The sequence below is a fragment of the Undibacterium sp. Ji49W genome (genome assembly GCF_049340205.1).
Taxonomy (GTDB): Bacteria; Pseudomonadota; Gammaproteobacteria; order Burkholderiales; family Burkholderiaceae_D; genus Undibacterium.
The window spans coordinates 229,488-287,158 of record NZ_JBMPOW010000006.1; the positions used below are offsets into that span (position 1 = coordinate 229,488).

49 protein-coding genes (2 of these 49 cut by a window edge) are annotated in these 57,671 nt (G+C 52.1%); 23 read left to right on the plus strand and 26 right to left on the minus strand.

The genetic code is table 11. The features are described from left to right. Positions 1-637 carry the 5' end (the start) of a hypothetical protein gene (locus ACO0LK_RS09695; protein WP_422974468.1) on the minus strand. The gene continues 779 nt to the left of window position 1, outside the view, so 637 of the gene's 1,416 nt are visible here — the first part of the coding sequence; the start codon lies at positions 635-637; the stop codon falls past the left edge of the window. Between the two features lie 311 nt (positions 638-948). On the opposite strand from ACO0LK_RS09695, the gene ACO0LK_RS09700 reads away from it, so the two are divergent. The 3 genes from ACO0LK_RS09700 to ACO0LK_RS09710 are packed head-to-tail and all read left to right on the plus strand — an operon-like array spanning position 949 to position 4,118. After that, the gene (locus tag ACO0LK_RS09700; RefSeq protein ID WP_422974470.1) at positions 949-1,878 is read left to right on the plus strand and encodes a rhamnogalacturonan acetylesterase; all 930 of its coding nucleotides are present in this window, start codon (positions 949-951) and stop codon (positions 1,876-1,878) included. A gap of 20 nt (positions 1,879-1,898) precedes the next feature. Next, positions 1,899-2,657 carry a DUF6250 domain-containing protein gene (locus ACO0LK_RS09705; RefSeq protein ID WP_422974471.1) on the plus strand — a complete coding sequence of 253 codons (759 nt, stop codon included), beginning with the start codon at positions 1,899-1,901 and terminating at the stop codon, positions 2,655-2,657. Between the two features lie 42 nt (positions 2,658-2,699). Further along, positions 2,700-4,118, plus strand: coding sequence for a glycoside hydrolase family 88/105 protein (locus ACO0LK_RS09710; protein WP_422974473.1), 1,419 nt, complete (start codon positions 2,700-2,702; stop codon positions 4,116-4,118). A 48-nt stretch (positions 4,119-4,166) separates the two neighbouring features. Here the strand turns inward: ACO0LK_RS09710 and ACO0LK_RS09715 are convergent, their stop codons facing one another. The 11 genes from ACO0LK_RS09715 to ACO0LK_RS09765 form a co-directional block, all read right to left on the minus strand. Beyond that, positions 4,167-6,008 carry a nickel-dependent hydrogenase large subunit gene (locus ACO0LK_RS09715; RefSeq protein ID WP_422974475.1) on the minus strand — a complete coding sequence of 614 codons (1,842 nt, stop codon included), beginning with the start codon at positions 6,006-6,008 and terminating at the stop codon, positions 4,167-4,169. 51 nt (positions 6,009-6,059) lie between these two features. After that, positions 6,060-6,869 carry a M15 family metallopeptidase gene (locus ACO0LK_RS09720; RefSeq protein WP_422974477.1) on the minus strand — a complete coding sequence of 270 codons (810 nt, stop codon included), beginning with the start codon at positions 6,867-6,869 and terminating at the stop codon, positions 6,060-6,062. A 61-nt stretch (positions 6,870-6,930) separates the two neighbouring features. Continuing rightward, positions 6,931-7,848, minus strand: coding sequence for a phosphoribosyltransferase family protein (locus ACO0LK_RS09725; RefSeq protein WP_422974479.1), 918 nt, complete (start codon positions 7,846-7,848; stop codon positions 6,931-6,933). Continuing rightward, a complete protein-coding gene (locus tag ACO0LK_RS09730) occupies positions 7,848-8,459 on the minus strand; it encodes a hypothetical protein (protein WP_422974481.1) in 612 nt (203 codons plus the stop codon). The genes ACO0LK_RS09725 and ACO0LK_RS09730 overlap by 1 nt, the downstream gene beginning before the upstream one ends. A gap of 158 nt (positions 8,460-8,617) precedes the next feature. Next, on the minus strand, positions 8,618-9,733 hold the full coding sequence (gene hypE, locus ACO0LK_RS09735) for a hydrogenase expression/formation protein HypE (RefSeq protein ID WP_422974483.1): 1,116 nt from the start codon (positions 9,731-9,733) through the stop codon (positions 8,618-8,620). Beyond that, on the minus strand, positions 9,730-10,884 hold the full coding sequence (gene hypD, locus ACO0LK_RS09740; protein WP_422974485.1) for a hydrogenase formation protein HypD: 1,155 nt from the start codon (positions 10,882-10,884) through the stop codon (positions 9,730-9,732). Before hypD ends, hypE begins: the two co-directional genes overlap by 4 nt. After that, the gene (locus ACO0LK_RS09745; protein WP_422974487.1) at positions 10,871-11,593 is read right to left on the minus strand and encodes a D-sedoheptulose-7-phosphate isomerase; all 723 of its coding nucleotides are present in this window, start codon (positions 11,591-11,593) and stop codon (positions 10,871-10,873) included. The genes hypD and ACO0LK_RS09745 overlap by 14 nt, the downstream gene beginning before the upstream one ends. Before the next feature lie 30 nt (positions 11,594-11,623). Continuing rightward, the gene (locus ACO0LK_RS09750; RefSeq protein WP_186946432.1) at positions 11,624-11,902 is read right to left on the minus strand and encodes a HypC/HybG/HupF family hydrogenase formation chaperone; all 279 of its coding nucleotides are present in this window, start codon (positions 11,900-11,902) and stop codon (positions 11,624-11,626) included. Positions 11,903-11,912: 10 nt separating this feature from the next. After that, positions 11,913-14,441, minus strand: a complete 2,529-nt coding sequence (gene hypF / locus ACO0LK_RS09755; RefSeq protein ID WP_422974489.1) for a carbamoyltransferase HypF — start codon at positions 14,439-14,441, stop codon at positions 11,913-11,915. 108 nt (positions 14,442-14,549) lie between these two features. Further along, positions 14,550-16,358, minus strand: a complete 1,809-nt coding sequence (locus ACO0LK_RS09760; RefSeq protein WP_422974491.1) for a hypothetical protein — start codon at positions 16,356-16,358, stop codon at positions 14,550-14,552. A 569-nt stretch (positions 16,359-16,927) separates the two neighbouring features. Next, a complete protein-coding gene (locus tag ACO0LK_RS09765; RefSeq protein ID WP_422974493.1) occupies positions 16,928-19,039 on the minus strand; it encodes a TonB-dependent siderophore receptor in 2,112 nt (703 codons plus the stop codon). Between ACO0LK_RS09765 and ACO0LK_RS09770 the strand changes: the two genes are divergently transcribed. Together ACO0LK_RS09770 and ACO0LK_RS09775 are read left to right on the plus strand one after the other, a co-directional pair. Then, entirely contained in the window at positions 19,038-19,193 is a 156-nt protein-coding gene (locus tag ACO0LK_RS09770; protein WP_422974495.1) for a hypothetical protein, read from the plus strand. The two genes, ACO0LK_RS09765 and ACO0LK_RS09770, sit on opposite strands and share 2 nt — an antisense overlap. 234 nt (positions 19,194-19,427) lie before the next feature. Next, positions 19,428-21,590, plus strand: a complete 2,163-nt coding sequence (locus tag ACO0LK_RS09775; protein ID WP_422974497.1) for a S46 family peptidase — start codon at positions 19,428-19,430, stop codon at positions 21,588-21,590. A gap of 116 nt (positions 21,591-21,706) precedes the next feature. On the opposite strand, the gene ACO0LK_RS09780 is transcribed toward ACO0LK_RS09775, so the two are convergent. The 7 genes from ACO0LK_RS09780 to ACO0LK_RS09810 all read right to left on the minus strand — a co-directional run bounded on the left by ACO0LK_RS09780 (position 21,707) and on the right by ACO0LK_RS09810 (position 28,536). After that, the gene (locus tag ACO0LK_RS09780; RefSeq protein WP_422974499.1) at positions 21,707-22,096 is read right to left on the minus strand and encodes a nuclear transport factor 2 family protein; all 390 of its coding nucleotides are present in this window, start codon (positions 22,094-22,096) and stop codon (positions 21,707-21,709) included. Positions 22,097-22,210: 114 nt separating this feature from the next. After that, positions 22,211-24,382, minus strand: a complete 2,172-nt coding sequence (locus tag ACO0LK_RS09785) for an AAA family ATPase (RefSeq protein ID WP_422974501.1) — start codon at positions 24,380-24,382, stop codon at positions 22,211-22,213. After that, positions 24,382-25,584, minus strand: a complete 1,203-nt coding sequence (locus ACO0LK_RS09790; RefSeq protein ID WP_422974503.1) for a hypothetical protein — start codon at positions 25,582-25,584, stop codon at positions 24,382-24,384. The genes ACO0LK_RS09785 and ACO0LK_RS09790 overlap by 1 nt, the downstream gene beginning before the upstream one ends. 223 nt (positions 25,585-25,807) lie before the next feature. Beyond that, positions 25,808-26,488: a Fe2+-dependent dioxygenase gene (locus tag ACO0LK_RS09795; protein ID WP_422974505.1), complete on the minus strand. Its 681-nt coding sequence runs from the start codon at positions 26,486-26,488 to the stop codon at positions 25,808-25,810. A 282-nt stretch (positions 26,489-26,770) separates the two neighbouring features. Continuing rightward, positions 26,771-27,205, minus strand: coding sequence for an EamA family transporter (locus ACO0LK_RS09800; RefSeq protein WP_186946424.1), 435 nt, complete (start codon positions 27,203-27,205; stop codon positions 26,771-26,773). Between the two features lie 99 nt (positions 27,206-27,304). Continuing rightward, complete coding sequence (locus tag ACO0LK_RS09805) at positions 27,305-27,727, minus strand: hypothetical protein (RefSeq protein ID WP_422974507.1); 423 nt, start codon at positions 27,725-27,727, stop codon at positions 27,305-27,307. A 44-nt stretch (positions 27,728-27,771) separates the two neighbouring features. Next, entirely contained in the window at positions 27,772-28,536 is a 765-nt protein-coding gene (locus ACO0LK_RS09810; protein WP_422974591.1) for a hypothetical protein, read from the minus strand. 330 nt (positions 28,537-28,866) lie between these two features. On the opposite strand from ACO0LK_RS09810, the gene ACO0LK_RS09815 reads away from it, so the two are divergent. From ACO0LK_RS09815 to ACO0LK_RS09835, 5 genes are all read left to right on the plus strand, one after another. Next, entirely contained in the window at positions 28,867-29,529 is a 663-nt protein-coding gene (locus ACO0LK_RS09815) for a response regulator (protein WP_186946422.1), read from the plus strand. Continuing rightward, entirely contained in the window at positions 29,526-30,881 is a 1,356-nt protein-coding gene (locus ACO0LK_RS09820; protein WP_422974509.1) for an ATP-binding protein, read from the plus strand. The genes ACO0LK_RS09815 and ACO0LK_RS09820 overlap by 4 nt, the downstream gene beginning before the upstream one ends. Before the next feature lie 81 nt (positions 30,882-30,962). Beyond that, on the plus strand, positions 30,963-32,168 hold the full coding sequence (locus ACO0LK_RS09825) for an efflux RND transporter periplasmic adaptor subunit (RefSeq protein ID WP_422974511.1): 1,206 nt from the start codon (positions 30,963-30,965) through the stop codon (positions 32,166-32,168). Then, on the plus strand, positions 32,165-35,257 hold the full coding sequence (locus ACO0LK_RS09830) for an efflux RND transporter permease subunit (protein ID WP_422974513.1): 3,093 nt from the start codon (positions 32,165-32,167) through the stop codon (positions 35,255-35,257). The genes ACO0LK_RS09825 and ACO0LK_RS09830 overlap by 4 nt, the downstream gene beginning before the upstream one ends. Before the next feature lie 6 nt (positions 35,258-35,263). Continuing rightward, a complete protein-coding gene (locus ACO0LK_RS09835; protein ID WP_422974515.1) occupies positions 35,264-35,929 on the plus strand; it encodes a phosphatase PAP2 family protein in 666 nt (221 codons plus the stop codon). Between the two features lie 247 nt (positions 35,930-36,176). On the opposite strand, the gene ACO0LK_RS09840 is transcribed toward ACO0LK_RS09835, so the two are convergent. Next, positions 36,177-36,968, minus strand: coding sequence for an SDR family NAD(P)-dependent oxidoreductase (locus ACO0LK_RS09840; RefSeq protein ID WP_186946417.1), 792 nt, complete (start codon positions 36,966-36,968; stop codon positions 36,177-36,179). 81 nt (positions 36,969-37,049) lie between these two features. Then, positions 37,050-37,967, minus strand: a complete 918-nt coding sequence (locus tag ACO0LK_RS09845) for an alpha/beta fold hydrolase (RefSeq protein ID WP_422974517.1) — start codon at positions 37,965-37,967, stop codon at positions 37,050-37,052. Positions 37,968-38,100: 133 nt separating this feature from the next. Between ACO0LK_RS09845 and ACO0LK_RS09850 the strand changes: the two genes are divergently transcribed. The 4 genes from ACO0LK_RS09850 (at position 38,101) to ACO0LK_RS09865 (ending at position 43,831) form a co-directional block, all read left to right on the plus strand. Beyond that, positions 38,101-41,067 (plus strand): triple tyrosine motif-containing protein, encoded by a 2,967-nt coding sequence (locus tag ACO0LK_RS09850; RefSeq protein WP_422974519.1) that lies wholly within the window; start codon positions 38,101-38,103, stop codon positions 41,065-41,067. A 58-nt stretch (positions 41,068-41,125) separates the two neighbouring features. After that, a complete protein-coding gene (locus tag ACO0LK_RS09855; protein ID WP_230412097.1) occupies positions 41,126-41,752 on the plus strand; it encodes a response regulator in 627 nt (208 codons plus the stop codon). 146 nt (positions 41,753-41,898) lie between these two features. Then, positions 41,899-43,101, plus strand: a complete 1,203-nt coding sequence (locus tag ACO0LK_RS09860; protein ID WP_422974521.1) for a hypothetical protein — start codon at positions 41,899-41,901, stop codon at positions 43,099-43,101. Between the two features lie 223 nt (positions 43,102-43,324). Further along, entirely contained in the window at positions 43,325-43,831 is a 507-nt protein-coding gene (locus ACO0LK_RS09865; protein ID WP_422974523.1) for a hypothetical protein, read from the plus strand. Between the two features lie 192 nt (positions 43,832-44,023). Here ACO0LK_RS09865 and ACO0LK_RS09870 read toward each other — a convergent pair whose 3' ends face one another. Both ACO0LK_RS09870 and ACO0LK_RS09875 read right to left on the minus strand, forming a co-directional pair. After that, positions 44,024-45,145, minus strand: a complete 1,122-nt coding sequence (locus ACO0LK_RS09870) for a TatD family hydrolase (RefSeq protein WP_422974525.1) — start codon at positions 45,143-45,145, stop codon at positions 44,024-44,026. 18 nt (positions 45,146-45,163) lie between these two features. Continuing rightward, a complete protein-coding gene (locus ACO0LK_RS09875; RefSeq protein ID WP_422974527.1) occupies positions 45,164-46,552 on the minus strand; it encodes a nucleotide pyrophosphatase/phosphodiesterase family protein in 1,389 nt (462 codons plus the stop codon). On the opposite strand from ACO0LK_RS09875, the gene ACO0LK_RS09880 reads away from it, so the two are divergent. The 7 genes from ACO0LK_RS09880 (at position 46,551) to ACO0LK_RS09910 (ending at position 52,485) form a co-directional block, all read left to right on the plus strand. Beyond that, the gene (locus ACO0LK_RS09880) at positions 46,551-46,748 is read left to right on the plus strand and encodes a hypothetical protein (RefSeq protein WP_422974529.1); all 198 of its coding nucleotides are present in this window, start codon (positions 46,551-46,553) and stop codon (positions 46,746-46,748) included. The two genes, ACO0LK_RS09875 and ACO0LK_RS09880, sit on opposite strands and share 2 nt — an antisense overlap. Before the next feature lie 468 nt (positions 46,749-47,216). Further along, positions 47,217-47,387, plus strand: a complete 171-nt coding sequence (locus ACO0LK_RS09885) for a hypothetical protein (protein WP_186946412.1) — start codon at positions 47,217-47,219, stop codon at positions 47,385-47,387. Positions 47,388-47,555: 168 nt separating this feature from the next. After that, positions 47,556-48,827, plus strand: a complete 1,272-nt coding sequence (locus ACO0LK_RS09890; protein WP_422974531.1) for a 3-dehydroquinate synthase — start codon at positions 47,556-47,558, stop codon at positions 48,825-48,827. Between the two features lie 13 nt (positions 48,828-48,840). Continuing rightward, on the plus strand, positions 48,841-50,097 hold the full coding sequence (eboE, locus tag ACO0LK_RS09895) for a metabolite traffic protein EboE (RefSeq protein WP_422974533.1): 1,257 nt from the start codon (positions 48,841-48,843) through the stop codon (positions 50,095-50,097). Next, complete coding sequence (locus ACO0LK_RS09900; RefSeq protein WP_422974535.1) at positions 50,094-51,065, plus strand: UbiA family prenyltransferase; 972 nt, start codon at positions 50,094-50,096, stop codon at positions 51,063-51,065. The genes eboE and ACO0LK_RS09900 overlap by 4 nt, the downstream gene beginning before the upstream one ends. A 57-nt stretch (positions 51,066-51,122) precedes the next feature. Beyond that, the gene (locus tag ACO0LK_RS09905; protein WP_422974537.1) at positions 51,123-52,034 is read left to right on the plus strand and encodes an EboA domain-containing protein; all 912 of its coding nucleotides are present in this window, start codon (positions 51,123-51,125) and stop codon (positions 52,032-52,034) included. 16 nt (positions 52,035-52,050) lie between these two features. Beyond that, positions 52,051-52,485 (plus strand): GAF domain-containing protein, encoded by a 435-nt coding sequence (locus tag ACO0LK_RS09910; RefSeq protein ID WP_186946408.1) that lies wholly within the window; start codon positions 52,051-52,053, stop codon positions 52,483-52,485. 3 nt (positions 52,486-52,488) lie between these two features. Here the strand turns inward: ACO0LK_RS09910 and ACO0LK_RS09915 are convergent, their stop codons facing one another. Beyond that, positions 52,489-53,577 (minus strand): hypothetical protein, encoded by a 1,089-nt coding sequence (locus ACO0LK_RS09915; RefSeq protein WP_422974540.1) that lies wholly within the window; start codon positions 53,575-53,577, stop codon positions 52,489-52,491. Between the two features lie 296 nt (positions 53,578-53,873). On the opposite strand from ACO0LK_RS09915, the gene ACO0LK_RS09920 reads away from it, so the two are divergent. After that, entirely contained in the window at positions 53,874-54,491 is a 618-nt protein-coding gene (locus tag ACO0LK_RS09920; RefSeq protein WP_422974542.1) for a hypothetical protein, read from the plus strand. Between the two features lie 136 nt (positions 54,492-54,627). Here ACO0LK_RS09920 and ACO0LK_RS09925 read toward each other — a convergent pair whose 3' ends face one another. Next, positions 54,628-55,437, minus strand: coding sequence for an AraC family transcriptional regulator (locus ACO0LK_RS09925; protein WP_422974544.1), 810 nt, complete (start codon positions 55,435-55,437; stop codon positions 54,628-54,630). Between the two features lie 350 nt (positions 55,438-55,787). On the opposite strand from ACO0LK_RS09925, the gene ACO0LK_RS09930 reads away from it, so the two are divergent. Beyond that, positions 55,788-56,177 (plus strand): nuclear transport factor 2 family protein, encoded by a 390-nt coding sequence (locus ACO0LK_RS09930; RefSeq protein WP_422974546.1) that lies wholly within the window; start codon positions 55,788-55,790, stop codon positions 56,175-56,177. A gap of 77 nt (positions 56,178-56,254) precedes the next feature. On the opposite strand, the gene ACO0LK_RS09935 is transcribed toward ACO0LK_RS09930, so the two are convergent. Further along, positions 56,255-57,671: the 3' portion of a serine hydrolase gene (locus tag ACO0LK_RS09935; RefSeq protein WP_422974548.1), read on the minus strand. Its footprint extends 47 nt past the window's final position; 1,417 of the gene's 1,464 nt are visible here — the last part of the coding sequence; its start codon lies off the right edge, out of view — the gene reads right to left on this strand; the stop codon is at positions 56,255-56,257.

A 57,671-nucleotide genomic window follows, 5' to 3' on the forward strand; every position in this document is an offset into this window, starting at 1 on the left:
TCTCGCGGAAGTATATCCATTCATCGGCAGCATCCAGCGCCAGGTCGGCAGCTTGTCCGACTTCAGCAGGTACTACGCCGCATATACGCTGGTAGCTTTCTGCAGGCTTCATCTTGCCAGCTTTGCTATCGGCAAATACCGCAGCAAGATCAACCTCTACCAGTTCTACCGGCGATGCCTGACGTGGCCGGCCAGCTTTTCCTTCGCGTGGAGACTTATCCGTGCTGCGCATGAAATACAGTTTCATGGCACGTGTCGACACATTCAACATGCCTGTATAGCCGCCTTCAGATACCTGCACGATATCCCCGGTTTGTTCATTGACGGCCATCGCTTCACCTTTTGCGATACTTGAGCGAAAGATCACCCATTGCCCATCGGAAGTCCATTGTGGATGGGTAGGATAGATTTTTGAATCGCCATGCGGCTGGCTGGTCAGAAAGGTCAGCATGACTTCAGTAACCGGGTCTTTGACCACTTTGCGTTCACTAGGGAAGCGATGTCCTATTTGCGCAAAGGCAGACGCTGACAGCAGACAGAACAGACACAGGAAGAGATTCAGAAAAAGACTGGGCAGGCGAGCAGGCAAGATACGAACAGAGATACGAGCAGAGATACGAACAGATAAGCGCTTCATGGAATTTTGATATGTGTGGGAGTAATCGGTTAAATCCCGGATGCGCATTTTCTCAACATGCTTGAGTGGAATGGCATCAGTGCAGCCTATTGTGCTTGGTTTTCAGGCAGTTTTTTCATAATTTGCACTGCACAATCAATAGTGATCATTTTTTTGATTCTTTAAGCAAGTCTTGCAGTCAGTTACAAGCTCTCGAATAAAATGAAATCATATGTCGAGGCTATTGATTTACCCATATGCACTCACGTGTATGATGACCTTCAGTCTTTCGCTACCTGACGATACTTAACCATTATTCCTGTCATCCATTTATGAATACCAGTATGTCTGCGGTACGCCGCCTGATCTGTGTAAGTGTGCTGGGCTGGACTTGTTCTGCCCTGGCGCAAACGACGCCGCCACCAGCGGTGAATACCGACCCCAATGCAGCAGCACGTATCGTATTGCCGGAACCGGCGAATCCGCAATTGCCTTCTGTTTTTTTTATCGGCGATTCAACTGTGCGCAATGGCCGGGATGATGGTCAGAACAAGGGCGCAGAAGGCCAGTGGGGCTGGGGTAATCCCATCAAGGCTTATTTTCAGACGGATAAAATCAATGTCGTTAACCGCGCCATCGGCGGTCTCAGCAGTCGCACTTATCTTACTGGCGGGCACTGGCAAAGAAGCCTGGCATTGATGAAGCCGGGTGATTTTGTCATCATGCAATTTGGCCACAATGATAATGGCCCCTTGAACGATACCAGCCGTGCAAGAGGGACCATCAAAGGCATCGGCGAAGAGGCTGAAGAAATCGATAATCTGCTGACAAAATTACCAGAAACAGTACACAGCTACGGCTGGTATTTACGCAAATTTATTGCCGAGGCCAGAGCCAAAGGCGTGCAGGCCATCGTATGTTCTCCCATACCTCGCAAGAACTGGGATGCAAATGGAAAAATCAATCGTAGCAAAGCCAGCTATGGTGGTTGGGCTGAACAGGTGGCGAAACAGGAAAAAGCGGATTTCATCGATCTAAATGAAAACATCGCCGCTGCCTATGACATCATGGGTAAGGATGAGGTGATGAAACTGTTCCCCGTAGTGACACCGGATGAACATACCCACACCAATCTGGCCGGTGCAGAATTCAATGCACGTGTGGTCGTGGCTGGTATTAAGACTCTACAATATGCACAGTTGAAGAACTATTTGAATGATAAATCGGTCGACATCAAATCGACTGCGGTTTCACAAAAATAGTAATTCAGGAAATCATATTCATGCCTCATTTGCAAACAGTCTCGCGCCCGGCTTGCAAGATTACGGCGGTCGTTATTTTGGTCGTTGTTACGGTAGTTGTTGCAATGGCGTCTGCCTTGCCTGCGGTAGCACAATCCAGCGAAGCCACTTGTAGTCTATGGGGCAAGCCTGGCAAACTGATTTACCAGGATGATTTTGATACAGATCTGCGGCAGTGGCAGGTAGAGTCTGCCGACACAAAGAATTCCGACATCAGTGTCGCCAATCACCAGCTTTTGATTGATGCAGCGAAAGGTGCAACGGTGTGGTTCAAACAAAAATTATCTGGCGATATCTTGATCAGGTATACCCGCAGGGTCGTCATGGAACAGGGGCGCAATGACCGACTGTCTGACCTGAATCAATTCTGGATGGCGACCGACCCGCGTGATCAAAACATCTTTACCCGTAAGGGCGTTTTTGAGCAATATGATGATTTACGACTGTATTACGCGGGCATCGGCGGCAACACCAATACCACGACCAGGTTTCGCAAATACCAGGGCAATGGTGAACGTAGCTTGCTGACCGAGTTGAATGAACGCGACACCTTATTACAGGCGAACCGCGACTACGTCATAGAAACTACGGTGTACCAAGGCTGCACACGCGTTCTGGTCGATGGCAAAGTGTTCTTTTCATACAAGGACAAAGATGCCTTGCGGGATGGCTACTTTGGATTCCGGACCACCCAATCCCGGCAACAAGTACGTGATTTCAAGATTTACCAGTTGGAATGAATATCCGCAAGATTTATTGATAGAGCAAAAAAGATGATAAAGATGAGACAAAAAAAACAGTCAGGCCTGCGTTCAACATTGAAATTATTAGCCATCGCAGGCATCAGCTGCATGCTGCCATTAAGTATGGGGTTGAGCACGGCAGTAGCCGCAGGCAAAACAAACAATACAGGCAAACCAGCCAATGACGTGACAGCACCACTGCATTTAATGCAACCAGATTACCCCACACCGTATGGGCAACCAACAGCAGAAGATGTCAAGAAAGTGCTGTACCGTGTGCATACCTATCTGGACAATGTTACGCCCGCTAAAATTATTGACGGCAAAACAAAAAAGCAGATTACTGATTTTTCGCAGATCAATGACGATACGATACTGGCCCCGGGCGATTATCGCCTGACCAGCTACGAATGGGGCGTCACCTACGCAGGCATGCTGCTGGCCGGCAGTGCCACAGGTGATAAACGTTTCAGCAATTACGCCAGTGAACGCCTTGGTTTGCTGGCTGACCTGGCACCGCATTACATTGCCCGTCTGAAGGCTAATCCTAAGAGCCCTTCACCTATCCGTTCGTTGTTGCAACCCCATGCACTGGATGATGCGGGGGCCATGTGTGCCGCCATGATCAAAGCCACCAGGGAAGGTGTGTCCAATAAACTGTCCAGCCTGATTGATATTTGCAGCAGCTACGTCAGCAACAAAGAGTTCCGTCTGCCGGATGGCACGTTGGCCCGTAACCGTCCGCAACCGAATACCTTGTGGCTCGATGATCTGTTCATGAGCGTGCCAGCCCTGGCGCAAATGGGTAAATTGACAGGCGACACAAAATATTATGACGATGCCGTAAAACAGGTCAAACTGTTTTCTGAACGCATGTTCAACAAGGAAAAAGGCGTGTACATGCATGGCTGGGTGCAGGATATGGGTGTGCATCCGCAATTCCACTGGGCCAGGGCTAATGGCTGGGCCGTTATGACCATGGTTGAATTGCTGGATGTACTGCCACCAGACCATCCTGGCTATGCCGACGTATTGGCGCAATTGCAGGCCCATGTCAAAGGTTTGGCGTCCTATCAACACGGCACAGGCTTCTGGCACCAACTGCTGGACCGTAATGACAGTTACCTGGAAACGTCTGCCACTGCCATCTACACCTATGCCATGGCACACGCCATCAATCGCGGCTTTATCGATAAACGTGCTTACGCACCAGTAGTCATGCTGGCATGGAATGCGGTAGCCAGCAAAGTGACGCAAAAAGGCCAGGTGGAAGGTACTTGTGTCGGTACTGGTATGGGCTTTGATCCGGCATTTTATTATTATCGCCCGGTGAATGTGTTTGCCGCGCATAGCTACGGCCCGGTATTGCTGGCCGGTGCAGAAGTCATCAACTTGATGAAGGCCAATACCTTTGAAATCAATGACAGTTCATTGCAGCTCAAAGTAAGCAAGCCATAATGAAGTGATCGGGCGAGGCATTTCAGACCCGAAGAAATGCCTCGCTGATCAAACAGAGACAGCAGGGAAGTGTGTATCAATTTCCCTGACCAGCACTTCTTCGGTTTTGTCTATCAGTACATGTGCAGTGCAGCTCATGCAGGGGTCAAAACTTTGTATCGTACGCTGTATGTCTATGCCGCTGAAATCACTGGCATTACTAAAACCAGTTTCTATAATTGGCGTATTCTGCAAAGCCATTTCCAGTGGACCAGGCACATGTCCCGGCGTGCAGGTACCGACATTGATACGTGAAGGTATGGCGATCTGATAATTGTCGATGACATGTTCCCTGATCACAGCCCAGTGCGCCAGGAAGCCGCGACTGGCCCCCCATAAGCCGACACCCAGTTGTACACCCGGCTTATTATTGTCGAGCGCTACATAGGTCAGGGTTTCACCCTTGCGTATCAATTGCCCGGCAATGGCAATGTTTTCCTGGGTAACTGAAAAATTGAATGCCAGTGAATAGGCACGCGCACGATTGCGCTCAAAAGCATTCCAGACCGGCGGTATACGCCATTGCATAGGCAAGCCTGTGCCACCACTGACAGGCAGGCAAAATTCCAGGCTGTGGCCAGTGGCAGCAACAAATGGATTGTCGGGAATTTTGCGGGCTGCTGCCGTCAGGTATAACCGGGCATAGGCACCCACTTCAAAATTATGTCCGCGCCAGCTTAAACTGGAACCCCAGCTATAGGCCTGGGGATTCAGACTCTTGGGGTTTTGGGTACGCTTGTTCCATGGATGATACGCCGAGACAGGGTTGCCCAGCGGATCAGCTTTGATGAGATCTTGTTCATCCGGACTGCGTTGCTGGAACGAATAATCGAGAAACTCTTCCATACCCGCATTCAAGAGGCTCAGGCGAGTGCACAGCAATTCGCCGCGTATCATCACTCCTGGCGTGGACCAGCGTTTTTCTCCCCAGGCATCGCAATGTGCGTAGCTGCCATCATAGTGATTGGGGTGGTCCCATTGACCAAAATCCAGCATGGACGCCACCGAGCGTCCCATGTCTTCATACAGCGGATTGGCATCCAGCATGAAATCAAATACCTCATCCCACACCGCTGCTGTCTTGCGACTGTACGATGCAAAGGGTTGCAGGATACGGCTGAAATCGGCCATTTTTCCGGCATCCACATGAACGCTCACGCCACCGGGAATGATGGATTCTGAATGCGGATATTTGCCACCCAGCACAGTATATGCCTGGCGCGCCAGCGCAACCATATGCAGGGCTTCGCGGTATAGCGCACCGCCCTTGTTCAGGTCGTGCAAAATGTCGCTGACATGCTGATAGCCGTGAAGCTGCTGATGCCGGCAATGACTCTGGCAGGCTTTTACCCATATCTCTGGATTGCTTTGTTCTATCACTTGCTGTGAATAATCAGGACCAGCCAATACAAACAGATGCATGCAATTGTCATTCAGGTATTGGCAACTGAGCAGCAGATTACGTAATACTATGCCCAATGGAGGAGGCTTCAGACCCAGCGCCATTTCCAGGCACAATGCAGAAGCGGTCGCATGCACGCCGCCGCAAATACCGGATGCAGTTGCGCTCACCATGCCTACCTGTTTCAACGCACGACCGGGCAGCAATGATTCATATCCTTTGAACAGAGTCGCCATGGATGCGCTATTAAGGACGGTGCGGCTTTCAAGATCAACCCGGCAATGCACGGCAAGTGCGCCTTCCAGCCGGCTCAGTGGATCGACTTTGGCTGTCATGCTGGCCTTGTTCTTTTGCCTGATCAGCCGCATCAGGTCAGCATCTATCCCATTTTCTGCTGTTACGCTGAATGTATCTGTGCGCTGTGTCTGTTGTTCTGAATCCAGATCCATGCCGTTTCCTTATCGCTTGCTGTTGAATGCCTTGCCTTCACTTGTTGTCCATCAGGCTTCTGGTTCCCATTCAGGTGGTCCCTTGTAGCCATACCACGCCATATCGGGTGCACTGCCATACACAGCGTTTTTCACCTTGATCCAGATCTGATTGCCCCAGTCGTGATGCCAGTAAAAGATGGGATCATTGGTCATATCCTCGGCAAACAGGGCCCAATGCAGGAGCCGGCGGTTCCACAGGCGTTCATCTCTGTCATCAATGGCGCCTGTCAGTAACTTGCGTTCAAAATAATCTGTGGCGCTGACATCGCTGTATTCTTCAAAATCCGAGCCCATGTTCAGCCATTTGCCTGATTTTCGATCACGCAATACCACGTCTATCGACGAACCTGTGCTGTGTATGGGAAAGCTGCGCGCATCCCCGGGATCAAAATTTCGTGGGTCACGCAGGTAGCCAAGTGTTTGCTGGCGCAGCTCTTCTTCACTGGCATCTGGTCTGGCCGCACGTGCGCGATCCCAGTAATACGCCCACAAGCCGCGCTGGCATTCTATGGAGCGATAGGCGTCCAGTATGAAAAGCTCAACGCCAAAGGATGACAGTACCGCATTCGCACGCGCCAGTTTTTCTGCGAACGTCTTTCTTAGCCAGCCATCCTTGCGGCTTCCTTTGATACGCTTGCAATACGGTGAATTCTGGCCGTTATCCATCGCATGCCATGACGAAAAGGCCAAACCATAATCACGCACATTGACCAGTTCTTCCGTGAACAAAGGAGAACTGGTGTCGAGCGGAATCTGGTAATGCGGCATTCTTATCTTGCTCAGATCTGCCAGCGGAATCTGGTATTGAATGTCATACATGTCTTGATCCTTATATTTTAAACCGGGCAAGTTTTTTAGATATATATGACCAGCGTGGTCTTCAATGGTGCTGATAGTCACCGGCCAGTAACTGCATTTGCTCTTCGAAAATAGAATTCAGGTAACGCACCTCCGCCTGGGCTTGTGAGAAAATTCTTGCCTTTGCCTCTGGTTCAAGCAGGGAAATCAATTGATAAAAATTATCCATACTCTCAGCAAATAATCTGGACAGGCAGCGTGTCGTATGCGTCGTCTGCTCATCGTTGAGAATGGCTGCAAAGCTTTTTATATCATTGACGCCGTGGTTGTTGATGTCGAATTCTATTTCGGGGTGTCGCCGGGCAAGTCCATTCTCCAGTTTGAAGATGTACAGCCAGTGACAGTCTTTTACTGCGACCGTATCCAGTGCTTTTTGCATGAAATATTGCTGGGTACCGGTCACATAAATATCGTTGATGGTAATGACCTTACGCTGACTAAACTGCTTCAGTTGATCATCGTTTTCCACCAAATCCTGCACTTTTTGCCTTTGCCGTACACGCTGTGCCAGTTGGCTTTTACTGTAATTATTGGTCAGATTAAAATCATACTGGCTGCTCACTGCGACTTGTTGCTGGTTTAAACGTGGTTCCAGCAAGCTGAGGCTGAACCCCTGCAACTGCAATAAGGCGTGAACGCGTCTTGCCAGCAAATTCGCAGCAGAAGGAAGGTGATAAAAAGCAGGTGCAGTAATTACCCAATCACCGGCGGGATTGCCTGTGTCTTTATCAGCGTCCTGCCGTAAAATGTGTGTTACCAGATAACTCAGTTTTTTGCTGAAAAAATCGATCTGCTGCCATTGCCCCAGTTTCATTCCGGGGTAATGGCGATATAATTCCGCATCGAAGCGCAAGGGCAGGGAGGTAATTTCCTCCAGACACACTATCCTGCTGTTGGTCTGATGCGGATCATCATTCAGATTCGGTTTCAGGTTCAGCATCAGGCCAGCACTTTGTTCCAGACATGGTTTGAAGGCACTTCACCTTTGCGCAAGGGCGGCAATAACTCTACAGTGAAGTTTTCTTCCAGTGGTGCTACCCAGATACGTGATGACAGATTGACCTTATAGAGTTCAAACAATTTATCATCGTCAGCCTTGGTTTCGCTATAAACGCGGCGGTCTATCAATTGATAGAATTCATCTGGTACGAAATCTTCGTTCAGCATGACGTGGGCAGTCTGTTTGCCATCGCTGACCCACCATTCGAATTTCATCTGACTATTGCAACGACTGACACAGTTATCGTTTTCCATCACGGTCAGGTTGCCTTTGTCGGCGCAGTGGGTTACATAGTTCAGCGAATCAAGCACACCGGGCCCAGGATGTGCACTTACAACAACCAGATTATCTCTATGCCATAACTGGTCGCGCGACAAGGCCAGCGCGGCCATCTGCATGGCGCGGTAACCGACAGCGGTTCCCCACCATAGTGAACGTTGATGCTGAGCTGTGGCCTCCTGATAATCAAGTGTCACCACCTTGCCCTGGTCAACGATACGTATCAGCAGGCCTTGCGCCGGAATATACTCTTTGGATGAAAAACTGGTCATGGCATTTCCTTTTTTACTATAATTAATGATTTAGGACTTACGCAAAATTGTCCCAGCAAGGCGCAGCGACGAAGACAGTACGAATAGTACGCGGCTCCTAGGAGAGGAGCTGCAACGCAGCTGGGGCGATTTTGCGTAAGTCCTATATTTATGGCGCATCAGCAGATGCGCGGCAACTGTTCCCCAACCAGCATGTCAACAATACGTTTGCCGCCAAACAGGGTCTGCATGTGCACACGTCCAGGCCGTCCTTCGTGTAAAACGGTGCCTATGTCTGCTGCATCCTTGCCCAAGGCATGCCCGCGCATGGCTATCAGGGCAGCTTCGGTTTCTTCCGCAGGAACGACCGCAACCAGTTTTCCTTCATTCGCCAGGTATAAGGGGTCAAGGCCAAGGATTTCGCAAAAACCTTTTACCTCTTGCCTTAGCGGCGTCTTGGTTTCGTGAATTTCTATGGCGCATTTCGACGCGTCGGCAATTTCATTGAGTACAGATGCAATCCCACCACGTGTCGCGTCGCGGATGAAGCGGGTATGTGGTGCGGCTTTCAGCAAGGTCTGTATCAAATCATGCAGGGGGGCACAATCGCTTTCTATGGGACTGGTCAAATGCATGTCACCACGTGCATTCAAAATCGCTGCGCCGTGATCACCCAAAAAACCATTGACCAGGATATGGTCACCGGCCTGCGCCTGATGGGCACCCAGTTTATAGTTCTGGTGAATCACCCCTATGCCTGCGGTATTGATGAAAATCTTGTCGCAACTGCCGCGTCCCACTACCTTGGTATCACCGGTGACGATAGTCACGCCGGCTTCCCTTGCCGTGTCAGCCATGGATTTGACGATCTGACGCAAGGTATCAACCTGCATGCCTTCTTCTATGATCATGGCGCAGGTAAGGTATAGTGGTGTGGCACCGCCTACGGCCAGGTCATTGACCGTACCGCAAATGGCCAGCTTGCCGATGTCGCCGCCGGGAAAGAAGATGGGGTCAATGACATAGGAATCCGTCGTCATTGCCAGCCGGTCACCCAGTTTCGCCAGATCACTGAGCTGGAAACGGGCCTGGTCTTCCAGTGTGTTCAGGGCAGGGTTGCTGAAGGCATCGATAAACACATCGTCAATCAGGTCGCGCATGGCCTTGCCGCCACCGCCATGTGCCAGGGTAATGACAGAACTGACCAGTTTGCCGCGCCGGGTACGGATATCTGTCACGTTTGCGACCGCTGCTGTATTGTCAGGCGGGGCGAGATTTTTTTCTATCATGTTCATAGACTGGTTTCCTCAAGCTGATGTATTTTGATACTGTCTTTGGGGGCGCCACCATATTGATAATAGGCAGCGCAGGCACCTTCACTCGACACCATCAGTGCACCCAAAGGTGTTTCCGGGGTACAGGCTTTGCCGTAGACCTTGCATTGCCAGGGCTTGATAGCGCCTTTCAACACTTCACCGCACTGACAGGACTTGGGGTCGGCGATGGTAACCGAAGGCAGTGAGAATTTTTTCTCGGCATCGAAGGCCGCATATTGCTGGTTCAGTTGCACACCTGAATTGTCGATCGAGCCCAGGCCACGCCATTCAAAGAATGGTCGCAATTCAAACACCTTGCTGATAGCTTCCAGCGCCATGCGGTTGCCATGTTCTGGTACCACGCGGTTATACTGATTTTCAATCCGCGCTTCACCCACATGCAATTGCTTTAACACCATCCACAGGGATTGCAGAATATCCAGTGGTTCAAAACCCGATACCACCACAGGACGCTGATAGTGTTCAGCGATGAAACCATACGGTTGATTGCCTATCACCATGCTGACATGGCCTGGGCCAAGAAAACCATCAAGTTGCAGGTCTGGCGAATCAAGCACGGCCTTGATGGTGGGGATAATCGTAATATGGTTGCAGAATAAAGAAAAATTACGTATGCCTTCGGCCTCGGCCTTTAACACCGTCAGGGCGGTGCTGGGCATCGTGGTTTCAAAGCCCAGGCCAAAGAAAACCACTTCCTTGTCAGGATGTTTTTTCGCTATGCTGAGTGCATCCAGTGGTGAATACACCATGCGCACATCTGCACCCAGGGCCTTGGCCTGCAGCAGGCTGCGCTTTGAACCAGGCACCCGCATGGCATCACCGAAGGTGGTCATGATGGTGTCTTTTTGTTCGGCAATGGCCACACAGTCATCCACACGTCCCATGGGCAATACACATACCGGGCAACCGGGCCCATGTATCAGTTCCAGGCTGGCTGGCAACATGTTTTCTATGCCATAGCGGAAAATGGAATGCGTATGACCCCCGCAGACTTCCATGATGTATACCGGGCGTTTCAAACCTTCTGACAGCTCGTCAGAGATCCGGGTAATTTCCCGTATCAGGGATTTGGCTTTTTCCGGGTCGCGAAATTCATCAACGTATTTCATGTTCGGCCTCTGTATTCTGGTTGGTTTTATTGCTCAAATAGCCGCGCTCATCCGCCAGCAGGGTATGTACCAGATCCCACAGGACGTGATAGATGGCCACATGGCATTCCTGGGTGCGGTGTATGCTGTCGGACGCGACGACCAGGCAATGGTCCAGCCCCATCGCTGCCATTTCACCGCCGGTACCGCCTGCCAGACCTATCGTGACTGCACCGATTTTCTTTGCCTGCACAAAGGCCCTGAGCAGATTGTCTGAATTGCCGCTGGTGGAAATGCCTATCAGCGCATCATTTCTCTTCATCAGATTGGCGACTTGTCGTGCATAGACATGCTGGTACCCGACATCATTGGCAATGGCTGTCATCACTGTTTTGTCACAGCTCAGGTCATAGGCAGGCAATGCGGGGCGTCCGGTGGTGACAGGATGTAAAAATTCCACCGCAATATGCGAGGCATCCGAACTGGATCCCCCATTACCCATGGTGAACAGTTGACCCTGCTTTTTATAGACGCTGGCAATTGCATTTGCACAATCGACGACTGCCTGTTGATGGTTGGCAAAGAAATGACTGATCACACTCTGGTGTTGAGCCATTTTTTGTTCTACGGAATCCAGTAGCGCCTGGTTCATGCTGACAGTATCGGATTTCTTTTTAGTGAGAAACGGATACAGTGCTTGCAGGTGGCTGGCATTTTCAGTATTGGTCATGACGCTCTCATTGATAAATTCTTGCTTGCTTCAGGAGTCACCTTCTTGCATGGCGACCAGTTCTTCCTGCATTTGCCCCAGTTCATTGAGTATGGCCAGCGTTGCCCGGGCTTCTTCTTCATCGATCACGCTCATGGCAAAGCCCACGTGTACCAGCACCCAGCGATTGACCAGTTCGTGCAGATTTTTCCCATCCTGGGCAACACAACTAAGGTCGACGGCGCGTTGTATGCCACCGACATCCACGATGCCAAGCAGTTGCCCGACATCGCTGATGCTGACAATTTTTCCTGGAATTCCTAAACACATAATGTTTCCTTCATGGTGAGATAGCGTGTTGGGTAAAGTTTTTCTGCCTGGACGAATAATCTTCTGCCATAAATCTTGCTGCTGTTTGTAATGTTGATACGGTTTGTACCGCTTCTGCTGGTGCTGTTGATACCTTCACTAATTCGAGGGATCTGGCCGCCGCAATCGCTGCCTGGCCAAGTGCTATTCCACCGTCATTGGAAGGCACCAGTGTATGGCTCAGGCAGTTGAATTGCTGTTCACGTAAAGACATTTCCAACCCTGCTAAAAGAATCGCGTTTTGCATGCAGCCGCCGGATAACACAACATCCTTAAAAACATGTTGCTCACGTAAAGCGCAGACCATTGCCGTAATACCTTTGATCACGCCAGCATGAAAACGGGTCGCGATAATCGAAGCCGACAGGCCTTGCTGCAAGTCACCCAGCAACTGTGGCCACATGCTGGCGGCATTCAGTTCAAGGAGCTTTTGCGTGGCTTCAGTTGAAGCTGGTGAATTAGCGGGTTTTTCTATGTAAAAGTCATAGGCTGGGTACGCGGCCTTGCCCGCCAAACAGTCAGTCAGCAGGTTTTTATCGACCAGCATTTCCAGTTCCATCGCGGCCTGGCCCTCAAACTGGACTTGTTGCGTATGCAGGCCGACCGCCGCGGCTACCGCATCAAACAGGCGGCCTGTTGAACTGGCAAGTGGGCAATTCATGCCACTTGCCAGCATGTTTTCCAGCATGGTGATGGGTTGCTGGCTAAAAAATTTAGCCAGATCAGTGTCAGAAAATTGCCGGATAAAGGTATCCCATTGCATGCTATTCAGAATATGTGCATAGGTGTTACGCCACGGTTGTCTGATAGCCTGTGCTGCACCTGGCATGGCGACTGGTTTGAAGCGCGCCAGTCGCTGGAAGTTGCGGTAGTTGGTCAGCAAAAATTCACCACCCCAGAATTGCCCATCGTCACCCAGGCCCAGGCCATCAAGAGCAATACCCAAAACCGGTGGATGCGCGAGTGCAATCTGATTCTCTGCCATGGCGCTGGCGATATGTGCATGATGATGCTGCACCGTGCTTACAACAGACGGCAGCAAGTCTGGCACATCGTGCGCGAGTTTGTTGCAGACGTATTCGGGATGCATGTCCTGCGCCACTTGGGTAGGTATCATGTCAAACAGTCGCTGGTAGAGCGCCAGATTATGTTCATAATCATCCAGCGTGCTGATGTCTTCCAGATCCCCCTGATGTTGTGACAAGATGGCTGTGCCTTGTTTGACCAGACAAAACGTGGATTTGAGCTCTGCGCCATAAGCGAGTATGCCATCCACTTTTTCAAAGCCTGCTGGCAATGGTATTGAGCGTGGCGCATAACCACGCGCACGTCGCAGGATGCGGGCCTTACCTGCGACGCAGCGCACGACAGTATCGTCAATGCGATTGGCAATATCCCGGTTATGGCAAACAATCAAGTCGGCAATGCCCGCCAGTTTTTCAAGCGCTTGTTCATTGTCAATGATTTGGGGTTCACCTGATACATTGCCGCTGGTCATTACCAGTGGCCGTCCAAATTGTTGACAGACCATATGGTGCAACGGCGTGTACGGCAACATGAAGCCGAGCAGGTGACTGCCTGGAGCAATGTCTGCCGATAAAGCTGGTACAACGGCATCAGTGATCTGTCTGGCTTCCAGTAGGACGATGGGCGCAGCAACGCTTTGCAGCAAATCTGCTTCCAGTTGATCAACGGCAGAGTATTGCTGTATGCAGGCAAGTTCATGCGCCATTACAGCAAAAGGTTTGGCATAGCGTTGCTTGCGCTGGCGTAAAGCCTGGACGGCATCGTGACTGGTTGCATCACAACACAAATGAAAGCCACCCAAGCCTTTGATGGCAACTATTTTCCCATCTTTCAGGGCCTGATCAATATGCTGTAGTTGCTGTGCACTTCTGTCATGATATCCGCTGATATCAGTGCTGCTACAGTGGACCAGCAATTGCCCCGCTTCATGCAAAAACAACTGAGGGCCACATGCATGGCAGGCTATGGGTTGGGCATGAAAGCGACGATCCAGCGGATCATCATATTCCTTTTGACAGGCCGGGCACATGGTAAATGCCTTCATGGTCGTCTGTTCACGATCATAAGGAATACCCTCAATGATGGACAGACGCGGCCCGCAATGCGTGCAATTGGTAAATGGATAGCGATAACGGCGTTCCGCTGGGTTCATGGTCTCAGCCAGGCAAGACTTGCAGGTGGCTGCATCAGCGACTACTTCGGTACGACCTTGCGTGTGGGTGGATTGCGTAATGCGAAAATCCTCATATTCCCAGGCTTCACTGACGGTCTCGCTGGAGATGGAATCAATTTTTGCCAGCGGTGGTGCTTCGGCTTCCAGTCGCTGCAAAAATTCACTGATATCGTTTTGCATGCCTGACAGGCGTATCAGTACGCCATCGGTATCATTCGATACTTCACCATGCAATTGGCATTCCAGCGCAAGACGGTAAACTGCCGGACGAAAGCCCACACCTTGCACGGTGCCTTTCACGCGTATCTCCTGATTTTCCACAACAGATGACATACCCGAGCCCCAATACTCTGACAATGCCTGCGACAAACAAATACGGGGCCATCCTGGCCCCGTATTTAAAGCTGCTTACTTCGGATACAACGGGATGAGCGTGTTGTAGATATGGCTGACTACTGTATTCGCTGGTTGCCCCGCCGGTTGTGATTTATTTGAATGGCAGCTAAAGCAGTTTGATCCATTGATCTTGCTGCTCGTACCCTGATCGTAAGTTTCCAGTGTCGTATTGTTGAGCAGATTGGTACCTACCTGATTGGTGGGAGTGACCGTTTGCCCACCGATGGTCCAGGTTGCGCCTGTCATCATGTAGTTGGCACGCAAATCGCCTTTGATCAACTGGCTGAGTACACTGCTGTTGGATGAAATGACCTCGGTATTTTCCAGCAACACATTGGTGGCGTCCGAGCCTGTACCCCAGGCTTTCCAGCGCAGGGTATCGCTGGGGCCGATAGCCGCGCTGGTGTTTGCGGTAATATTTGGTGAGGACGTGAAATTGGCAAGTTGTACATTGGGTGTTGCTGACTTCAGTGATGAAAACAGCCAGGTACCGGTAGTATTTTGTGCCACATTCACCGTTGTACCACTGGTGTTTGTGTAGCTATAGGCAGCATTGGGTGTATTGCTGACATGTTCAAAAGTTGCCCATATCATTTCTGGATGGCCTTTGGCACTTCCCACGACGTGCATGCCGACCAGGGCCAGTACGACGGATTTGGTTTGTCCGGTAGGGATCCAAAGCTGAGTATTGCTCTTGTTATATAAAGGTACGGTACTGGTGACAGTGACATAGTTACTGGCTTTCAGGCCCAATGCATCCAGCCCGACGACATCTATCCATGATGTTTTTACTTCCATCGCGAGTGCTTCAGGTGCCGGGAATTTGGTTCCTTTTGACGCAGCATAGGCAATCACTGGATCCAGTTGCGCCTGGGTAGTCGGGAATACGTTGTTGGGGTTGGGAATGACGCCATTGGCGACGCCTGTCTGGAAATAGGCGAAAACATCGTTGACCATGGTGGCGTAATACACCAATGACTGATTTTGACCGACCAAAACGCCCGACAAACTACCGGCCTGACCTTGCGTAGGCTCTATGGTATTGCCGAGACTGTCAATGAAGACTGTTTTTCCATTCACCTGGAAGCCTTGCACCATATTTTTTGTGGCGGTGCTGTCCGCAGTCAATAGCCTGGGCGCGACGAGGGCGGCGAGCGTCGTGTCCATGGTCAATTTGCCTGGCAAGGTAATTTTTTTGTCATTCGCATCAAAGAATGTTGGCTTCTTGCCGTCTTGCGCTTCTACGCGGTTAATTTCGACCAGTTTGCCAGCGCTATTGCGTATCAGAGATTGGCCTTTCTCCGTTTGTGGGGCAGGTAAAACCTCAAACATGTGGCCATCTTTGCTGGTGAGAAGTTGCAGGCCATTTGGCCCTGCCTGTGCGCTGCGGATATTCAGCAAGGGCAGGGGAAGGTCAGGTTGATTTTGTGTATATGTTCGTTTCCCCTGCTTATTTGCGCCGGATACGTTGTAGAAAATCGGCGAATTGAATACCAGGCTCTTGCCACTACCGTAAGTACTGGGGGCAGGTGAGGTCAGCCACAAAAACATCTGTTCTGACCATTGATAAAAGCTGCAGTCGCCGGTATTTGGAAAGGTCACGCTGTTGGCCGGATTTACCGCACCGTTCAGCGTAACCGTTCCGCCAAACCAGCTGGCAAACGTTTGTGGTGATACGGCACACAAAGGTTTTGCATCCTGCGGCACGGTCACCTGTGCCTGCGCAAGGCCACTTAGTAATTGCGTCACTGCCACCAGCGCGCATCCCAGACATGTTGATATGACGCGATTGCGCCGGCTTGCTGCCACTAATCCGCTCATTGTATTTCTCCCTGTTTTGAAGACGAAAGGTGTAATTTTCTCTCGCTTGTGTTTCATCAGACTACGAAGTACAGACCCAAGACACACTGCTAATCAGCCTGGCATTGCCAGGCGAAATGGATGGCGATATTAAGCAGCGATTAAGAAGACAGCCAATAACCGGCTACCAACAGAAAATCGGTGGCAACAACTACGCACTGTTTTAGAAAACGCTGGAATGTCTAAATGAAATGTTTAAGTGAAATGCAAAAAATGCAATTAACGATTGAATAGTAATTTAGCATGCATTTTGAATAATTGCTTAATTAATGTTTAATTATTTGCTTTTTTGCTACTTTGATTTACCAACAGGCAAATATACAAGGGACATGCGCACAAAAAGCCCACCATGAGTGGGGTGCAGCAATGGAGGGGAGGCGGACATGAGGGGAATTGCCGGGCATTAACAATATGTCTGGCAAGGCTTTCAGACGGTTCAGCGGCAACAGAGTTGTCCTGTTGCCGCTGCCGAGTTTAATGCTTTTCTGGAATAACTATATCGATAAGGAGTGGACTCAACAAAAGCTGAATCAGATATCCACTTTCACAGACAGTTTAATTAGCCTGGGCATGCCAGATGCCAGACGCGTACCGGCACCAGCCCAGTAACGTTTGTCCGCTGCGTTTTCAACGTTGATCTGCCATGTAGTCCGCTTGCCCATGGTTTGCGTGACATACCGGCTGCCTACACTGAACAGTGTCACGCCGCCGAGATAAGCCTGATTCAAATCATTCACAGGGCGACTACCGTTATAGTAGGCACCAGCATTTACAGACAGTCCAGACAGTGATTCAAATTCATACGACAGGAAAGTACTGGCAGTCTGTTTGGCTGCATTTTCTGGCGCCTTGCCATTGTAAGTAACGCTGATTTTTTGAAACTCCGGGTTCAGGAGTTGCAAAGAGGTTTGCCATGACAGTTGACGGCTCAGTTTTCCTTGTGTTGATAACTCAATGCCGCGATAACGCTGTTCACCATCAGCGACAAAAACATTACTGGTATTGGTGTAGTAGCCAGGGCGGGTGATATCAAACATGGCAGCAGAAACCAGGGTATTGCCAGCAGTCAGCCAGCGCAGGCCAATTTCTTTTTGTTTGCTGACGCCGGGTGCCAGGCGTACATTCTGGTTCGCCGTGCCGGTTGGTCCCGGCTCGCCTTCTTCCAGACCTTGCGCTGCCGAGGCATAAAAAGACAGGGCAGGGGACAGCTTGTAAATGACCGATGCCATGGGTGTGGTTTTGCTCACATCATAGTGGCTGGTGCCCTGATTGCTTTGGTAATTGGCCCGGCGTATGCCCACCACACTTTGCCATTGTGGCGTGATTTCTATCCGGTCCAGCAGATATACGCCGCTGTCGCGCGTATCCAGGGCAACAGTTGTCGGGCTGGTAGGTATGGCACCAAAAGACACGCTTGTAATGGGTGTCGGGTCATACAGGTTTTGTGCCGCGATCGTATAGTTGCTCTGATAAATAGGGTCCTGGGTTTTGGTGGTACGTGTTACCCCAAAAGTCAGTTCATGTTTCAGCATGCCTGTCGCCAGGCTCCCTGCGAGTTCTGCGCGTATCAATTTCGATGCAGTCACCTGATGCTGCAGGTTGCCGGTAATGCGGCCAGCGCCGGTGCTGACGGCAGCAGTATTATTGAAACGAAAAATTGGCAGGCTGCGGTCACGTGCGGTTTCTGATGCGCCCGTTTCCAAAGTGAAAGCCCAGTCATCAGTGATGGCGTAGTCGGCACGCAACTGCGCATTGGTGGTCCTGGTTTCAAACCTGGCCCATTCAGGACCGATCAGACGCGTAGGGTCAACCGCTATCGGCAGCGGAATGACGCCGTTGACAACTGTCGGCAAGGCGACGCCCGCCTGCTCAATGAGTTTGCGTTTGTCGTATTCAAAATCAGCTTTCAGTAATAGCTGCTTATTGACGCGCCAGTCCAGTGCAGCAGAGGCAAAACTGCGATTGCCGTTATTTGCCTTTTCAAGGTAAGGTCCCAGCGTACCTCCTGCGGCATTGACGCGAATGCCATATTCCTGTTCTGCGCCAAAACGACGGCCAAGATCAACATTGGCAATTGCGCTGCCATTTTGATCTGCCATCAATCCAATGCTGGTGACTGGCGTGCTGCCGGCACGTTTGGTCACAAAGTTCACCACTCCGGCTGGGGAAGTAAAGCCGTAGTACAGTGCCGATGCACCTTTCAGGACTTCTACCCGTTCCTTGTTTTCCATCGATATCTGGGAAAAATTCATGATGGGAAGCGAGCCATTGAGACGGTAATTAGTACGGTTCTCAACTGCGATACCACGAATCACCAGTTGGTCCCAGGTGTCACCACCATTTTGCTGTCTGGTGACACCTGCCGTATTGCGCAGGGCATCATATAAGCCGGCGGCAGCCTGCAGTTCCAGCAATTCACGCGTAATCACGTTCACTGTTGATGGTACATCCATGATATTTGACCCGCGAAAACTGCCTGCGGCTGTGCTTTTGGGGAGAAAACCATCCGCCCTGGTGCTGGTGATTTTCACTGCCTGCATGATGCTGTCATCTGCTTCCTGCGCAAAGGCCGCGTGTGGGGCATAGGCGATAGATAGCAAGGCTACGACAGGAAGCAAGGTATTCGGATGACGCTTGGGCATGATGCAAAAACTTTCAATAGGGGAAATAATGACGGGCGACTTGGCTCTATGCAAAACAAAATACAGCACAAAAAATCGTCAGGAAATCAAACATCAGGGAAGAGATGGATTAAAACAAATGGATGTCGTGCTTGCTCAATTGCTCAAAGATTGAAAAGTCGATATTTTATATTGAATGAGAATCATTATCAATAAATATCAAGAACTGGAAGGTTTAATTACATGATGCCCGTGCACAAACGAGTCATGGATACGTGTACTCGTACGAGTACCGAAATAATGAACTTTCCCTATAATTTCCAGACTAAGCAAATCGCACCCTGGATTAATGATCCAGGGTTTCGAGGGGGAATTACCTTTAATTTTCACATTTTTCTATAATAATATGATGAAAAAAACACTTACTACTCTGGCGGTCATGAGCCTATGCCAGATTGCCAGCGCAGATGAAGGCATGTGGATGCCGCAACAACTGCCGCAAGTCGCCAAGCAACTGAAGGCAGACGGCTTGAAACTGGACCCGGCAACACTCACCAAATTGACGGAATTCCCTATGGGTGCCATCGTCAGTCTGGGCGGTTGTTCCGCATCCTTTGTATCGCCACAGGGCCTGGTTGCAACCAACCATCACTGTGTCTATAACAGCGTGGCACATAACTCCAAGCCAGAGCGCAACTTGCTGGCCAACGGCTTCCTCGCAAACAGCCTGGACGAAGAATTGCCGGCCTCACCTGGCTCGCGCATCCTGGTCACCAAAGACGTCAGCAATGTCAGCGCCAAAATTATTGACAAGGCAACTGCCAAGTTAAATGGCAAGGCCCGTGTTGATGCCATTGAAAAAAATTCCAAAACCATCATCGCAGAATGCGAAAAAGATGCTGGCCATCGCTGCAACGTCTATCCTTACTACGGCGGCCTTGAGTATTACCTCATCAAACAACTGGAAATCAAAGACGTACGCCTGGTCCATGCTCCACCAGAAGGTGTGGGCAAATTTGGCGGCGATACCGACAACTGGATGTGGCCACGTCATACCGGCGATTACGGTTTCTACCGCGCCTATGTCAGCAAGGATGGCAAGTCTGCTGATTACAGCAAGGATAATGTGCCATATGTACCCAAGCATTTCCTGAAACTGGCCAAAGACAATCTCAAAGAAGGCGACTTCATCATGGTACTGGGTTACCCAGGCCGCACCAACCGCCATCGCCTGCCTTCAGAAGTGGCCTACACTTTTGACTGGAACTACCCAACATTTGTGAAGAGCTCTGGCGACACGCTGGCCATCATTGCCAAGGAAACCAGTAGCAATCCAGATGCAAAACTCAAATACGCCGGTCAGGTTGCGGGCATCAACAACTACTACAAAAATCGTCAGGGCATGCTCGACAGCTATGCGGGCAGCGACATCCTGGCACGCAAGACCAAAGAGCATGAAGAGCTGAAAGCATGGATCAACAGCAATCCTGCACGCGCCAAAGAATTTGCCAGCGACATTGATCAGGTTGAAAAACTGATTGCCGAACGCGATGCCCTGGCCAAGCGTGACTTTTATCTGGCCAGCTCTTATCCACGCTTCCTGGGCACCGCACGTACCTTGTACCGCCTGTCCAATGAATCAACCAAGGCGGATGCAGAACGCAAATCCGGCTTCCAGGTACGTGACCTGCCTCGCTTCAAGGCCACCGTCGATGCAGTCGAACGCAACTACGATGAAAAAGTCGACAAGGCTTTGGTCCTGTATAACCTGAGCAAATATGCAGCACAACCCAAGGCAGAGCGTAGTGCCAATTTTGATGCTGTAGTAGGCATCAAGGACGGCATGTCAGAAGCTGATCTTAAATCCCTGCTTGATACTATGTATGCAGGCAGCAAGCTGGGTGACAAGGCAGCACGCAGTGCTTGGCTGACCGCCAAGCCGGAAGACTTCAAGGCCAGCAACGACAGCTTCGTCAAGGCAGCCGTTGCCATGTATGAAGGTGGCTTGAAACGTGAGGCTGAAGAAGAAGAGTTGATGGGTAAAATCCAGCAAGCCTATGGCAACTACATGAAAGCAAAAATCGCTTACATGAAGAGCAAAGGGCAGGCAGTCTACCCTGATGCCAATAGCACCTTGCGCGTCACCTTCGGCAAAGTAATGGGCCGTGACCATGGTACCGCCGATGGTCTGGCATGGAGCGCCTTTACTACCGTCAATGGCATCCCGCCAAAAGCAACCGGCACAGGCGAATTCAATGCCCCAGCCGCACAATTGGCCGCTATTAAAGCTAAAGACTTTGGCAAGTATGTTGACCCGCAACTGAAAACAGTCCCTGTGAACTATCTGGCTACGCTGGATATCACTGGTGGCAATTCAGGTTCTGCTGCATTGAATGCCAAAGGCGAATTCATCGGTCTGGCATTTGACGGCACCCTGGATTCCATCATTTCCGATTGGGATTACAACAAGGCCAATTCCCGTTCCATACAGGTCGATCTGCGCTACATGCTGTGGCAGATGAAACATGTGGACAAGGCTGACCGCCTGTTGAAGGAAATGGGCGCAGAGTAATATAGTAAGACTGCTGTAACCTGAAAACCCCTGCAAGATTCGTATCTTGCAGGGGTTTTTCATGTGGCTAACAATAGTAAGTGTCGCCTTTCAAACGCCAGAGTCTGTTGGTTTGATTAAAGCTCGTACTTATTCCCCGCTGTCGAGCGAATAGGATGTGTGTCATAGATCAAGTCCAGATACCTGACCTTGTCGCTGTCTGGCTCAAAGCTGAACAGGTCCATGACCTTGAAGCTGATTAAGGTTCCGTCGCGTACGGTCCAGTCATATTGAAAATAAGCTGTTGCATGGTGTTTCTTTGTCGTGCTGACAAAGATGTCAATCGGGGTGATGACATTGCGGCTGGAGGCTTCTGCCAGTCTGTCAAAGAAAGGACCTGCATCCATTTCACCAAGAAAAGGCGAAAGAACTTTGCCATCTTTGGCGAACAGGCTTTTGATGGTGGCGTAATCAGCATCACCCAGTGCCTGCATATAGGTTTGCAAGACTGAAATGTAATCAGACATGAATGATCTCCTTTATTTATGAAATGAGTTCTAAAATGAGTTCTAAATGAACTCTATATAGCTGCTGCAAAGCGACAATTATGACAGTTGCAGCCATTGATTTACTGCAGGTACTTACATTGTAGCGGCTGCATGCAGGGACGTCAGTTCTTGCCTGAGCAAAAGCGCAACCTCGCTTTGCTCAAACTGTTTAGTCAACAGCGGAATGGCAAATACAAGTTCTGTTCCCTCACGTTTCAATACATAAGCCAGTTGCAAACGGGCGAAGGCATGTCGCAGGGTTTCTGGCTGAATTTGATGTGTCCCGGCATTTTCCAATAGCGCGACCAATGCAGATAAACTGGTTTTTCCGTGCAGGGCGGTATGATAGACGACTATGCGGTCCAGCCTGCAGGCAGCTTCATCATGGCTGAGCCGGCCCCAGCCTGCCAGCGCATCCTGAACAGCCTGTGAAGACAGGGCTAGTGCAGTATGACGTGCTTCAATCGCACGCTCGCCCGGTTGCAGGACTTCCAGGCATTCCTGGCAAAGAATGGCCAGCAAGTTGGCGCGCTGGCCGCTGGCTTCCACCAGTTGATCAATCAGGTGGTTGCTGGCAAAGCCAAAGCGCAGGCGGGACAAGGGCACGCTGGCCAGTTCCCTGCATGCTTCCTGTTCCAGTCCGCCTATGCTCAGGACTTCACCAAAATTACGCAGGGGTGACTGATAATCCAGCACTGCCGTTGCATACAGATCCCAAAAACCGGCCAGCATGAACCAGCAGCGTCCTTCATCACTCAATGCGCGCAGGGCAGATAATTGCCGGTAACCATTTTGTGCTTCATCACGAAAGAACTGATCTGCCTCATCAATCAACAGGAATAAGCGTTTGCCGACAAAACTGGTTTCGAGGTGGGCAATGATGTCTTCTATGGAGCTTGTCGCAGCCAGTCCAAACTGCAAGGCCATGCGCGGCGTCAGACGGTGATCACGCAAGGAAATGTAATGGCAGACGATCTGCGGATGTTCCTGCAAACGGCGCTGTACTGCTTTCAACAGGCTACTCTTGCCAAGCTGGCGTCCGCCAACCACCAGATAATTGGCTGGCTCACGACCGATGACGCGTGCCAGCAATTGATCCCGCCCGAAAAATGCGCCTGAACTGGTGATGGCCCCGCGTGTCTGATAAGGTGAAATACGGGTAACGCGCAATTGTGCCGCCAGCAAGCGTAATAAAACAGCCGTCGCTTGTCTGCTGAGCAGACATTCCGTCTGGCTGGCACTGTCCAGCATGACAAACATATTGGCCCTGTCATCACAGTAAGCCTGTAACAGGGGCATGGGATATTCTGGTGAGTGTTTGGCCAGAATCAGCATCACATCTGAGCCGGTTTGTGCCGTTACCAGGCAACGTATCAATGAATCTTCATCCAGGTCTTCGGATGGAATAAAGACCAGGCAACGGTCAAGGGAAATCGGCAGGTTGCTGGCAAATTGCCATTCGAAAACCTCACCAGGAAGTGTCCAATCCTGGCTAGCCTTGCATTGCGCACCCAGTTGTTTGGCCAGACAGGCAGCCCGGCTGTTGGCGTTGTCGTTAACATAGTTGACTGCGCGCTGCCAATCCGACATGGATACAGCCGCTGCCTGCAGGGTAGATTGGCGCCTGCCAGCCAGTCGCAGCAGTCTATCCAGTTTGGGCAAGATGGGGTAGGGCGTGCGTCGCAAACGTTCCGGGCGTAATTGTGTTGGTCCCAGCAAGGGATGGCGTAACAATAAAAAGATACCTGCGATAATAAAGATGAGTGCGCAAAACAGCGGCAGCATCTTTAACATGCCCAGACCTGGTCCACTTGTACTGCCACCATCACAATTGACGGGCAAAAAACCTGATGGAATCGGCGGTGAGCCAGCCTTGCAGCGCCATGTTGAGCTGGATGGGTTTAATTCAAAAATGATCTGAGTGCCCGAGATGGCGCCCAAATCAGCATGATTGGCAATATCTGCCTGCAATACATAAGCTTGTGGTGAACTGACGACGAGATAGGAAGTCATCGTCTGCGGTGCATACTTCCGGATGTCTTTTGGCCAGCCATCTTCAATACTGCGCGCCTCTGCCAGTGCTATTCGCCATTGAATCAGATCATTCCAGATGACCCCCATGTTTTCTGCGGCAAGTATTCTGCCACGTGTCATGGGGTTCAGTTTGGGTGTCAGTATGGCGCTTGCAATGAATAAGGTAAGCAAGGCGATTAAGACAACACGCGATACTTTGCCCGGCAGAATATGCGCCAGCTTTTTCAACATTATTCGATCACCATCAAACCTGCATCACGAATGATGTCGCAACGCCAGTACAGGCGCGCCTGGTCACCCTGGCTACGGACATGAATCAGATTGCCCCAGAACAGGCGACGCAAATCTTCATCTTGCAGATAGGGGCGGGCGCGCCCCAGGTCTTCGGCCAATAAAAGCTCGCGCAAACGGGCCTTGGTATCCGGGCTGTGTGTCAATGGCAAAAAGGTTTGCCACAGGCGGGCACTATGGATTAAATGCATGCGCAGGGCAGGCAGGTCGTCGGGCAGCTTGCCCGTATTCTCTGCCAGCCATTGCATACCCTCCTCAAAAAGAGCAGGGTGGCCGCCACACAAAGAGGCCAGTGCTGCAATGCTGGTTGCAGGCACCGTATGATCTGGCCAGCGCTGTTTGACAATGATGTTGAGATCGTCGGTACTCGCATCTGGCCAATGGCTTACCTGTGCGATATTAAGCAAGGACAAATCGCCACTGCGATATTTGAGGTCGGCCAGTGCCTCACCGCCACAAAGCAACAGATGCAGGCGTCCGCCATGCATTTCACTCAGGCTGCGCAAGATACCGGCCAGTGTCTCACGCAGCGCTGGCGTGCCTTGTTCAAAACGGCTGACCAGGCAAAATACACGTTCACCTGCATTCAGCTTTTGTTCCAGCGCTGCTTCAAATTCATAATCCGAACTGACATCTGCAAAACCGCATTGGCGCGCTATCGCAGCAAAATAGTCATTGCTTTCCGTACTGACGCTGAAAGGTGGTTGTATATGCAGGGTCGCAGCGTCACCATACTGGGCGCGTGCACGGGCCAGCAATTTTTGCCTGAACGGTGGCTGACCCCAGTGTGCCTGTGACAGCAGTAAGGTGATGGGGTAGGGGGCTGCCTGCGCTAGTCGCACAAATAACTGATTCATGAAATCAGCAAACGGTGTTTCACCTTCTTCTTCGCTTTGCAATGGAAATTCGGGAGCCAGACCGGCGGCTGTAAAGAAAAGATTGGTCTCTGCTTCTGTCAGACGGAGGTAGCGTGCACAGGCGTGCAGGCTATCGCGGGATCTTGGGCTGGGGAGTGAAGTGCCATTTCTCCAATTATTGACTGATTCACGGCTTAAACCAATTTCAGTGGCGACGCCAGATGCGCTGGCACGAATACGGCGCATATATTGCGACAGCAAGATCGAAAAAGTATCAAGATGCATAGGCAGTCTGTCCCGGGTAATCGTCAATGGCTCTGACGCAGATCCAATTTGTCCATGACGACACATGTTGACCCGCCTCGATGAGCATGCCGCATTTTAACAGTGCATGCCAGCACCGGCCATGACGACGCTGTCAGGCGACGGCAACATCAACTTGACAGCCTGTCAGGTGGGCGACTATGGATTTCAGTGTGGCAGAAATACCCGCAACCCGGACAGATGCTTAGACATCAGCCCACAGACGCAAGAGATTGTGATAATGCCCGGTCAGGCCGACGATGGTTTCATTGTCGCCATATGCCGCGCGCAATTGCTGGATGTTTTGGTCCAGGTCAAACAGCATGGAACGTTTCCAGTCGTCACGGACCATGCTTTGCGTCCACATGAAAGAACAGACTCTGACGCCGCTAGTCACTGGTTCTACCTTGTGTACGCTGCTGGATGGATAGACAATCAGGTCGCCTGCCGGCAGTTTCACTTCATGGGTGCCGTAAGAATCCACCACGACCAGCTCACCGCCCTCGTAATCATCCGGTTCGCTCAGGAACAGGGTAGACGATACATCCGAGCGCATGCTGTAAGCACCACCAATTGGAGTACGGATGGCACCATCGATATGCAGTCCATAGTGTTCGCCGCCTTCATAGCTGTTAAAAAAAGGTGGGAGGATGCGCAAAGGCAGCACCGCAGAAAAAAACAGCGGATGCGACTTCAGTTTACTGACAATGAGTTGCCCCAGCTCGATTGCCAGAGGCGACCCTTCCGGCAACTGGCGATTACGCTTGACCTGCGCCCCCTGTGGACCGACACTGGCACGTCCATCAATCCACGATGTCTCATGCAGACGCTGGCGAAATTGCGCAACTTCGTCGGGTGTCAATACACCTGGAATATGTAACATCATGATATGTCCTTTGAAACCTTGCTAATGCGTGTTACTTGCAAATTTATATGTTAATGAGAATTATTTGCATTATCTCATGCGTACCAGATGTTGAGAAGAGCGTTGCAGTAGCAGAAAGCAGGTGATCAAGGCATTGTTGATCTGGGACAAAGTTACCGCTCTCCGAATTTAATCGAGGCCGGTATCTTATGATGGTGCAGAGGGCAGCGCATGCAGGAAGTCGCATACCCGCATCGCATAAGAGTCAGGTCACGGTTCCCGTTATATTCAGGACGATAAATCTTAACGTTTGATGGCCAATACCAGGACACCGCCGGCAACCAGGGCAATGCCTGTCCATTCTTGCAGGGATGGTCTTTCCTCCAGAAATATGAAGGCAAAAATGGCCACCAGCACCAGGCTGAGTTTGTCGACGGGAGCTACTTTTGATGCTTCACCAATTTGCAGGGCACGGAAATAGCATACCCATGAAGCGCCCGTCGCCAGGCCGGACAAGCCCAGAAACAGCCAGGTTTTCGGCGACAGCGCAGCCGGGTTACTCATTTTTCCGGTAAACCAGACAAAAGCGGTGAGGACGATGATAATGATGACCGTCCTGATCAATGTCGCAAAATCCGAATCCACATTGCGAATCCCGATCTTTGCAAAAATTGCCGTACATGCGGCAAATACAGCGGACATGAAAGCCCAGTAAAACCAGCTATTGGATGAATTCATTTTAATCTCACAGAAAAATCGATGAATTAATATACACCCTGGGTATGGGCGTGTAGCAAATCAATATGCCTTGCAGTATTTACTGGGCTCCACAACCTGTTATTTCGCTGTGGCAGCATTCGCCTTGTCAAATTCATTCAGCAAATCCCTGATGCTCTGTTTGCAGCTTGCCGGATTAGGGCTGCTTGCACGCAAGGCAGTCAAAGCCTTGTCGATAGATTTATCTATCACGTGCCAGTCTGCCGCCGCTCTGGGTTTCAGCCCGGCTTCTGCTTCGTCCCAGCTTAGTTCCAGGTCTTTGATGCGTGTTTTGGCAGCGGCAAGATCACCTTTTTCAATAAGTGCCGAAGTGTCTTGCGCTATGATTCTGAATTTGCTCAGATCGCCGAGTTTGCTGCTTGCCGCCTGCGCTGGACTGATCATGGAAACCGTGAAGGGGAGAGTACCCGAACCCAGTATCGCAACTGCACTGATTGCCAGCATGATTGGCCTTATTTTTTGCTGTACTTTCTGCTTTTTCATTTGATTTACCTTATTTAGTATATATATGAGTGTGAACACATTTATCAGGGCGCATTTCCCTGGTTGTCGGCCACATTCTTTGCTGACCGGTTTTGATTCTGGCTGACCACCAGCACAAGAATTGCAATAATGCTTAGAAATATAAGGCTGGTCATGATGGTTCCCCAACCTACGCCACCATATTCTGGGGATTGTGATAGCAGGTCACCCAGCGAGGCACCTAAGGGACGAGTCAGAATGTATGCCAGCCAGAAAGCCAGAACAGCATTGACTCCGAGTCGACAGGCCACATAAATGAGTGCAATCAGTGCGCTGAACAGGCCAACTCCAAACCTGAAACCCAGGCTGAGTTCTTCCGTTGCCAGATCACCTGCGGCGGTTCCAAGAGCAAACGTCAGCAGGATGGCTGCCCAATAAAATAATTCCCGGCGGCGCGTCACGATAGTGTGGATAGAGAGCGTACGTTCACGCCAATACCAGGCAGCAAAAACGGATGCAAGTAATGCGCAAAACACGAACGTACTGAGATAAAGGCTGACGCCAAGGCGATCAGTCAACGCATCGGTTATCTGAGTGCCAACGACACTCAATAGCACGACTGTCAGCCAGTACACCCAGGGTATATACTGGTTCAGCCGTATTTGCCATATCAGGGCCATGGATAACAGACTGGCCATGAGCAGTCCGGTAATGCCGGTTCCCAGCCCTGCATGGACAGCCAGATAGTCCGCACCAGTCTCGCCTATGGTCGTCGAGAGTATCTTGATAATCCAGAAATACATGCTGACTTCGGGTACTTTATTCAACATCTGGAATTGTTTTTGCTGCTGCAATGTTTGCATTCTGAGTCTTTCTTTGAAAAATCCCTGTCTTGCTGGAATAGACTAATGTTGCAGCCAGCATATAGTGCGAAGATTAAGAATTCATTAACAATTACAGGATATTTTCACGCCAAAGTAGATCGTCACGGATCGTCGGGTTTTAAGACTGGCTTAACGATAGGTGCGCTAAGCTGTAAATAACACTTGGCGATCTGTCAGTAATTTTCATGTTTTGCATCACCGTGATTTTTAATGCAGAAGTCGCGCAGTAAGCAGCAGGAAGTATTAAAGCAGGCTAAGTCCCAAAGGAAATGTCACGTGAGAATGTTGCTGGTAGAAGACGATCCCATGATCGGAGAAAGTATAGAAGAAGCCTTGCATGGTGAAAATTATGCGGTGGACTGGGTACGCGACGGCCATAACGCAGAATTGGCTTTGGATACGCAAAACTATGATCTGATGTTGCTGGATCTGGGCTTGCCAAAAAAAAGCGGACTTGATGTGCTGCTGCGTTATCGCAAGCAAGGTGGTGCCGTTCCTGTATTGATCATCACTGCACGTGACGCCAAGGCAGACAGAATAGAAGGGCTGGATGCAGGTGCAGATGATTACCTGATCAAGCCATTTGATGTCGACGAACTTATGGCACGCATACGTGCGGTTTTGCGACGACGTCACGGTTATAACCAGTCCAGCATCAGTCATGGTGACGTCACGATGAATCTGGCTACCCATGAAGTTACCCTGAATGGTCTGATCGTACATCTGTCAGCCCGTGAATTTTCTGTCTTGCGTGCTTTGCTGGATTCGGGCAGCAATGTTGTTTCCAAGACGCAGCTGGAAGACAAGATTTATGGCTGGGATGATGAAATAGAAAGTAACGCAATAGATGTCTATATCCATCATTTGCGCAAAAAACTGGGCGCAGATTTCATAAAGAATGTCAGAGGTGTCGGATATAAACTGATGGCTGCCGAATGAAAACAATACGAACCCAGCTCATGCTCGGTTTACTGGTGGGCGCATTGATATGCACGCTGGTGGCTGGCTTTGCCATTTATCACCAGGCCGATCATGAATCAAATGAGCAATCAGACCGGCAACTGAAACAAATCGCCGCAGCCTTGCCTCTGCAATTGGTCGCGAATCAGCTATTGCCTGCAACGGAAGACCTGGACGATAAGATTGCCGTTCAGGTATGGGAGCAGGATGGTCTGAAAGTCTACTTCTCTCAATCTGATATGCACCTGCCACCCCAGAAAACAATGGGGCATCAGAGCGTTTTCTTTGCAGGTGAAACCTTTCGGGTTTATACCGAAACCAAAGGCGGGCGTCTTCTGCAAATTTCGCAACCCCTTTCGGTAAGACATAAATTTGCAGTGAATATGGCATTGCGCATGTTATCCCCCTTGCTATTGTTGCTGCTGGCTTTGGCCACCTTGATTTATCTGGTCGTTGGGAAAGCACTGGCTCCCCTGGATAAAGTTGCGGGTGCCGTCGCCATACGTTCGCCGCAGGCCTTGCAGGCGATAGATCAGACAGGATTGCCGGAGGATTTGTTACCCATCGTCGTTGCCTTGAATCGCCTACTTGCCCGGATACAGACAACGCTGTCAGCGCAGCGTATTTTTGTGGCAGATGCTGCACATGAACTGAGATCTCCGTTAACTGCGTTGAAGTTGCAATTGCAATTGGCTGAACGTTCTTCAACAGATGAGTTACGTGCAATCGCATTTTTAAAACTGCACGACAGGCTGGATCGTTCCAGTCATTTGGTGCATCAACTGTTGACGCTTGCACGTCATGAACCGGATGACGTCATGCATATCCCGGTTATTTGCGATTTGCATTTGCTGACTCAACAGGCCGTCATGGATCACTCTACCTACGCCGACAGCAAATCGATAGACCTGGGTGTTGCCAGTGACTCCATGCCGGTACAGATTTCAGGAAACATTGATGCACTCGGCATCATGCTCAGCAACCTGGTCGACAATGCCCTGCGGTATACCCAGCATGGCGGCAAGGTCGATGTGTTTTCCGGCCTGGATGGTGGCCGTCCTATCCTGCGTGTCGCTGACAATGGACCTGGTATTCCATTGGCAGAACGTGAGCGCGTGTTTGACCGGTTTTATCGCCCCGATGGCAACACCACCTGGGGGTGTGGTCTGGGTATGTCCATTGTGAAAAGTATTGCCGACCTCCATGCGGCAGAAGTGCATCTGGACAGTAACCCTGCCGGCAGCGGACTGATTGTCACTGTCCGCCTTATGTCTGAGGCTTTGCATTTTCCTGTATCCGACGATGAGGCTGGGCAGGGACGTATTGCCTGAAAAATGTAAGGCAAGGGATTAGGGCGTGTTGATGAAAGTGCTGTCTCTACAGCGAAATTGTTGAGGTTTTCAGGATCTATCATGTTAAAAAGAAAAAACCATTGGGTGATCTCCGCTGCCGCCGGCATCATTCTTCTTGCAGTGATTGGCCAGCACTATATCTGGGGGCGTACAACTGAAAAACCGCTTGCACCAAAAGCCTTGCCGCTGGTAACCATCACAACAACACAACGCATTGATCTGCCAATAGAATTTTCTGCGCAGGGACATATGGTCACCTTGAATCAGGTTGATGTGCGACCGCAAATTACAGGCATCATCCGCAGTGTCAATTTTCACGAAGGGGATCAGGTGCAGGCAGGGCAGTTGTTGTTCACGCTGGATGCCAGCGATGCTAGCGCCCAGATCAATCGTTATAACGCACAATCGGCCCAGATCAAGGCACTGCTGGCCGATGCCCAGCGTGATTATGTCCGGTCCAAAGAGTTGGTCAAATCTGGCTTTATCTCTGACAGCACCGTCACCAGCGCACAGAGTAAAGTGGAAGCATTACAGGCGCAATTGAACGCAGCAAGCGCCGAGACAGACAGCGCAAAAATACAGGCAGGCTATACCCGCATAACGGCACCTGTTTCCGGCCTGGCGGGAGCAATCAGTATTCACCCCGGCAGCCTGGCGCAAACATCTTCTGCAATACCACTTGTCACGCTGGTGCAGATGGATCCGATTGCCATGGAATTTAATCTTCCCGAGCAGGCATTACCAGCCGTTCTGGCCGCACGTGAGCAGGGTAAGGTCAGCGCAACACTGGAAACGCAGGACAAAAAATATGTCGAAGGTTATATCACTTTTGTGAACAACAGCGTTAGCCAGGATACCGGCACTATCAGCCTGAAAGCCAGTTTTGCCAATACTTCGCGCCGATTGTGGCCAGGCGGTTTCGCCAGGATCGTAATACATGCAGGCATCAGCAAAGCTGCAGTAGTCTTGCCGCCGCAAGCAGTACTAGAAGGCCCTGCCGGACGTTTTGTGTACTTGCTCGGAGATCAAAATAAAGTCAGATCAAAACCTGTGAACCTATTGCGCATACAGGATGGAAAAGCGGTACTTGAAGGTTTGTCTGGTGATGAACAAGTCGTACTTGAAGGTGGGCAAAATCTGTCTGATGGTGCTGTTGTGATGGTTGACAGGAAAACCCTGTCAACCAGGCCAGGTAATGAAGCCGGAGACAAAGCTGGAGATAAAACTGGTGACAAAGCCGGTGAAAAGGTCGGCAAATCATTATGAATATCTACGAACGTTTTATTGACCGGCCGATTGCGACCATGTTGCTGTGGTTGAGTATTATCGTGGCAGGTGCCGTGTGCTGGTTAAAATTGCCGATTGCAGCTTTACCTAATTACGATACACCCACCATTCAGGTCGGCGCAAAGCTATCTGGTGCGAGTCCGGAAACCATGTCGACCTCCGTTGCGACACCTCTGGAAAAGCAGTTTTCCGCGATTCCTGGCTTGCTGGCAACAACATCAACCAGCATACAGGGAGAAACGCAGATCACGCTGGAATTTGATCCCAGCAGGCCGATTGATGCCGCTGCTGGTGACGTACAGGCTGCCTTGTTTCGGGCGACTCGTTCCTTGCCGGCAGAAATGACCACGCCGCCATCTTATCGCAAAGTGAATCCTGCGGATGCACCCATATTGCTGGTAGGCTTGAGTTCGCCTTCCATGAAGTTGACGGATTTGAACGGTTTTTCAGATAACCTGATTGTGCCTGCGCTGTCCACCCTGAATGGCGTGGCGCAAGTGAATGTTACCGGCCAAAAGCGCTATGCCGTCAGGATAGAAATCCAGCCAGACAAATTGGCTGCCGTAAATCTGACTTTACCAGAAGTAAGCACCGCACTGAAAGCTGCCAATTCAAATGCACCGACCGGTCAGTTTGACGGTAAGCGTCAGATGATGATGCTGAATGTACCTGGTGGCTTGATGAAAGCGGCTGACTTTGCGAATGTCATTGTCGCCAGCAGGCGCGGGCAAACAATCCGGCTGCGGGATGTGGCAGATGTCCAGGATAGTATTGAGAATGTGCAAAATACCAGTGCGATCAATGGTGTCAGTTCCATATTGCTGACGATACAGCGGCAGCCCGGTGCCAATACCGTGGCGACGGTAGATGCCATCAAGAATATGCTCCCCATTTTGCAAACGCAATTGCCTGCATCGGTCAAGGTAACGCTGCTGTCGGATCGCTCCATTTCCATTCGCAATGCGGTGCACGACGTAAATTTGACGATGTTGCTGACCATCGCACTGGTGATCATGGTGATTTTATTGTTCCTGCGTCGCCTGGCTGCTACGCTGATTCCGGCAATCAGCCTGCCGATTTCATTGCTGGGAACATTTGGATTGATGTATGCGCTTGGCCTGAGCCTGGATAATATTTCGCTCATGGGACTCACCATCGCCGTTGGCCTGGTTGTGGATGATGCCATAGTCGTTCTGGAAAATATCATGCGCCATATTGAAGCTGGTATGACACCACAATCGGCGGCACGTCAGGGAGTGCGTGAAGTTGGTTTTACCGTGATTTCCATTTCGGTCTCATTGATCGCAGTATTCATCCCCATTTTTTTCATGCCTGGGGTGACCGGCTTGTTGTTCCATGAATTCGCTGTGGTCGTATCGCTGTCGATCATCGTTTCTGCGGCAGTCGCATTGACGCTGATCCCACTGATGGTGCCAATGCTGCTTAAATCTGGACAACATCATGAACAGGGACCTGGCTGGACCCGGGCCTTTGAGGTCATTTTTGAACGGACGCTCGTTGCCTATGCCCGGGGTCTGGAATGGGCACTGGCACATCGCGTTGTGGTATTGCTAGTCGGTTTGTCTACTGTCGTGTTGACTGGTGTACTGTATATTGCCGCACCCAAGGGGTTTTTCCCGCAAGAGGATATAGGCCAGATTTCAGTGAATGTCGATACGCCACAAGATATGGCGTATGACGCAAGGCTAATAATCAATCAGCAACTTGAAACAGTCTTGTTGCATGACGCATCCATCAGTGATGTTGTAGCAAAAGTCGATCACGATACAACTGCGTTTACCGTTACCTTGAAGGAAAAGGGTAGCAGGCCGCCCATGGCAGAGGTATTGACAGAGTTAAGAAAGAAAACAGCCTTCCTGCCAGGTATCAAGGTTTTTTTCAGCCCTGTACAAAATCTCCGCATTGGTGGACGAGGTTCGAAAAGTAGTTTCCAGTACACCCTGGAATCTGTCAGTCCGGGTGAACTGGATGTCTGGGCTGACAAGTTGATGGCTGCCTTGAAAAAATCCGATGTGTTTGTTGGCCTGGCTTCCGATGCGCAGAAAGATGGATTGCAGGCAAAATTGTTGATTGACCGTGACAAGGCATCGCAATTGGGCGTGGACATGAATGTCATCAAGAACACGCTATACACCGCCTTTGGGACACAACAGGTTTCCACTATCTATGCACCGGAAGACAGTTACCAGGTCATCATGGAAATGGCACTGGAAAGCCGGCGTGACGAAACCAGTCTGAACCAGGTCTATGTACGCAGCAACACCGGTGCACTGATTCCTGTTGCTGCACTGGCGCGTGTAGAGCGGACCAAAGGTGCCATGGCCATTAATCATCAAGGGCAATTGCCTGCCGTAACCCTGACTTTTGATCTTAGCCCGGGCAAGTCATTGTCCGACGCCGCCATCGCGATTGATGCAGCCCGCCAGGAAATAGGTTTGCCCACATTTGTGTTTGGTGCATTTGCCGGACAGGCCGCCTTGTTCCAGCAGGCACAAACCACCCAGCTATGGCTGGTGCTCATTGCGGTGGCCGTCATCTATGTCGTACTGGGCATGTTGTATGAAAGCTGGATACATCCAGTGACAATCTTGCTGGGCATTCCTTCTGCCGCAGTGGGGGCGTTGCTCGCCTTGCGTATCACCGGTCTGGAACTAAGCTTCATTGCCATGATCGGTGTGCTATTGCTGATTGGTGTTGTCAAGAAAAATGCCATCATGATGATAGATTTTGCGCTTGATGCACAAAGAACCCGGGGGCTACCGCCATTGGACGCTATTCGTCAGGCCTGCCTGCTGCGTTTTCGTCCCATTATGATGACGACATTTTGCGCCATCATGGGAGCATTGCCGATTGCACTAGGCCTGGGTGCGGGGGCAGAATTGCGTCAGCCGCTGGGCGTATCCATAGTGGGTGGTCTGCTGTTTTCGCAATTGATTACCTTGTTTATTACGCCGGTCCTGTACGTGTGCTTCGATAGAACGGCTGGCCAGCCGCAAGTGAATAGTCCGGCGGCAGTTATTGCCGATGAATCCGGCCAGATTTTTTAAGACAATATGACTACTCTTTTTTACCGGTTACAACTACGTGCACCAACACTAATCGCGCTTTTCATTGGAATATTGCTGCCTTTTTATATATTCAGCGCACTGGCCAGTGAAGTGGCAGAGCATGAAGTATTTGCCTTCGATCAGCCTCTGCTGATGTTTTTTCATGCACATGCGAATACGCAGTTGGATAGCATCATGTTGTTCTTTACGCATATCGGTTCGGCACCATGGGTCGTACCCTTTGAACTGGTCTTATTTGCCTGGTTTGTATATAAGCGTTTGCGAATGGATGCGCTGTTTGCCTTCCTGTCCTTGACTGGCGCAGCAGCGTTGAACGTGCTGGCAAAGAATTTTTTTGCCAGAAGCCGCCCCGACTTCTGGATTTCATTGCAGCCAGAAACCACATTCAGTTTTCCGAGCGGGCATTCCATGAACGCAATGGCATTGGCAGCATTGCTGATTATTCTTGGCTGGAAAAGCAAGGCACGCTGGCTGATTACAGCAATCAGTGCATGTTTCGTTTTGATGGTGAGCGTATCCAGGCTGTATCTGGGTGTTCATTATCCATCAGATGTCATGGCCGCATGGGCCGCCGCGCTGACCTGGGTGGTAGGTCTGGCGTTGATATTGAAATGGCGACATACGGCAACGGCCACCAGGCCTGGCGAATAATGTCCGGCCTCAGTGTCCCTCATCCACCCTGGGTGCCTGGCCACGGAATACATAAGCAAGCTGGCAAAATTTAAAAGGCAAGAGCGACTGATTTTCGCTATTGCCTTGTAAATTTTTGCCAGGCTGTCTTTATGTTTGTGCGCTGAATTGACAATCACCTATCCACATACTGAAAGCAGCAGGCGATTTCCATCTCGTTTGCGGTTTCGGGTTGATAGAGGTTCATCGCCTCTTTGTCGTCCCTTTATCAGAAAGCGCTCTTGATAACGCCACCGTCAACCCGTAACGCCGCACCTGTGGTCGCCGACGCCAGCGGACTTGCCACGTAGGCCACCAGTGAAGCCACTTCCTGTGGCGTCCCGAAGCGTTTGATCAATGATGTCGGGCGCACCTGATCGAAAAACTCCGCCTCGATCTGCTCGAAGCTCTTGTCGCTCGCGCGTGCCATGCCTTCGACGAAGTCGCCAACGCCGCGTGATTTCGTCGGACCAGGCAGTACGCTGTTGACGGTAATGCCTGTACCGGCCACTGATTCCGCCAGCCCGCGCGAAACAGCGAGTTGCGCGGTCTTGGTCATGCCGTAGTGAATCATCTCGGTGGGGATCTGGACCGCGCTTTCACTTGAGATGAAGATGATGCGTCCCCAATTCGCCCGTTTCATCTCCGGCAGCACCAGCCGCGCAAGGCGGATGCCACTCAGGACATTGACGTCAAAAAAACGCTGCCAATCTTCGTCGGGAATATTTTCGAAGGCCTTGGGTTCAAAAATACCGAGGTTGTTGACCAGAATATTGATACCCACATGTCGTCGAACCAGCTCCTTGGCAGCCTCGGATTGACTAAGGTCTGCAACATAGCCGTGGACCGTACCATGCGTTTCCGCGCGTATAAGCTCCACTGCCTCATCGACCCCGGCCTGAGTCCTGCCGTTGACGATCACACTGGCACCCTCCCTGGCCAGCGTAGATGCGATCGCGAAGCCGATTCCGGCCGTGCTCCCGCTTACCAGTGCCAGTTTGCCATTCAGTTGTAAGTCCATGTCGATGCTCCTTGGTTGGGCGCGGGAAATCCCGCGAGGATGGGGCACACATCTGTGCCCGCTGGTGGCCGTGCGGCGATCTTATTTGGCGTGGATGAATGTTAACACGGCCTCAATGGTTGCGTCGGGCGCCTCTTCCATCAGCCAGTGGCCAGCGTTGGGGATTACTTTTTCGGTGACGTTGGTGGCTGCGTTGCGCATGACGGCAGCTTCATTGGCGCCAAACGATTTTTCGCCACCGATCGCAAGTACCGGCATATTCAGTTTGGTCTTCATGGATTCGGCGTTGTCATCGACATCCTTGCGGATAGACAGGAACTGGTTGAAGGCAGCCTTCATGGCGCCAGGTGCAGCGTAAAGTTTTGTGTAGTGGGCGCGGGTGCTTTCGTCGACCTTGGCAGGGTTGCCAGCGAACTCGTTCCAGAAGCGGTCCAGATAGATACGTTCGCGGCCCTGTACCAGGCGCAATGCATCCTTACCACCGAAATCGAAGTGCCACAAAGCGGGCAGGCGGACGATTTGCTCCCATGGCGGAATGCCCGGCACCGGCGCATCCATTACCACCAGCTTGGTGGTCTGGTCGGGATAGCGCGCAGCGTAAGCATAGGCCACCATAGTACCGATATCGTGGCCGATGATGACGGCCTGCCCGACACCAAGCTTGTCCAGCACGGCACGGAGATCACCGGCCTGGTTCTTTTTTTCATAGCCGGTTTCGGGTCTGGAAGACAAACCCAGTCCGCGGAGATCAGGCACGATAACCTTGTGGTCCTTGGCCAGCGCAATCGCCAGCGGTGTCCACATATCGCCGGTGTCGCCAAAGCCATGCAGCAGCACTACTGCTGGCCCGCTACCGCCCACGCGCACGTGGATGGTGACCTCTGGTGTCTTGATGTTTTCGATTTTGAAAGTGGCCGGATAAGGCAGGGGCGCTGCCCACGCCGGGGCAAACTGAAGGGCGGCGGTTAGTGCAACTACGCTGGCAAGGTTGATACGCATGATGTTGACTCCTGTGGTTGAAAACACAGTATAGCCAAGCAATCATGCTAAATATACACACTATCGGGTAGGTATATTCGATACAATCTCGAACATAATAGTTGCATAATAGAATTAATTACTAGCTAACACGATGAAGAGTCTATTACTTGACTATTGCCACGTAGCGGTGGCCTGCTGCGTGCTGTTTTGCTGTGGTGTTTTTCCGGCGGTCAGCCTGTCGCAGGGCCTGGCAGCACCGGCGATCAATTTGCATCACACCAGTTGGAGCGCGCGCGACGGTGCGCCGGAATCAATCTTGTCGATCACGCAAACCAGCGACGGCTGGCTATGGCTGGGCGGACCGGCCGGATTGTATCGCTTCGATGGCATGCAGTTCGAACAGTTTGCGCCGGTCAATGCGGCTTTGCCGACCCAAAACGTCAGCCTGGTGAATGCGGTGGCCGACGGCGGGCTATGGATAGGCTATCGCAGTGGCGGGGCAAGTTTTTTGCGCCACGGGCTGATACGCAATTATGGTGTGCAGGACGGCCTGCCCAATCGCGCCGTGTGGGGTTTGGAGCAGGATGGCAGTGGCCGCATGTGGGCGGCCACCACGCTTGGCTTGTTCTACATGGAACGCGACCACTGGCAGAAGCCGGCCAGCTCATGGGGCCTGGCTGGCGGCCCATATAAAACACTGATGCGCGACCGGCATGGCGTACTGTGGGCGCAGGGCGATGCGGGCGTGTATTCTCTCAAGCCGGGGGAGACACGGTTTGCCAAGGCTGCTGTCGACAGAGGGACCGGTGTACTTTTCGAGCTCCCCAATGGCAATGTGGTCAGCTGGGATGCGCTGCATGGGCGACTCAATCTGCTGACAGGACCCAGGCAGAATACAGTATATCGGCAGTGGGGATCCATAGGTGATCCCGGTAGTCTGTTGATCGACCGTCACGGAGATCTCTGGGTAGGTCTGCTGGATGGGCTCGAGCTTCATACTGCGCGGAGAATCACGCGTGCGACGCCACGGCAGGGCTTGAGTGGACGTGCCGTCGGTGCGATCTTCGAAGATCAGGAGGGAAATATCTGGACGTCAACGTCAAGCGGAATCGATAGGTTTCGTCATAAACGGCTGACCAAGCTGGAGGTTCCTGAAGCGGCCATAGGCGGCGGGATCATCGCCGACGATAGCGCCGGCGTCTGGATCGGCAGCTATCATGTGGTCGCCAACGAGATCGGCCAGGCGACAGCCACGCCGCTCTTGCCGCAGGCTGGCGACGGATGGGATCGCAGGCTGACCAGTTTTACCCGTACCAGCGATGGGGCGCTATGGGGCGCTTCGTACGGAACCTTACGGCGTTTCCAGGGCGCCGGCAGTCGGTCGATTGCCTTGCCTGCCGCCATCGGCGGGGTGAGGGTGCAGGCGCTGCAGGCGGACAAGGACGACAGTTTGCTGGTGGCGTTGTTGCAGCATGGCCTGTATCGTCGCAGGCCGCAGGGAACATGGGAAAAAGCAGGGAGCGAGGGCGAAGTCAATGTGATGGCCCGCTCGGATACCACCGGACTCTGGCTTGGTTATTATCCCGGCCTGGTGGTCCATGCGCAAGGTGCTGCGTGGCGCAGCTACGGTGCGGCCGAAGGCTTGGCGCTGGGCACTGTGATGGCGTTGCATCTGCACGGTCAGCACGTATGGGCTGGCGGCGAAAAGGGTCTGGCATTGTTTGGGGCAGACCATTTTCGTCAGATCAGCGGCGTCAATGGTGAGACGTTTCGTGGCATTTCCGGCATCGTCGAACTGGAGAACGGTGATCTCTGGCTGAACGCCTTCGCCGGCCTGTTCCGCATTCCGGGTTCGGAAATCGCCCAATTCGAACGACAGCGTGATTATCATGTGCAGTACGAGCGACTGGACCAACTGGATGGACTGGAGGGGAGCGCTCCCTACATCGCGCCTACTCCGTCGCTGGTACTGGCGTCCGATTTGCGTCTGTGGATCGCCCGATCCACCGGCATGTTTCTTATGAATCCTGCCGAGTCGTTGCCGCCTGCACCCAAACGGCCCGTCATCATCAAGGCGCTGGGACCGCCCGGTAACGGCAGACCGCCGCAGTTGCCTATTCGCTTTGCGCCCGGCAGTTCCGTGTTGCAGTTCGATTACACCAGCCCGGCGTTATCGATCCCGGAACGTATGCGTTTCCGATACCGTCTGGAGGAAGTTGATACGGAATGGCAGGATGCAGGTGGGCGCCGCAACGCCTACTATAGCAATCTCGCGCCTGGCAATTACCGCTTCAGCGTCACTTCGACAGACTACAACGGCAAGTGGTCCGACATCATTACCACCGTGGATTTTGTGATCGCGCCTAAAGCGACGCAGACATGGTGGTTCAAGGCGCTATGTGTACTCAGTCTGCTTACGGTCGCCCACATCGCTTACCGATGGCATATCCGGCGTCTGGGCAGGCAGATGGTCGGCCGCCTGCAAGAGCGGGTCAACGAGCGAGAGCGGATTGCCAGAGAGCTGCACGACACTCTGCTGCAATCGGTGCAGGGACTGGTGCTGCATGTACATGCAGCGTTACTGAAATTGCCTGCGAGGGATACGGCGCGGCTACAGATCGAAACCGCATTGCAGCAGGCAGATGAGGTGCTCGACGAGGGGCGGGAGCGAATACGTGAATTGCGCGGCGAAGACGCCGGGAAAGTGAGTTTTGCGGATGCAGTACTGGCTGCGGCTGCGCGCCTGCAGCATGGCGATGCCGGCCCGATTCATTTGACTATTTCCGATTCCGCCCGCCAGCTCAATGTGACGATCTATGAAGACGCTTTGGCGATCGTCACCGAGGCGGTAGCAAATGCCTATACCCATGCCAGGGCGACCAGGATAGAAGTTGAAATCCACTACGGCAAGCGGGAATTCCGCTGCATTCTGCGCGACGACGGCGTCGGTATTCCTGCAGCCGTTCTCAACGATGGGGGGCGTCAGAACCATTGGGGCATGTGCGGGATGTACGAGCGCGCGGCCAGGATCAAGGCCAAATTGGTGGTGCACAGCCGTGAAGGTAGCGGCACCGTGTGGCAACTGGATGTTCCGGCTGCACTGGCATATACCCGATAGAGTGATGCGCGATGGCGTTGCCAGTGATACGCTTGAGCGAAAATACAGGAGCACAGTCATGGAGAATGGCCTGATTAGCGTCATGATCGCTGACGATCATCCCTTGATGCGCAGCGGGATCATCGCGGTGCTATCGTCCAATCCGAAATTCTCGGTGGTGGCTGAAGCGGAGGATGGCGACTCTGCCATTGAACTGTATCAACGATGGCGCCCGGATGTCACCCTGATGGATTTGCAGATGCCCGGATTGAACGGCATCGAGGTCACCCGTGCGATACGTCATATCGACCCGGAGGCCCGTATCATCATTCTGACCACGTTCAGCGGCGATGTACAGGTAGCGCGCGCGTTGAGCGCCGGCGCGATTGGTTATGTCCTGAAAAATCTGGCCCGCAATACCTTGATCGACTACATCATTGCCGCACATGCTGGTCGACGGCTGTTGCCGCCACCAGTCGCGGCCAGCCTGGTGAACAGCTTCCAACTGAATACCTTAAGCAAGCGCGAGATCGAAGTGCTGCGTCTGGTTGGTAACGGCAACTCAAATCAGCGCGTGGCCGATCACCTGGGCTTGAGTGAGGACACCATCAAGGCCCACATGAAAACCATTTTGCAAAAACTTGAGGCACGTGATCGTACCCATGCTGTGACGATTGCCATGCGGCGTGGTTATTGGGAAAGCTGAAGGCCGTTCAACACTCGATGGGGGTGAAATAACTGACTTATGGCGGAGCGACAGGCACGGTATCCCATGTCTACAGAAAACTATTCTGATTTTTTGTCATTCAATGAAAGGAAGGTATCGCAATGAATATCCCATGCAGATTGTTGTTGAGTCTACTCCTTGCAGTCAGCTCGGCACATGTGGCACATGCAGCGCCAGTGGCCATACAGTCGGTCAGCAAGCTCAGTTTCGGCGATGCGAATACGCTGTTTGTTGCCGACTGGAAGGGCGCACGCATTTTTGCGCTACCGGTGCCAGTGCCTGCCAGACCGGCTGGCAAACCGTTCAATCTGATGGATGTGCAGGCACCGATTGCCAAAGCACTCGGGGTGGCGCCTACCGCGCTGCGCTTTGAGGACCTGGCCGTGCAGCCGGACGGCGAACTGGCATATGTAGCGTTGACAGTACGCGGCGGCAAGGGGCCGGGCAAACCGGCCATCGTCAGTATTGATGCGGCGGGCAAAGTCGCTCGGGTGGATCTGACCAGGGCTTCAGCTTCGGCGCCAATTACCGATGCGCCGACGGCCGACGTCGCCTTCTGGCGCAACCTGCCGGAACAGACACTGACCGTGACCGACATGCGCTACTACCAGAACAAGCTGTATGTGGCAGGGTTGTCGAACCGCAGTTTCGCTTCAACCCTGCGGGTGTACGACTATCCATTCAGTGGCAAGGCAAGTGCTACCACGGTCGAGATGTACCATCCGGTGCATAATCAGATCGAAACCCGTGCGCCCATTCGCAGCATGACGGTGATGACCATTGACGGCGAACCGACGTTGGTGGCTGCCTATACCTGCACGCCGCTGGTCACCATTCCACTCAAGGATTTAAAGGACGGTGCGCATATCGTTGCCAGAACGGTCGGGGAACTAGGTTGGGGTAGTGCACCTAACGGTTTGGTGAATTTCAAAGTGGGCGATACAGAATATGCCTTGCTGGTCAATTCCAGCCGTTCAGCCGATTTGCTGAGCGCCGCCGATCTTGCAAGTGCCATCGCTGCGCCTGGCCTGAGCACGCCGATCGACTGGCCGGCCAAACCCTATCTCGGCATCAAGGCGACCATGACGCCCCTGTCGGCGGTGATGCGAATCGATAACCTGAATCCGCAATTGCTGCTTGCGCTACGCCGCTCGGAAGCCGGCGGCGAAATGCAACTGGTGTCGATTCCCAAAGGTGGCTACCTGCGTCTGAGCGACTTCGTCAACGAGTACGATTTTCCTGACTACCGCTACCCGGAAGGAGATAAATTCCGTGGCTTCCACAAATATGCACGCACTATCGAGGGTTATCCTGAACTGGCTCGCTAGCGCGGCACTGTTGGCCGTGGCGCCGGGGCTGGCACTGGCTGGCGCCGGCCTGACGCCTTCCGGGCCAACAGTGGCAGAAAATCTGCTGCGGATCGAACTGCACCTCGATCGGCCACTGGCGGCACCGTTGGATATGGCCCATGTGGCGCTGTACGACAGCACCGGAACGCTTATCCGCGACGCCTTTCTCGACCTGCCGCTGTCCGACCAGAGTGGCAGGAACGTGACACTGTTGCTGCATCCGGGACGCATCAAGAGCGGGGTCGGACCCAATCTCGCACTGGGGCCCGCTTTACGAAACGGCGGGTCCGTGACGCTACGCATCGATGATCCGCAACTCGACCAGCCACTGGAACGGCGCTGGCTGGTGACGGCGGCGCTGCGCGAGCGCATTGATCCGCAGCAATGGTTGGTACAAACAGTCCGGCGTGGAGGCATACAGCCTTTGCGCGTCATCGTCCCCGCTGCGCTGGATGGCGCTGCTGCAACACTGATTGCGGTGCAAGACCCGGATGGGCGGCGTATGTCCGGCACTGCCACGCTCATGGCAGGCGAGCGGGAATGGCGTTTCACGCCGGCGCGGAATTGGCGTCCTGGGACTTACCTGTTGCGCATCCATCCACAGTTGGAAGACCCGCAGGGGAACCGCTTGTGTTCGGCGTTTGAACAGGTGCAGCAGAGTGCCCGGCTGTGCGTGGATGAGGGCCAGGTGAGCTTTGTAATTGATTGACCCTTGCGCTGGCATGGTGATCGGCCTGCGAGATGTCATATGCGATATGCCGGCATGATCCGGTGTTTGTAATGCGCATCAACGCAAATCCTCAGGCATGCCTGTTACGCCTTCGTCCTGTCATAGCCTCACCTGAGTTCTGAAGTTGTGCCGTGAAATCAGGTGGATGGCAAATGATGAATCTCAATTATTTTAACGGATGATGTCAGGATCAAGCACGTCTTCATCCACTCTGGGTGCCTGGCCACGTAATACAGAATTGCCACTGTACAGGTTACGTTGATCTATTTTGGCTGGCTGACACCAGTGGGCTTCCTGCATTTCCTGGTTCAGGCCGTAGACGGACAAGGCATTGGCGTAAACAACTCGATGAATTACATCGGCTGCAATGCCACGACTGGCCATCAGGCGGGCTGATTTGGGTACGGCCAGCGGGTCGGATACGCCCCAGTCACAGGCAGAGTTGACGATGATGCGTTCAGGGCCGTACTGGTTGACGATATCGGCCAGTCTTTCATTACCCATCTTGGTGGACGGGTAAATGGTGAAGGCGCACCAGTAACCACGGTCCAGTACTTCCTGCACGGTTTCTTCGTTGTTATGATCAATGACACAGCGTGCCGGATCAAAACCGCATTCTTCCAGCACATCCATGGTTCGCGTGGTGCCGCGTTTTTTATCCCTGTGTGGGGTGTGTATCATGATGGGCAATTCAAATTCTATCGCCATGGCGATTTGCGCGCGCAGGGCCTTGTCTTCGAGTTCGGTCTGTTCATCATAGCCAATTTCACCCAGTGCCACGACACCTTCCTTGCCCAGATAACGCGGCATGATATCCAGCACAGCTTCGGCCAGGGCAGGGTTGTTGGCCTCCTTGGGGTTAAGACCTATTGCGCAATAATGGCGTATGCCGAATTGTCCGGCGCGAAAACGTTCGAAGCCGGTGATGGTGGAAAAATAATCGATAAAACTGCCGACATTGGTACGTAACTGCCCCAACCAGAAAGCGGGTTCGATGACAGCAACGATGCCGGCCCTGGCCATGGCTTCATAATCGTCGGTGGTGCGGGCGATCATGTGGGCATGCGGATCTATCATCATGCCATTGCCGCCGCTGGCCAGTTGCCGGAAGGCTGCCTGGCCCTGTTGCAGTTGCCCGGCCTGAGCAAGCAGGTTTTGCAGCATTTGTGGTGTGATTGTGCCATTGCAGCAGGGGCAACTTACTGCACGGTCAGAAAACATTTCATCCACGATGGTGCTGTCAGCAACGAAATTATCTGAGTAATTGCCTGGATATTTGCCATTGTTGTTCATTTACCTGCTCCTTGTACTTTAGCGCTTTTCTTCAAACATGATGTTCAGGGCGATATCTTTGATGTCTGCTGCGTGGACTTTATCCTTGCTATCTGTCTGCGCACGATCAAGTATCAGCAAAGGGCCGTCGGCAGCATCATCCACCGGTCTGCCATGGGAACCCTGTACCAGGCTGGCATCCAGACCGATGACATTCATCAGGCTGCGAAAGCCCAGCATCCGTTTTCCCAAACGCCATGCCACCGCCAGTTTGGGAAAACGGATATTTCTGTCCACAAATAATTCTGCCGGGTCATAGCCAGGCTTGCGGTGGATTTCGACGGTGCGTGCAAAATCGGGGGCCAGTGCATCATCCTGCCAATAATAGTAAGTGAACCAAGAACGCTTGTCGGCCATCACCACCAGTTCACCCGAACGCGGATGATCAAGCCCCAGGTCTGCCCGTTCATTACCGGCCCAGATACCTTCCACACCAGCGACGCTGCTTAACAGCTTGCGCACGGGCGCGATTAATTCAGGGCGCGCAATATACACATGGGCAAACTGGTGGTCAGCTACGGCATAGGCACTGGACGCAATAGGGTCCAGCAATTCGGCACCATCTTCTTCGCGCACCACCAGATAACCGGCTTCGCGCAAGATACGGTTCAGATGAACTGGGCGGTCAACTGCTGTAATACCATATTCGGACAAGACCATGACGCGGCGGCCAGCCTGTTGCGCATGGGCGATCAGGTCACCGGCCACTTCATCGATATCACGCAGTGATTGTTGTACGGCCGGGTTACTTAAATCCGGGCCGTGCCTTTGCAAGTCATAGTCAAGATGCGGCAGGTAGACCATGGTCAGGGTAGGATCTTTTTCGCTGATCGCCAGTTTGGCGGCATCGGCAATCCAGCGACTTGATTTGATTGTCGTGGCTGGCCCCCAGAACTGGAACAGCGGAAAAGCACCTAGTTTCCTGCTCAATTCATCACGCCAGCGAGGGGGAGTCGTATAACAGTCGGGCAGCTTGCGGCCATCGGCTTTGTAGACGGGGCGTGGGGTAATGCCGTAATCATGGCTGGAAGCCATGTTGTACCACCAAAACAAATTGGCACAGGTGAACCTGGCGTCACGTGCCTTACCGGCTTCCCAGATTTTTTCACCGGCTACCAGTTTGTTGGATTGCCGCCAAAACCAGATTTCTGCCAGATCACGGAACAGCCAGCCATTGCCGACGATGCCATGCTCCTGAGGTGGTAAACCTGTCATCAACGTCGCCTGCACAGTGCAGGTTACAGCCGGGCTCACAGTTTGCAGTGGCTGCATTTTGCCACTGGCGACAAAAGCCGACAGGCGCGGTGTCAGTTCTCCCAACAGACTGGGTGTCAGTCCAACGATATTCAACATCAGCAAACTTTGCATGCGTCTGGCCTTGCGTATTCATACAGTGGTGAGATCGGGAAGTGCATCAAGCCGTGATGCTGGTGAAGCCAATCACCGCACAAACATACACGCACATTGTTTCCTTATTATTAATTTAAACAATGCTTTTCGCAATAGATTATTAGCAGAAAATCTTTCTTTAAGAGAAATGTTGTGTAAAAAAGATATTTCTTGAAATATGTTTTAAAGTCATTGCTTATTTTGCACTAATATTTCAATATTGGTAATTATTTTTTCTGCAATGCTTATTTGCGGACATTTGCAGACTTTAGATAGCGTGGCATTCATCCTGAACTATGCAGTCGGGACGTTTGTTGCTTTTCAGTATGACGATGGCAACCCCATGTAATGTATCAATCCTGCTGATTGATGCCACCACCACAGGAGACCCAATGAGTTACCTTAACTTACCCCGTTTAGTATTTGCTGGCCAGTTCCAGGCCGACGTGTCTAGGGTCAATAATGATCCGGAACATTTCAATACCGCCCGTTTCCGTTCCAACTATCAGTTGCCGGGCCCAGGGGCGACTAACGGGTGGTGGAATCCGAATGGCACGGGTTCATGGAGATTCCGCAATTGTGTGGTTACCAGCGTTGTCTATCGCGATGGCAGCACTTGTTCTGATCCGAATCCTACCAAGCCTTGCTCAACGGCTTGCATATCGCCTTCAATGGCGAGCCGGAAAAATTGGGGCAGGCAGTGGGCTTGATGTTCTCACTACAACTGGCAGCACAGCAATTGATGGAAACACCGTCTGGCTTGAATGATGGCACGACAGCCGGACCGAGCTTCCAGCTACCGTTTCCTTATTAAGTAAATAGTAGCGAGGAGGTGTTTCCCGGACATACTTTTTCGCCCGGGGAATTTATAAATTTGCAAATAAATGCATATCAGTTTTATAATCATTTTCAGTATCGGGCACAAAGCAGTGTGCAGGCACGACAGAAAACTGGAAATGGTGATCCATGAAAAGGACTTATCGTGAAATTGGCTGAACTGAACAGACTGCCCGATCTGGATGTGACGGCACCAGCCACCTTGCGTGGTGCCTGGCAACAGCAACATGTGCGCGTCGATTATTCCTTCCCTGTGGTATCCACCCGCGATGCCTTTGATATCGCGAATCCTGATTTTCGTGCCGTGCTAAGTTTGCGCGAACCCCAGCGTCGCCACCGGCTTGCGATCTTCCTGGACGAAGGGGTGGCCAAAGCCATGCCTGGTCTGGTGGAGCAAATCCATGCCTATCTGCGTTTTCATCACGAAGCCATGGAACTGATTGGTGACATCTTCATGATGCCCGGCGGTGAAGCCTGCAAGAATGACCCGGCACTGGTGGAAAGACTGCTGCAGGCTTTGTCAGAACGGGCGATAGACAGGCATTCTTATTCCGTCGCCATCGGCGGCGGTGCCGTCTTGGACGCCGTGGGTTACGCATCTGCGATTTTCCATCGTGGTGTACGGCATATACGTTTCCCTACCACTGTGTTGGCGCAGGATGATAGTGGTGTCGGTGTTAAAAACGCCGTCAACTGGCAGGGGCAAAAGAATCTGATCGGCACCTTTGCGCCACCCTGGGCCGTCGTCAATGATGCATGTTTCATCGATATTTTGCCTGTGCGTGAAAAACGGGCAGGGCTGGCAGAAGCCGTCAAGGTTGCATTGATACGTGACCATGCATTTTTCCTGATGATGGAAAAACAGTTGCCTGCATTGGCTGCGTTTGACAGCCATATTCTCAATACCGTGATTGCCCGTTCAGCCAGCCTGCACATGCACCAGATTGCTCATGGCGGGGATCCCTTTGAAAGCGGTTCTGCCAGGCCGCTGGATTACGGTCACTGGGTCGCGCACAAGCTCGAACGTCTGACAGCACATGCCTTGTCCCATGGCGAAGCAGTTGCCATCGGTCTGGCTCTGGATGCCCGTTATTCCTGTCTGGCAGGTTTGCTGCCGGCAGGCGAAGACACACGCATCTACCGTTTGCTGACACAACTGGGTTTTGACTTGTGGCATCCACAATTGCTGGCGCAGGATGGACAGTGTGAATTGCTGGTACTGCAAGGCTTAAAAGAATTCCGGGAACACCTGGGTGGAGAATTGACCATCACCTTGCTGGCGGCCATAGGTAGTGGTGTGGAAGTACATGAAATGGATGCTGAATTGGTGCGTGCTGCGATAGGCTGGTTGCAAAACCTGCATGCAGATTCAGCAGACTATCCGGCAACCAGATTGCAGCCTGTCATTACTGCCTGAGACAGAGGCCGATATGCAATTATCCTTGCCATCGCATAACGTGCATCTGACTTACTGCACGAATATCCATGCAGGCGAAAGCTGGGATGAGGTGTTATCCAGTCTGGATGACACCATTCCTGTGATCAGAAAAAAACTGGAACTCAGTGATGGCCAGACTTTTGGCATAGGCTTGCGGCTGTCTGCGCAAGCGGCGGATAGTCTCATCATACCAGCCAGGCTGGATGAATTTAAGGCACAACTGGCGCGCCTGGAAGCTTACGTTTTCACCATCAATGCGTTTCCTTATGGACCTTTTCATACGGTCAGGGTGAAAGAGCAAGTCTATTTGCCCGATTGGCGCGACGGCGAGCGTCTGCGTTACACCAGACAGTGTGCCCATATTCTGGCCGCGCTTTTACCGGAAGGCATGGATGGCAGTATTTCCACCGTTCCCGGTGCCTACAAATCTGAAGCGCGCACAACTGATGCTCAGACGCGGATTGTCGAACAACTGATAGCCGCAGTGGCCATGCTGGCACAACTGGAACAAGACACCGGCAAATACATCGCTCTGGCACTGGAGCCGGAACCCTGCTGTTTCCTGGAAACCCTGGCTGAAACCACTGCTTTTTTTTGTGACCAGCTATGGGCTACCGACAGCATAGTCAAACTGGCAGATTTATGTATCAGTACCGAAGCAGAAGCCAGCCATCTGATGCGCCGTCATCTGGGTGTCTGCTATGACGTGTGCCATGCCGCAGTCGAATTTGAAGACCCGGTGAAGGCGCTACAGAAATTGAGTGCCTTTGGCATCCGCATACCCAAGATTCAATTGTCCTGCGCCTTGCGCATACCCGTCATGCATGCCGGTATGCTCGCTGAACTACAGCGTTTTGATGATGGCGTGTACCTGCATCAGGTTGTCGTCCAGAAGCACCGCAACCTGCAACGCTACACCGATCTGCCCGCGGCTATTACTGCATATCAGGCAGGCAAGGCAGATGGTGAATGGCGCATCCATTGCCACGTACCGATATTCTGGGACAGTGATGGCCAGGTGGGGGCAAAAACGGAGTCAAAACTGAATTCAGAGCTGGATTCAGAGCTGGGATCGACCCGGGCAGATTTGCTGGCGACTTTGCAAGCCCTGCGCAAACAGGGTTTTTCCAGCCACCTGGAAGTGGAAACCTATACCTGGGATGTTTTGCCAGCCCATTTAAAGAACGAATCCAAAGCCCATGCGATCGCGCGTGAACTGGGTTTTATCATGAAAGAACTGCTGACATGAATACGATAGCGATGAACAATAGCCGCATGGGTATTTATTTGCGGCTGGGCAGAGTATCCAATCTTCCTACCGTGTGGACCAATGTGCTGGCAGGGGCGATTGTCGCCAGCAGCATCAACGGCCGGCCTTTGTCCATATTGCATACCTTATTGGTGATGCTGGCAATCTCGGCCTTTTATTGTGCAGGCATGTACCTGAACGACGCCTTTGACAGGGAAATCGATGCCCGCGAAAGACCTGGGCGTCCAATACCTTCAGGGCAAATCAGTGCCCGTGCCGTGTTTTCTATTGGTTTTGTTTTACAGCTTGCCGGTATCGCCATCCTCAGTTATTACGGCACCTGGGCCATTGTCTGTGGCTGCGCGCTGGCCGCAACCATCCTTCTGTACAACGTCTGGCACAAGGGTAATCCCTTAAGCCCGCTGATCATGGGCCTGTGCCGTGCGCTTGTTTATTTTGCGGCAGCAGCCAGTGCCATGGTCATCACCGGCAATATGGCAGATGAAAACCTGTTCCAGGCTGGTAGCAACCTACCTTTGACCAGTACCGTTCTGGTAAATACAACATTTGTACTGGCAGCCCTGGCTATCTGGGCACATGTGGTTGGCCTGACTTATGCAGCAAAACAGGAAAGCCTGAATCGCCTGGGTAGCCTGTGGCCCTTGCTGATCCTGGCCCTGCCTGTACTCTTGTATGGCAGCCGTTCAGTCACCAGTTGGGCCGATGGTGGCCTGGCATTGCTGATGCTGCTGGCGCTGATTGCTGCGGACGTTATCGCTGTGCGTTTACTGATTACCCGACACATCGCCGGTTCGGTGCCAAAGGCCGTGGCGCAACTGATTGCTGCAACATCCTTGCTGGATGCACTGGTGATCGCCATCGCCGGTGGCGGTGTCGCCGCCGTGGCGTTTTGCCTGTGCGCCTTTGTCATGACCAGGGTTTTGCAACGTGTCATTCCCGGAACCTGAGACTGCTGCCTGGATTAATTATTTTGATTCACTCTATGGAAGTATAGGACAGCCATCATGAGACATCCGTCGATAGAAGAAATGCAGGCATTGACCCCCACCGCTGCAGCATTGTCGCAACTGGATATCTGGATAGCTGCACGCAGTACACCAGAAGCCTTGTTGTGGTTCAGGCTGCAATGCCAGAAAATCAGCACGGCTAAACAGGAGCGAGATGTCTATCGTGCCATGGGTATGGCTTCGCGTAAACTGGGTAAGCTGGATTTGAATTTGAGTGATGATGAACTGCTGGCCGCGAATTTGCTGCGCCCTGGTTTTGATCCTTCAGCCTGGAGCGTCGATATTGCTGCCAGGGTGGCTTTCATACTCGCCAGTTATGCCGGTGATGAAGCACAATTCGCCAACCAGCTTGACAGCATTGCCGACAGTGCCGAAATCAATGAACTGATCGCCCTGTATTCCGGTTTCCCCCTATACCCAGCGGCCATTGCGATAGAAAACCGCGCCCGCGAAGCCATACGTTCCAACATGCGTCCCATCTTTGAAGCGATGGCGCATCGTAATCCTTATCCCATGCAGGCATTTGATGAAGCGGCCTGGAACCAGATGGTGGTTAAATGCTTTTTTCTCGACAGCCCGCTATGGCCCATACAAGGACTGGAGCAAAGGAATAATCCTGCCCTGGCTCATATTCTGATCGATCTGGTACATGAACGCTGGGCCGCAGGTCGTGTCGTCAGCCCCGAGTTATGGCGTTGCGTGACGCCATATGCAGCTTATGCAGACATAACAGGCAAATCCGAATTGCTGCGCGTGCTTGAGCAGGGTAGGGATGCAGAACGACTGGCCATCGCCAAGAGTTTGCCAAAACAGGACAGCAGTCTGCGCGTCATCTGTGAGCAACAGCAACTGACAGAGCGGGCAGCAGATATCAACTGGCAACAATTGCTGGAACAAACCCAACACTGATCAACAGGAGAGCACCATGTACGAAAAAAATGCCGAACACCAGCAATGGCTGGAAGACAATATAGCCAGGCTGGATGCAGCAGCAGGCACCATCCATATACAGCGTGGTGAAGACCTGTACCTGAGCGCCGCCTTGCGTATACCAGAACCGGTACTCGCCATCGTGGCCCATGTCAGCCATGGCAAAGGCATGGCTGGCGCAGCACAATTAAGCAAAGAACCGGTGCAGACCTGTAATCTGCAAGACGATAAAAGCGGCAATATACGCCCCGGTGCCAAAGCCGTGGGTGCTCAGGCAGCAATCGCCATTCCCTTGCTCAGTAAAACCGGTGATGTCATGGCGGTGGTAGGTTTCGCCTGGCAAAAAGAAGGCGATCCGGCAGAGTGGGTAGCACAGGCACCATTCCCGGACAAACTGGCTCAGCTAACAGCGAGTTTGCAAGCTGCCTGAAGCCTACAGGTTTTCTGGAAGGATTAATTTGCGCACATAGCCTTCCAATGCCACAGTTTCCCCACTGGCATTGGCTATGGGGCGACCAGGCAAGCCCATGCCTTCGCTGATAAATACACTGGTACCAACCACGCATAAATTCGATGGTGTATCCAGATGTTCGGCCAGACTATGCACCGTTTGTCTGGCCAGATCAAAGCACAACAGACGCCCAGAATAACGTTTGAAACCACCATGCCAGGGTATTTGTGGCACCCCGGCTACTGGCATGGGCTGTAAGAAGTCTTCGCATAATTCCAGTACCAGCAATTGTCCCTGATCGGTAAAAGCCATTCCGGTTGCCAGGGTCAGGCCCTCAATCACGGTACTGACTTCACCAGTATCCAGATTCAGCCTGACGACCTTGCTGCTGCCTTTCTCAAAATGTATGCCACGCTTGTCGGCATCACCCTGCGATTCACCCGAGAACAGTGAAATCAATACCGGCTGGCTGCCGTTACTTTGCGGCCAACTTTGGTCCAGGATCACGGTCACCGGCACCGCATGCTGGCCACCGGGTAAATCTGGCAGTACACCCGCTACTGCTTCTGGCTTGCCTTCGACAAATTCTATGGCCTGATTGGTATCCGGCTTGACAGTCAGCCAGCTGTGTCTTTGCGGGTGGTAGCACAGGCTATTTAAATTACCGCGACTGTGAAACAAGGTCTGTGGTAGCAACGTTGATAAATCCATGATGCATGAACCGGATACATAATCCGTCTGACTCAACAACCAACGCCCGTCACCATAGGCTACATCAGCCAGGCCAAAAATTTCATCCCGACACATGCGCGCCTGCATGTTCATGGACCGAAAACCGGCAGCCACAACTTCCATTTGCCCATACAAGCCCGCAGCATCGCATCTGAACTGCAATAAGCGGCCAGAAAATACCTGCTCTGTATCACCTGTGCCAGCCTCCACCAACAACAAGCTGCCATCCGGTTTCACCTTGATACCGCGTGGATTATTCAACCCACGCAAGATGATGCTGGATGCACAGGTTTTACGTAGAGGCCATTGTGATACGGTAATAGAAGGCAGGGTTGGCATGGGCAGGGTTGGGAGGGTTGGGAGTCGCGGTGGTCAAGATGCTGATTGTCATACTAGCATTTCATAAAAAGCAAGTGTGGTCAATATGATATTTTTTGTAAAGGCATTATTTTATAGGTGGGGGAAGAGATGAAGTCGGTATAAGTAGCTGCTTGACAAATATGCAAAATATCTCGTATCGTCTGACTTTGAACCAGCTTGACGACACGCACGTTTTTCGCTGATTAAATGCGGACAAACAGGCCTGATCAAGCTGGCAGCGATACCTGCACCCCCCCCAGTCAAAAGGATATGTCATGACCGACTTTACACTTAAGATTCAATTCTCAAAGGCGGATACAATAAGCTTGAATCAACAAGGCTATCTGGTAGCAATAGTAAAGGGACAGCAAACCGCTGCTACCGTGAATCAGGTCCCCGTGTGGGTGACGTTTGCACCATTTGAAAATAACCTGGCTACCTGGGATTCTATCTATGGACTATTTGGGTCACCTGACCCGGCAGGTAGTAACGCACCCATCACGACTTATTCTTCAGAATTTCCTGCAGAATCAGGTGCCATTTATCCGTTTCAATATAATAGCTTTGGCAAGCCAGAAGCGGCTGGCGAGCCAAATACATATACCGTACAAAACGCGGATGGACGCAAGCTTACTTTTGGTTTGTTGCAATCAATTACGGCAAATGGTGTCGCGCACAATGCGCAACCCACAAGTGCTACTGCGATTGAAACCAATATGAACATTCAATTGCTTCCAAGCGATACCGTGTCGATTTTTATGTTCAACGTAGTACAAAACGGTATCGTCATCATTACCAATGAAACTGCTTTGCTGGATGTTGATATGAAGACCAATCCGCAACAAACCATCCATTTTGATGGGCAGCAGTTTGTTGTTGGGCCCTTGCCTTGATTGCAAAGCCGGTTGAGATGGCAGGCAGTGACAATTCAATGCCGAAATCTTTTCATCAGGAAATGGGGCTGGAGTAGCTGCGGCCACCTCAAAAAACGGAAAATAAGTATATTCAGCCCAGCACTAGAGCTTGCCGTCAGATGGGTGCTCTTTGCTGCCGTCGAAACTCTGCCGGAGTGCAGCCGGCTTCCCGTTTGAAAAATTTGCTGAAGTTGGTGGCTTCCTCAAAGCCCAGCTTCTCTGCGATAGTGGCAACATGCAAGTCTGTATGCACTAGCAGGCGCTTTGCCTCCAGGTTGATGCGCGCAGCGATGAAGGCCTTGGCCGGCATGCCCATTGCGGCCGTCACTGCCCGAGCCAAACTCTTTTCCGTGCAGCCGAGTTGGCTGGTGTAGTCGGATACGTGGTGCCATTGAGTGAAGCGCTCGTCTACAAGCTGCTGGAAACGCTTGAAACGTTGCAACGCAGGAGAGGCCAGCGGTTCCTGCGCTTGTCGTCGGCCTTGCAGAATGCTCAGCCGCGTCAAGAGTGCATGGAGCTGATGGCGCAGCAGTGCGTGGACGTCTTCCAGCGGTGCATCAATCAGTGTGTCCTCGCGCATCTGTCGGATCGAAGCCGTCACGTTCTCTAGCTCAGGACTGCTCAGGACCATGTGTTCCAGCAACCTTTCCAGATCGAACGCGAGCTTGAGATCGCGGGACGACGTCGAACCGGGTAACACGAATTCCGGGCGGAACAGAACGTTCCAGCCGTCCCAGTCCTCATCGCGTCCATAGTTGTGCGCCTGTCCTGCTCGCAACACCAGCAACGACCCCGGCTGGCAAGAGATCGACTTGAAGTCAACAGTCTGGGTGCAGATACCGCGCGTGACACACACTAAGGTATGGAACTCGTACCGATGCGTTGTCCGCACTTCTTTGCCCCCCCGATGCCTAAGGTCGGCCATGCTAAACACTTCAAGGTTGAGTTGGTAGGGGGCTCGTGGCTGATAGCCCAGACGCTCAATATCGGCATTGACCTTCGCGCTTCCTGACGGGGATAGAGCGGACTTTACAGTTCTGTATGGTCCTCTTTTTGATCTTGATGTCTCGAAAGTATCATTCATTGTCTAGTTTTCACCGTTTAATTTGCTTGATTATGTCCAATAATAACCACAACGAGCCATTTTAAAAAGAAACCAATGATGAAGACAGACGCTTGCGCAACGTTCTCTTTCTTGCCGCCGTACTTGCCATGGCTAAGTTCCGGCACTGGCTCAACCATCGTCCCCAACCGCATCAACAAAGGAGCACACAAATGAACAATATCGACATCGCCAAGGCATACATAAAGGCAGTACAAACTGGCGACCAAGCCACGCTGGGTAGCATCATTTCGCCCGATGTGATTTGGCATCAGCCTGGCAACAACCAGTTCTCTGGCACGCAGCGGGGCATTGCGGCTGTCGGCACAATGCTGGGCAAGATGATGGAAGTGTCCGGCGGGACATTTTCGATCAACCGTGTCGACCACTACATGGACAACGGCGATTGGGTCGCCATCACGCTGGAGTTCGCTGGCGAGGCCAACGGCATCAAGCTAAAGCAGCCAGGCGTGGATATCATCCGCATCGAGGGCGGCAAGATCGCCGAAGTCCGTCTGTTTTCCAGCGATCAAAAACAGGAAGACATGTTCTGGGGGCAGTAATCCACTGCACCTTGCACTGCTCACGCCGAAGTCACTGGCACAGTATTGTTATCGCCAATGAAGACACTCTGCCCAGATCACGAATGCGGTGCTGCTGGTCCTTGTAAAAGCTTTGCCAGATTTCTTTGGGCAGACGTGTTGCCTGGATCAAGCACCAGTGCCCGACGGTAATGGGTGATTGCCGCCGCATTATTGTCATTGACCAGATACGCGTGCGCCAAGCTGTCTTCGGCATTGCTGCTGTCTGGATGCTTTGTGGCATTGAGTTGAAAAATGGCCAGTGCCTCGGTGCGGCGATTGGTGGCCATCAGGCGATATCCCCAGTCATTCATTTCCAGTTCTGACCACTTGGTGCCCGGGTTTTTTGCATCCAGTTCGGCAGCGACCTTGCTGGCATGATGGTAGCCACGCTGATCCAGGGCGATGCGTAGCGCTGCAATGCCGGATAGCGGCAAATCAGGTGCATAGATAGCCGCGACCTTGTCGATAAAATCTTCGGGAAAGGTGCCGGTAAGATTGGTGAGGATAACGACGGCAACGCCGTCATCGGGATAAATGGCAAAGGCGGCACGTCCGCCTCCTGTCATGCCTACAGCGCGATGCGTTCCACGTTCCTGTATCTGCCAGCCCGTGCTCCATTGCCCTTTGTCGCCGTTATTGAAAGTCGCAGGCGTCCATAAACTGGCAAGACTTTCCTTGCTCAGGATTTTTCCATTCTGAAGAGAAATGATCCAGTGCGCCATGTCGCTGGCGGTGCTGTTCAGTCCGGAAGAGGCGCGCCGGAATGGCAGGAAGCGTTCCGAGGTTGCACGCAAAATAGTGGCAGCTTCGGTCCACGATTGGGACTGGCTGGGTGATGTCCAGCGATAAGTCGGCGCTCGCTTTGGGATGACATCGTAAGTGTCGCCATACGCTGTGTGTTTCATGTCGGCGGCACTGATTTGCGCAGTTGCCAGCGGTGCATCCAGTGGACGTCCTTCGATCTGGTTGATGACTTGCTGAACCAGCGTGTAATTGGTCTGGCAATAGTCGAAACGTTCTCCCGGCGCAAAGCGGACAGGGCGAGTCTGTAACCAGGCCCATGCCGCCTTCGTATCTGTTTCCACCGTTGGCGCCCCCATGACATCGGGCAGGCCAGACATATGGCTAAGTAGCTGACGTATTGTCACGCCCCGCCATGTTTCAGGAAGATCGGCCAGATAACTGCCGACTGGTTTGCCCATATCCAACTTTCCCTCTTCAACTAGACGCATCGCGGCTACCCCAGTGAAGGCCTTGGTAATTGAATTGATTGCAAAAACGGTGTCGTCTTCAACCGGAACACCAAATTCAACGCTTGCGGTTCCATAGTAATGCGAGAGAACTATGCGCCCATCCTTGACTACCGCAACCTGCATCCCAGGTATGCGCGTCTTCGTCATTTTTTCACGCAGATAGGCATCTACCTTTCCGGCCTGGCTCAATCCAAGGTCTGGCACTTGAGCAGATGCTGTC

Bases quoted from the DNA above. Each gene is read 5' to 3' on its own strand.
- ACO0LK_RS09710 (WP_422974473.1), top strand. From the start codon at position 2,700: ATGAGACAAAAAAAACAGTCAGGCCTGCGTTCAACATTGAAATTATTA.
- ACO0LK_RS09795 (WP_422974505.1), bottom strand. From the start codon at position 26,488: ATGATGTTACATATTCCAGGTGTATTGACACCCGACGAAGTTGCGCAA.
- ACO0LK_RS09805 (WP_422974507.1), bottom strand. From the start codon at position 27,727: ATGAAAAAGCAGAAAGTACAGCAAAAAATAAGGCCAATCATGCTGGCA.
- ACO0LK_RS09810 (WP_422974591.1), bottom strand. From the start codon at position 28,536: ATGTTGAATAAAGTACCCGAAGTCAGCATGTATTTCTGGATTATCAAG.
- ACO0LK_RS09845 (WP_422974517.1), bottom strand. From the start codon at position 37,967: ATGCGTATCAACCTTGCCAGCGTAGTTGCACTAACCGCCGCCCTTCAG.
- ACO0LK_RS09835 (WP_422974515.1), top strand. From the start codon at position 35,264: ATGACTACTCTTTTTTACCGGTTACAACTACGTGCACCAACACTAATC.
- ACO0LK_RS09750 (WP_186946432.1), bottom strand. From the start codon at position 11,902: ATGTGTTTAGGAATTCCAGGAAAAATTGTCAGCATCAGCGATGTCGGG.
- ACO0LK_RS09715 (WP_422974475.1), bottom strand. From the start codon at position 6,008: ATGGATCTGGATTCAGAACAACAGACACAGCGCACAGATACATTCAGC.
- ACO0LK_RS09760 (WP_422974491.1), bottom strand. From the start codon at position 16,358: ATGAGCGGATTAGTGGCAGCAAGCCGGCGCAATCGCGTCATATCAACA.
- ACO0LK_RS09875 (WP_422974527.1), bottom strand. From the start codon at position 46,552: ATGCAAAGTTTGCTGATGTTGAATATCGTTGGACTGACACCCAGTCTG.
- ACO0LK_RS09720 (WP_422974477.1), bottom strand. From the start codon at position 6,869: ATGTATGACATTCAATACCAGATTCCGCTGGCAGATCTGAGCAAGATA.
- ACO0LK_RS09830 (WP_422974513.1), top strand. From the start codon at position 32,165: ATGAATATCTACGAACGTTTTATTGACCGGCCGATTGCGACCATGTTG.
- ACO0LK_RS09745 (WP_422974487.1), bottom strand. From the start codon at position 11,593: ATGACCAATACTGAAAATGCCAGCCACCTGCAAGCACTGTATCCGTTT.
- ACO0LK_RS09870 (WP_422974525.1), bottom strand. From the start codon at position 45,145: ATGAACAACAATGGCAAATATCCAGGCAATTACTCAGATAATTTCGTT.
- ACO0LK_RS09910 (WP_186946408.1), top strand. From the start codon at position 52,051: ATGTACGAAAAAAATGCCGAACACCAGCAATGGCTGGAAGACAATATA.
- ACO0LK_RS09825 (WP_422974511.1), top strand. From the start codon at position 30,963: ATGTTAAAAAGAAAAAACCATTGGGTGATCTCCGCTGCCGCCGGCATC.
- ACO0LK_RS09850 (WP_422974519.1), top strand. From the start codon at position 38,101: ATGAAGAGTCTATTACTTGACTATTGCCACGTAGCGGTGGCCTGCTGC.
- ACO0LK_RS09820 (WP_422974509.1), top strand. From the start codon at position 29,526: ATGAAAACAATACGAACCCAGCTCATGCTCGGTTTACTGGTGGGCGCA.
- hypE (WP_422974483.1), bottom strand. From the start codon at position 9,733: ATGAACATGATAGAAAAAAATCTCGCCCCGCCTGACAATACAGCAGCG.
- ACO0LK_RS09855 (WP_230412097.1), top strand. From the start codon at position 41,126: ATGGAGAATGGCCTGATTAGCGTCATGATCGCTGACGATCATCCCTTG.
- ACO0LK_RS09780 (WP_422974499.1), bottom strand. From the start codon at position 22,096: ATGTCTGATTACATTTCAGTCTTGCAAACCTATATGCAGGCACTGGGT.
- hypD (WP_422974485.1), bottom strand. From the start codon at position 10,884: ATGAAATACGTTGATGAATTTCGCGACCCGGAAAAAGCCAAATCCCTG.
- ACO0LK_RS09725 (WP_422974479.1), bottom strand. From the start codon at position 7,848: ATGCTGAACCTGAAACCGAATCTGAATGATGATCCGCATCAGACCAAC.
- ACO0LK_RS09880 (WP_422974529.1), top strand. From the start codon at position 46,551: ATGCGTCTGGCCTTGCGTATTCATACAGTGGTGAGATCGGGAAGTGCA.
- ACO0LK_RS09770 (WP_422974495.1), top strand. From the start codon at position 19,038: ATGATGCAAAAACTTTCAATAGGGGAAATAATGACGGGCGACTTGGCT.
- ACO0LK_RS09900 (WP_422974535.1), top strand. From the start codon at position 50,094: ATGAATACGATAGCGATGAACAATAGCCGCATGGGTATTTATTTGCGG.
- ACO0LK_RS09705 (WP_422974471.1), top strand. From the start codon at position 1,899: ATGCCTCATTTGCAAACAGTCTCGCGCCCGGCTTGCAAGATTACGGCG.
- ACO0LK_RS09775 (WP_422974497.1), top strand. From the start codon at position 19,428: ATGAAAAAAACACTTACTACTCTGGCGGTCATGAGCCTATGCCAGATT.
- ACO0LK_RS09920 (WP_422974542.1), top strand. From the start codon at position 53,874: ATGACCGACTTTACACTTAAGATTCAATTCTCAAAGGCGGATACAATA.
- ACO0LK_RS09785 (WP_422974501.1), bottom strand. From the start codon at position 24,382: ATGTTGAAAAAGCTGGCGCATATTCTGCCGGGCAAAGTATCGCGTGTT.
- ACO0LK_RS09930 (WP_422974546.1), top strand. From the start codon at position 55,788: ATGAACAATATCGACATCGCCAAGGCATACATAAAGGCAGTACAAACT.
- ACO0LK_RS09765 (WP_422974493.1), bottom strand. From the start codon at position 19,039: ATGCCCAAGCGTCATCCGAATACCTTGCTTCCTGTCGTAGCCTTGCTA.
- ACO0LK_RS09730 (WP_422974481.1), bottom strand. From the start codon at position 8,459: ATGACCAGTTTTTCATCCAAAGAGTATATTCCGGCGCAAGGCCTGCTG.
- ACO0LK_RS09790 (WP_422974503.1), bottom strand. From the start codon at position 25,584: ATGCATCTTGATACTTTTTCGATCTTGCTGTCGCAATATATGCGCCGT.
- ACO0LK_RS09840 (WP_186946417.1), bottom strand. From the start codon at position 36,968: ATGGACTTACAACTGAATGGCAAACTGGCACTGGTAAGCGGGAGCACG.
- eboE (WP_422974533.1), top strand. From the start codon at position 48,841: ATGCAATTATCCTTGCCATCGCATAACGTGCATCTGACTTACTGCACG.
- ACO0LK_RS09905 (WP_422974537.1), top strand. From the start codon at position 51,123: ATGAGACATCCGTCGATAGAAGAAATGCAGGCATTGACCCCCACCGCT.
- ACO0LK_RS09925 (WP_422974544.1), bottom strand. From the start codon at position 55,437: ATGGCCGACCTTAGGCATCGGGGGGGCAAAGAAGTGCGGACAACGCAT.
- ACO0LK_RS09800 (WP_186946424.1), bottom strand. From the start codon at position 27,205: ATGAATTCATCCAATAGCTGGTTTTACTGGGCTTTCATGTCCGCTGTA.
- ACO0LK_RS09915 (WP_422974540.1), bottom strand. From the start codon at position 53,577: ATGCCAACCCTGCCTTCTATTACCGTATCACAATGGCCTCTACGTAAA.
- ACO0LK_RS09700 (WP_422974470.1), top strand. From the start codon at position 949: ATGAATACCAGTATGTCTGCGGTACGCCGCCTGATCTGTGTAAGTGTG.